General features: G+C 34.2%; 40 protein-coding genes and 2 pseudogenes (1 of these 42 only partly in view). 11 read left to right on the forward strand and 31 right to left on the reverse strand.

Annotation, left to right across the window (positions count from 1 at the left end; genetic code table 11):
- The 13 genes from cysQ to galU (GH754_RS01880) form a co-directional block, all read right to left on the reverse strand.
- Nucleotides 1-405, reverse strand: the start of a protein-coding gene (cysQ, locus tag GH754_RS01820) for a 3'(2'),5'-bisphosphate nucleotidase CysQ (RefSeq protein WP_153727017.1). The gene continues 408 nt to the left of window position 1, outside the view; only the first 405 of its 813 coding nucleotides appear in the window; it begins with the start codon at nucleotides 403-405; its stop codon lies beyond the left edge, outside the window.
- Nucleotides 405-1,007, reverse strand: a complete 603-nt coding sequence (gene cysC, locus GH754_RS01825; RefSeq protein WP_153727018.1) for an adenylyl-sulfate kinase — start codon at nucleotides 1,005-1,007, stop codon at nucleotides 405-407. The genes cysQ and cysC overlap by 1 nt, the downstream gene beginning before the upstream one ends.
- A 13-nt stretch (nucleotides 1,008-1,020) precedes the next feature.
- Nucleotides 1,021-2,799, reverse strand: coding sequence for an SLC13 family permease (locus GH754_RS01830; protein ID WP_153727019.1), 1,779 nt, complete (start codon nucleotides 2,797-2,799; stop codon nucleotides 1,021-1,023).
- 16 nt (nucleotides 2,800-2,815) lie between these two features.
- Nucleotides 2,816-3,973 (reverse strand): sulfate adenylyltransferase, encoded by a 1,158-nt coding sequence (gene sat / locus GH754_RS01835; RefSeq protein ID WP_153727020.1) that lies wholly within the window; start codon nucleotides 3,971-3,973, stop codon nucleotides 2,816-2,818.
- 266 nt (nucleotides 3,974-4,239) lie between these two features.
- Nucleotides 4,240-5,442: a flippase gene (locus GH754_RS01840; protein WP_153727021.1), complete on the reverse strand. Its 1,203-nt coding sequence runs from the start codon at nucleotides 5,440-5,442 to the stop codon at nucleotides 4,240-4,242.
- A 9-nt stretch (nucleotides 5,443-5,451) separates the two neighbouring features.
- Nucleotides 5,452-6,225 (reverse strand): putative capsular polysaccharide synthesis family protein, encoded by a 774-nt coding sequence (locus GH754_RS01845; RefSeq protein ID WP_153727022.1) that lies wholly within the window; start codon nucleotides 6,223-6,225, stop codon nucleotides 5,452-5,454.
- A 155-nt stretch (nucleotides 6,226-6,380) separates the two neighbouring features.
- The gene (locus tag GH754_RS01850; protein ID WP_153727023.1) at nucleotides 6,381-7,199 is read right to left on the reverse strand and encodes a putative capsular polysaccharide synthesis family protein; all 819 of its coding nucleotides are present in this window, start codon (nucleotides 7,197-7,199) and stop codon (nucleotides 6,381-6,383) included.
- A gap of 131 nt (nucleotides 7,200-7,330) precedes the next feature.
- Nucleotides 7,331-8,446: an EpsG family protein gene (locus tag GH754_RS01855; RefSeq protein ID WP_153727024.1), complete on the reverse strand. Its 1,116-nt coding sequence runs from the start codon at nucleotides 8,444-8,446 to the stop codon at nucleotides 7,331-7,333.
- 15 nt (nucleotides 8,447-8,461) lie between these two features.
- A complete protein-coding gene (locus tag GH754_RS01860) occupies nucleotides 8,462-9,400 on the reverse strand; it encodes a glycosyltransferase family 2 protein (RefSeq protein WP_153727025.1) in 939 nt (312 codons plus the stop codon).
- Nucleotides 9,390-10,001: a phosphoribosyltransferase gene (locus GH754_RS01865; RefSeq protein ID WP_153727026.1), complete on the reverse strand. Its 612-nt coding sequence runs from the start codon at nucleotides 9,999-10,001 to the stop codon at nucleotides 9,390-9,392. Before GH754_RS01865 ends, GH754_RS01860 begins: the two co-directional genes overlap by 11 nt.
- Nucleotides 9,952-10,677 (reverse strand): PHP domain-containing protein, encoded by a 726-nt coding sequence (locus GH754_RS01870; RefSeq protein ID WP_153727027.1) that lies wholly within the window; start codon nucleotides 10,675-10,677, stop codon nucleotides 9,952-9,954. The genes GH754_RS01865 and GH754_RS01870 overlap by 50 nt, the downstream gene beginning before the upstream one ends.
- Nucleotides 10,678-10,772: 95 nt before the next feature.
- Nucleotides 10,773-11,471 carry a sugar transferase gene (locus GH754_RS01875; RefSeq protein WP_153727028.1) on the reverse strand — a complete coding sequence of 233 codons (699 nt, stop codon included), beginning with the start codon at nucleotides 11,469-11,471 and terminating at the stop codon, nucleotides 10,773-10,775.
- A 1-nt stretch (nucleotide 11,472) separates the two neighbouring features.
- Nucleotides 11,473-12,357, reverse strand: a complete 885-nt coding sequence (gene galU, locus GH754_RS01880; protein ID WP_153727029.1) for a UTP--glucose-1-phosphate uridylyltransferase GalU — start codon at nucleotides 12,355-12,357, stop codon at nucleotides 11,473-11,475.
- Nucleotides 12,358-12,923: 566 nt separating this feature from the next.
- Here galU (GH754_RS01880) and GH754_RS01885 point away from each other — a divergent pair.
- Nucleotides 12,924-14,141, forward strand: coding sequence for an O-antigen ligase family protein (locus tag GH754_RS01885; protein WP_153727030.1), 1,218 nt, complete (start codon nucleotides 12,924-12,926; stop codon nucleotides 14,139-14,141).
- A 718-nt stretch (nucleotides 14,142-14,859) separates the two neighbouring features.
- Here the strand turns inward: GH754_RS01885 and GH754_RS01890 are convergent.
- From GH754_RS01890 to GH754_RS01950, 13 genes are all read right to left on the reverse strand, one after another.
- Nucleotides 14,860-18,336, reverse strand: a complete 3,477-nt coding sequence (locus GH754_RS01890) for an SH3 domain-containing protein (RefSeq protein WP_153727031.1) — start codon at nucleotides 18,334-18,336, stop codon at nucleotides 14,860-14,862.
- Between the two features lie 122 nt (nucleotides 18,337-18,458).
- Nucleotides 18,459-22,988, reverse strand: a complete 4,530-nt coding sequence (locus GH754_RS01895) for an alginate lyase family protein (RefSeq protein WP_153727032.1) — start codon at nucleotides 22,986-22,988, stop codon at nucleotides 18,459-18,461.
- Between the two features lie 153 nt (nucleotides 22,989-23,141).
- Entirely contained in the window at nucleotides 23,142-25,427 is a 2,286-nt protein-coding gene (locus tag GH754_RS01900) for an asparagine synthase-related protein (protein WP_153727033.1), read from the reverse strand.
- A gap of 76 nt (nucleotides 25,428-25,503) precedes the next feature.
- Nucleotides 25,504-27,702 (reverse strand): glycosyltransferase, encoded by a 2,199-nt coding sequence (locus tag GH754_RS01905; RefSeq protein ID WP_153727034.1) that lies wholly within the window; start codon nucleotides 27,700-27,702, stop codon nucleotides 25,504-25,506.
- Between the two features lie 20 nt (nucleotides 27,703-27,722).
- A complete protein-coding gene (locus GH754_RS01910) occupies nucleotides 27,723-29,870 on the reverse strand; it encodes a glycosyltransferase family protein (protein WP_153727035.1) in 2,148 nt (715 codons plus the stop codon).
- A gap of 15 nt (nucleotides 29,871-29,885) precedes the next feature.
- Entirely contained in the window at nucleotides 29,886-30,776 is an 891-nt protein-coding gene (galU, locus tag GH754_RS01915; protein ID WP_153727036.1) for a UTP--glucose-1-phosphate uridylyltransferase GalU, read from the reverse strand.
- A gap of 20 nt (nucleotides 30,777-30,796) precedes the next feature.
- Nucleotides 30,797-31,708 (reverse strand): ABC transporter ATP-binding protein, encoded by a 912-nt coding sequence (locus GH754_RS01920; RefSeq protein ID WP_153727037.1) that lies wholly within the window; start codon nucleotides 31,706-31,708, stop codon nucleotides 30,797-30,799.
- Between the two features lie 17 nt (nucleotides 31,709-31,725).
- Nucleotides 31,726-32,550 carry an ABC transporter permease gene (locus tag GH754_RS01925; RefSeq protein ID WP_153727038.1) on the reverse strand — a complete coding sequence of 275 codons (825 nt, stop codon included), beginning with the start codon at nucleotides 32,548-32,550 and terminating at the stop codon, nucleotides 31,726-31,728.
- Nucleotides 32,551-32,576: 26 nt separating this feature from the next.
- Nucleotides 32,577-33,833 (reverse strand): nucleotide sugar dehydrogenase, encoded by a 1,257-nt coding sequence (locus GH754_RS01930; RefSeq protein ID WP_153727039.1) that lies wholly within the window; start codon nucleotides 33,831-33,833, stop codon nucleotides 32,577-32,579.
- Nucleotides 33,834-33,864: 31 nt separating this feature from the next.
- The gene (locus tag GH754_RS01935) at nucleotides 33,865-35,145 is read right to left on the reverse strand and encodes a glycosyltransferase (protein WP_228550097.1); all 1,281 of its coding nucleotides are present in this window, start codon (nucleotides 35,143-35,145) and stop codon (nucleotides 33,865-33,867) included.
- A 14-nt stretch (nucleotides 35,146-35,159) separates the two neighbouring features.
- Entirely contained in the window at nucleotides 35,160-36,359 is a 1,200-nt protein-coding gene (locus GH754_RS01940) for a glycosyltransferase family 4 protein (protein WP_153727040.1), read from the reverse strand.
- A 200-nt stretch (nucleotides 36,360-36,559) separates the two neighbouring features.
- The gene (locus GH754_RS01945; RefSeq protein WP_153727041.1) at nucleotides 36,560-39,493 is read right to left on the reverse strand and encodes a S8 family peptidase; all 2,934 of its coding nucleotides are present in this window, start codon (nucleotides 39,491-39,493) and stop codon (nucleotides 36,560-36,562) included.
- 81 nt (nucleotides 39,494-39,574) lie between these two features.
- The gene (locus tag GH754_RS01950) at nucleotides 39,575-42,322 is read right to left on the reverse strand and encodes a glycosyl hydrolase family 18 protein (protein ID WP_153727042.1); all 2,748 of its coding nucleotides are present in this window, start codon (nucleotides 42,320-42,322) and stop codon (nucleotides 39,575-39,577) included.
- A gap of 125 nt (nucleotides 42,323-42,447) precedes the next feature.
- Between GH754_RS01950 and GH754_RS01955 the strand changes: the two genes are divergently transcribed.
- Nucleotides 42,448-42,912 carry an NUDIX hydrolase gene (locus GH754_RS01955; protein ID WP_323741802.1) on the forward strand — a complete coding sequence of 155 codons (465 nt, stop codon included), beginning with the start codon at nucleotides 42,448-42,450 and terminating at the stop codon, nucleotides 42,910-42,912.
- 40 nt (nucleotides 42,913-42,952) lie between these two features.
- Here the strand turns inward: GH754_RS01955 and GH754_RS01960 are convergent, their stop codons facing one another.
- The 4 genes from GH754_RS01960 to GH754_RS01975 form a co-directional block, all read right to left on the reverse strand.
- Nucleotides 42,953-46,033 carry an efflux RND transporter permease subunit gene (locus GH754_RS01960; RefSeq protein ID WP_323741803.1) on the reverse strand — a complete coding sequence of 1,027 codons (3,081 nt, stop codon included), beginning with the start codon at nucleotides 46,031-46,033 and terminating at the stop codon, nucleotides 42,953-42,955.
- Nucleotides 46,034-46,897 (reverse strand): efflux RND transporter periplasmic adaptor subunit, encoded by an 864-nt coding sequence (locus tag GH754_RS01965; RefSeq protein ID WP_153727043.1) that lies wholly within the window; start codon nucleotides 46,895-46,897, stop codon nucleotides 46,034-46,036. It lies immediately after the preceding gene.
- Nucleotides 46,898-47,177: 280 nt separating this feature from the next.
- Nucleotides 47,178-47,660 (reverse strand): competence protein ComK, encoded by a 483-nt coding sequence (locus GH754_RS01970; RefSeq protein ID WP_153727044.1) that lies wholly within the window; start codon nucleotides 47,658-47,660, stop codon nucleotides 47,178-47,180.
- Between the two features lie 148 nt (nucleotides 47,661-47,808).
- Complete coding sequence (locus GH754_RS01975) at nucleotides 47,809-48,213, reverse strand: hypothetical protein (protein WP_153727045.1); 405 nt, start codon at nucleotides 48,211-48,213, stop codon at nucleotides 47,809-47,811.
- Nucleotides 48,214-48,710: 497 nt separating this feature from the next.
- Here GH754_RS01975 and GH754_RS01980 point away from each other — a divergent pair.
- The 7 genes and pseudogenes from GH754_RS01980 to GH754_RS02005 all read left to right on the forward strand — a co-directional run.
- Nucleotides 48,711-49,361, forward strand: a pseudogene (locus GH754_RS01980) (IS256 family transposase); the annotation flags it as partial.
- 16 nt (nucleotides 49,362-49,377) lie between these two features.
- A pseudogene (locus tag GH754_RS01985) lies at nucleotides 49,378-50,181 on the forward strand (IS256 family transposase); the annotation flags it as partial.
- Between the two features lie 549 nt (nucleotides 50,182-50,730).
- Entirely contained in the window at nucleotides 50,731-52,059 is a 1,329-nt protein-coding gene (locus GH754_RS01990) for a HAMP domain-containing sensor histidine kinase (RefSeq protein ID WP_194841255.1), read from the forward strand.
- A complete protein-coding gene (locus GH754_RS01995; RefSeq protein ID WP_153727047.1) occupies nucleotides 52,052-52,741 on the forward strand; it encodes a response regulator transcription factor in 690 nt (229 codons plus the stop codon). Before GH754_RS01990 ends, GH754_RS01995 begins: the two co-directional genes overlap by 8 nt.
- A gap of 134 nt (nucleotides 52,742-52,875) precedes the next feature.
- Nucleotides 52,876-53,370, forward strand: coding sequence for a hypothetical protein (locus GH754_RS02000; RefSeq protein ID WP_153727048.1), 495 nt, complete (start codon nucleotides 52,876-52,878; stop codon nucleotides 53,368-53,370).
- Nucleotides 53,371-53,447: 77 nt separating this feature from the next.
- On the forward strand, nucleotides 53,448-53,789 hold the full coding sequence (locus GH754_RS20050; RefSeq protein ID WP_407690646.1) for a DUF6220 domain-containing protein: 342 nt from the start codon (nucleotides 53,448-53,450) through the stop codon (nucleotides 53,787-53,789).
- 19 nt (nucleotides 53,790-53,808) lie between these two features.
- Complete coding sequence (locus tag GH754_RS02005; protein WP_153727049.1) at nucleotides 53,809-54,021, forward strand: SHOCT domain-containing protein; 213 nt, start codon at nucleotides 53,809-53,811, stop codon at nucleotides 54,019-54,021.
- A gap of 593 nt (nucleotides 54,022-54,614) precedes the next feature.
- Here the strand turns inward: GH754_RS02005 and GH754_RS20055 are convergent.
- On the reverse strand, nucleotides 54,615-54,989 hold the full coding sequence (locus GH754_RS20055) for a Cap15 family cyclic dinucleotide receptor domain-containing protein (RefSeq protein WP_407690647.1): 375 nt from the start codon (nucleotides 54,987-54,989) through the stop codon (nucleotides 54,615-54,617).
- Between GH754_RS20055 and GH754_RS02010 the strand changes: the two genes are divergently transcribed.
- Complete coding sequence (locus GH754_RS02010; RefSeq protein WP_153727050.1) at nucleotides 54,898-56,010, forward strand: AAA family ATPase; 1,113 nt, start codon at nucleotides 54,898-54,900, stop codon at nucleotides 56,008-56,010. The genes GH754_RS20055 and GH754_RS02010 overlap by 92 nt on opposite strands.
- 66 nt (nucleotides 56,011-56,076) lie before the next feature.
- Nucleotides 56,077-57,246 carry a helix-turn-helix domain-containing protein gene (locus GH754_RS02015; RefSeq protein WP_153727051.1) on the forward strand — a complete coding sequence of 390 codons (1,170 nt, stop codon included), beginning with the start codon at nucleotides 56,077-56,079 and terminating at the stop codon, nucleotides 57,244-57,246.
- The last annotated feature ends 425 nt before the right edge of the window (nucleotides 57,247-57,671 follow it).

Below are 57,671 nucleotides of genomic sequence, written 5' to 3' on the forward strand. Positions count from 1 at the left end.
ACCTACTTTACCAAAGTAAAGAGTATCTAGAGCAGGAGCATAGATGATACCTATTGTAGGGTATTGTCCCTCTATCAAGGCGATATTAACAGTGAACTCTCCGTTTTTTTTAATAAACTCCTTGGTACCATCTAGTGGGTCAACTAACCAGAAGCTCTCCCAATCTTTTCTGTCTTCATATGAGATATCAGCGCCTTCTTCACTTAAAACAGGAATTTGCGCATAATTTGATTCAAGACCTTCAACAATGACATTGTGTGAGCGCTTGTCCGCAATGGTTAAAGGTGAATCATCATCTTTTATCTCAACGTTAAATTCATCACTTTCATACACTTTCATGATTTCAGAACCTGCTTTTAAGGCGATATTCGATAAGTACGCAAAGTCAATGTTATCTTTATTCATTATTGAATATACCCTTTCTCTTTTAGATAGGTAACAATTAGTTTCACAGACTCTTGGAGAGGTTGTTTATCAGTTTCAATGATAAGTTCTGGATTATTAGGCTCTTCATATGGAGCATCAATACCCGTAAATCCTTTGATTTCTCCTGCACGCGCTTTTTTGTATAATCCCTTAGGGTCTCGTTCTTCACAAGTTTCTACACTTGCTTTAACAAATACCTCGATAAATTCATTTTCATCTAGTAGTTGACGGACATTGTCACGATCTTCACGATAAGGAGAAATAAATGCCGTTAATGTTATTAAACCTGCATCTACCATAAGCTTTGATACTTCTCCAATACGTCGAATATTTTCGGTACGATCTTCTGGGCTGAAACCTACATTTTTATTTAATCCATGACGTACATTGTCGCCATCTAAACGATAAGTATGAACTCCCATAGCATGAAGTTCTTTTTCTAACTCCACGGAGATTGTTGATTTTCCGGAACCAGATAAACCCGTTAACCATAGAACCGCACTTTTATGCCCGTTTAATTTTTGACGTTCTTCTTTTGTTACCTTTGAATCATGCCATACAATATTTGTTGATTTACTCATATTTAATTTCCTCCTAAAACCATACTATATTTACTATAATTACTGTTGTTATCATAACAAGAATGCTTAATGGTGTTCCTACTTTTATATAATCAGAAAATTTATATCCACCTGGTCCATACACAATCAAGTTTGTTTGATACCCAATTGGCGTAATAAAGCTTGCAGAAGCAGCGATTGCTATAATGACGGCAAATCCCATTGGATCAAGTTGTAGTTTTTCTGCCATTTCTAATCCAATTGGAACCATTAATACCGCAGCAGCACTATTCGTAATTAATTCAGTGAAAACATTCGTTAACATATAAGTTAATAAAAGAATGGCAATTAGACCAAGTGGTTTACCAATAGTTAAAAGACCATCAGCAATCCATTGAGCAAGTCCTGTTTTTGTCATTGCAACTCCCACCCCAAAGGAACTGGCAATTAATAATAACACATTAAACTGAACATGTTGTTTTGCTTCGGCTGGTGAGATAACTCGTGTTAGTAATAATAAAAAGACTGCTAAAGCCATCGCCTTAAACATAGAAAACAAGCCTGTGCTCACTGTGGCAATCATGATCAACAATAATCCTAAAGAAAACCATCCTTTTTTAGGATTCTCATTTAAGGGTTCCGGTGTTTCTAAAGAGGACACAACGTAAAAGTCATTAGACTGCTGAAACTTTTCGATAAAGTCTGAGCCCGCTAAAAGTAATAATGTATCCCCTGGTTTCAATACAATTTCCCCGATTTTGCTCCTAATACGTTCATTATTACGGTGAACTGCTATAATCCCAGCATCAAACCTAGAACGAAATTTCGATTGTCTAATGGTTTTAGATAATAGAGATGATTGATGGGAGACCACAACTTCTACCAATTGGTTTACTCCATTTCGTAAGTCATCAAGTTCTAAATTCGTACCCGTTTCTAAATATAGACCCTTGGTTTTTTGTAAATCTGCTAAGGTAGAAATAAGACCTGCAAATATTAAACGGTCTCCTGACTGAATAATAGTTGTTGAACGAACTGGTGAAATTCGGTCATTATCTCGAACAATTTCAATTAGATATAAGCCTTTTAACTCTCTAAGGCCCGCTTCTTGTACAGAGCGGTTAATATAAGGAAAATCATTCCCTACCAATAGTTCAGCTATATATTCCCTTGATTCTTCTTTAATTTGTTGTTTAAACCCTTTTTGATCAGGTAATATTTTATATCCAACAGTAAAGATATAAATAAGACCTATAATTGTAATTGGGATCCCAACTACTGCCAATTGGAAAATGGTAAATCCTTCAAAACCATAGTCCAATAACATTCCATGTACAACCAAATTAGTCGAAGTACCCATCAATGTTGCAGTACCGCCTAATATAGTTGCATAGGACAAAGGAATTAAAAACTTAGATGGGGCAATATTATAATCTTCGCACCATTTTTTTATTAAAGGGGTAAAGGTAACCACAATCGGAGTATTGTTTAAAAAACCAGAAAAAATAGACGATGGTATAAAGAAACGAATCATAGAGCCACGTACGGTATTGCTGTTTCTAACCCACATTCGCATTAACCTGTCTACCAAGCCACTTTTCTGAATAGCTCCGGCGATAATAAATAATAAAGCAATGGTGAGCATCCCTTCATTAGAGAATCCTCGTAATGCTTCATCTACTGATATTATGTCTAACATTAACAAAACTATTAATACAGAAAAAACAACCATGTCTGGGCGGGCTACTTCAAGAAGTAGCCCCCCTAACATGGCTAATATCATAATTAATACGAACACCATTTCAAATGACATGGGTGAGATGCCCCTTTTATTTTTGCATACCCTTAATTAAAACTTCTACAACTTCTGGACGTGAAAATTCTTTTGGTGGCTTTTGACCATTCTTAAGCATTTCACGCACTTTTGTTCCACTCAAGTGAACATGGTCTTCTTTTCCATGTGGGCATGTTTTAGCTGATGCCATATTTTCACATTTTTTGCAATAGAATGCATGTTCAAATTTAAAAATCTGAATGCCAAGTTCATCTTCATATTTGGAGATTAATTCTTGTGCATCATATGTCCCATAATAATCGCCAACACCAGCGTGATCACGTCCAACTATGAAGTGGGTGCATCCGTAGTTTTTACGAACAATAGCATGTAATATCGCTTCACGAGGTCCAGCATATCTCATTGCAGCCGGATAGATGACAAGACGTGTACGGTTTTCAGGATAGTAATGTTTTAAAATAGTTTGATAACTCTCCATACGTACATCAGCAGGAATATCATCAGACTTTGTTTCCCCAACTAATGGATTCAATAATAATCCATCTACTGCTTCTAATGCAGTTTTTTGGATATATTCGTGAGCGCGGTGCACTGGGTTACGGGTTTGGAATCCAACAATTGTTTTCCAACCTAAATCCTTAAACATTTGGCGTGTTTCAATCGGATCCATATAAAAGTCTTCAAACTCACCATGATCAGGGCGATTTAATAAAGTTATAGGTCCAGCTAAGTAAACTTCACCTTTTTCATATACTTTTTTAACCCCTGGGTGTTTATCTTCCTTTGTACCATAAACCTTTTCTGCCTCAACTTCTTTATCGTAAGTATATTTTTCTTCAATCTGAATAGTTCCATAAGTAATACCATCTTCGCCTACTAGTGCTACTTCTTCACCAATCTCAATTTTATCAGCTTCTTCTTTGGATACTGGTAAGGTGATTGGTATACTCCAAACAGTTCCATCAGTTAAGCGTAAATTGTGAACTACATTTTCGTAGTCTTCTTTTCCCATGAATCCTGTAAGTGGACTAAATCCCCCAATCCCAACCAATTCTAGGTCAGAAATAGTCCATTTTGAAATGATAATTTTCTTAAGGTTATTGTCATCTTGCGTGCTATTTCCACTTTCTCTGTTAACTAATTCTCCACCGTGTGCTGGATTTTTAACTGTTTCATCTTGTGTTATTGCCATAAAGAATACCCCCAATTTTTTTGATTTTGATTTTTAAAATTATATTTTTAAACCTTATAACTACTCAAATCCAATATGTTGCCTAGTAGTATTAAGGTAAGCTTGTATTTTACGTAATTACATTTTCAAATGCATCTTTATAATATCATTTTCAATTTTATAGTATTTTTTTCAAGATATATAATTTCGTTTAAAAGTACTGACAGGGAATTTACACAGTTAGGATAGCAAGAACTAATATAAATGTCTTGTTTTTAAGGGTAGTTTTAAATAATTTTAAAAGCCTTAATTTTAAACTGCCTAGAAACAAGAATGTATCCTAAAATATTAAAAAAGATTAAAGTAACCATACTAGCAAATGCAGCCCCATTTATTCCGTACTTAGGTATTAGGATATAATTCAAGCTAACGTTTAACGTAAAGGCTAATAAATTACCGTAAAGCTGTATCTTAGTTTTGCCGGTCATTGATAGCATTAGCCATACACTACCAACAGCAGAACTAATAAATTGGCCAATTGACCGTAAAATTAACACCCCTTGCCCTTCAATGAGATCACTACCAAATAACCACAAAATATATTTACTGAAAACTATCAGTAATGTAATAATAAAGAATGAGACTAAACCTAGTATTCGCGTGGAGTGGATATAAAGTTTTCTTAGTTCCTGTACTTTGCTATTATGATATAACTCTGATATTTTTGGGGCAAAAACAGTGTTAAAAATAATTAATATAAAGCCGGCTATGTTTGCAACCTGTATTGCTATTTGATATATACCAACCTCTTTTTCAGTCATCATATTTCCAATCATAATAATATCTATTTTATTAATCATCACACCCATAACAGCAGAAAATGCTAGAGGGACTGAGTAAAAAACAAATTTTTTACTATAATTAATACGCTGAAATCGATGTTTGTTTTGAAAAAAATAAATAAAATTAGCAACAAAAAACGAAAGGTAAACCCCACAAGCTATAGAAGCAAAGTTGCCTCCAAATAACGAATAAAAAACTCCCACAAGTAAAACTCTTAAAAGTATTGATATGAATCCATTTATAAAAAAATATTCCTTAATTCTTCCTGTAGCACGATAAACACCAAAAAATACTTGTTCCATTGAAACAAGCCATACTAAAGGAAGCATCAATCGAACGTAATCCTCATTAACAAAGTATAGTGCTAAAACCGTAATCGTACAAGAAACAATGAAATTCAATAGGAAACTAAAACTTAAAAAATCATTCCCGTTTTTCGGTATAAAGTACATCAAACCATTATCCATACCCGCGATAGCGAAAAACATTAATATAGAAACTAGCGTAAAAGCGTAAGTATATTGCCCGAAAATTTCCACTCCGTAAAGCCGCGTGCATACAAGAGAGAACACCATCGTAAAAATGATAAATGAAGCCTTACCTACAAAGGCTTCCAAAATTTTTTTCATAAAATCACGTTTAAACATAAATATCCCCTATTTTAACCATTTTTCTCGAAACATTGCTATTTCTTCATCTGTGTAAAAATGTTTCATATATCTCGATTCATACCTATCGTCGATATATTCTTTAGGGAAATTTATTTCTTTTTTTATTATTTTGTGTAAATTGGAATACCATTTTTTTTCACTCTCATTAGTATTGTGTAGTTCAAAATTATTTACTCCAAGAAAAGATCCTAATTCTGATTGAACACTATTCAACTGTTCTATTTTGGTTACAAAGATTTGAACGTTGCCTTTTTTAATAATTTGAAATCCACTATCTTTTGGAAAAGAATATTCATAAACATCAATGTCAAAAATTTTTTTTATTTCATTATTGAACCAATTTATAGTATAAAAGCTATTTTCTTTTTCAAAAAATAAATTTAATAAAAATTGTTGCTGAGTATTTGACTGATAAGTAAAGTCTTCTAGGTTCTGAAAGAAACCACTTAAGTTTCTCCCAATTGGATCCCTAGTTAAGGTAACAATTTTTATATTTTTATTTTTTAAGAACCTTTTAATCATCTTAGCTCTTAATGTTTGATAAATTTTTTGAAATTTAGTTGTAAATGGATATTTTGTATTTAAACGATGTGTGTGAATGCAATAAATCCCTATATCCTTCAATGATTTGACTATACTGGAGGAACCCACCTTTCCCATTTGGTAGATTAAAATAACATCTTTATGAGTTATTAAATATAAAAAATCAAAAAAGTATTCTTTCATACAAGCTATAATACGATTAATTTTGTTTAGCATAGGCTATTTTTCCTCCGTCAATCATATATATTGACCCAATTTTGAACACTACTTTCTAATAAGGTTAGTAGTGCTTATCTAGTGAATGACCGTTTAAACATTTCAGCTAATTCATTTGTCTAGCAACTCTAAATTATCCTTGGCTAAAACTTTCATTAGATTTTTTCTGCTTTAAGCCATTTTTCCTTAAATTTCTTTATTTCCTCTTCTGTATAAAAATGTTCCATATAAAGATTATTATAAATACTATCTACATACTCTTCAGAAGGTGAAAATTCTTCTTTAAATTTTATATACAATTCAGAATACCACTTTCTTCCCGAGATATTTGCTTTAGATAATTTGAAGTTTTTCATTTCTAAAAAGTTGCCTATTTCTTCTTCTAAAATGCCGAGTTTCTCCATCTTAATAACCATAATATCTATACCTTTTTGGGAAATGGTTGTGAAGCCCTTTTCTTTATCAAATTCATAATCATATATGTTTATCCCAAAGGTTTTTTCAAACTCATTTTCAAACCATGTAACACCGTATTTATGATTTAACTTAGAAAAGTAAAGATCCTTTAAAGTTTCTAAGCTGACATCCCCATCTTTTCTGCCATTATAATATTTAGCCATATCAAAGATCGGTATGTGAATATCTTGAAAAAACATCGATATATTTCTAGAAATTGGTTCTCGAACCAAAGAGATAATTTTAATGTTTTTTTTATTATTAAAGATAACCTTTTTCACAACTCCATTAATCTTTTGTCGAAGTCTTGATAAAAGAGGCAGATAATAACGGGTTGAAGAAAACCTTTTAAACATTTCATAAGTCATTGGTGACCTTAAACTGTGTGCATGTTCGATATAAAGTGGAGACTTTTCTAACGTTTCTTCAATGCTCGTTGACCCAACCTTCCCCATTTGATATATCAAGACAATATCCTTTTGCAAGAATTTGAAAAATTTACTTGTTTTTTCCTTCATACTGTCACCTCTTATTGAAAGGGATCGTTCCACCTTGTATGCTTAATTTAATAAAGTGATATTTCACCATTCATTTTTTCACCATTTAAGTAAAATCCCGAACTAATAAATTATCTAGAAATACCTTCATATTAGAAAACAGTTTGATAAGGTAAAGGATCAGAGAATCCAGACAATAAATGTGCAAAATAATACATAAGAGCCCACGAAATTAAAATCATTTTTCCATGTTTGCTTTGTTTTTGGATAAACAAAGCATAAATAACTATTTCTACAATATTGATATACATAAGGAGCCTTCTAAATATTAACATTGGATATAGTATAAATGTAAGTACCATACCAAAAAAGTAAATTGTAAATAAGACCTCTTGTTTTTTTGTTTTTATAAACTTCTCTTTGTTGTTTACAATCCATAATGTGATTATTAATTTGACTATTAAAACAATCAGCATTTTCCAAGATAAGTCGTATTCTAGATATTTTTCCGCTCCCCATTTAGCATAATATGAGAAACGGCCACCAAACTTTAATAAAATACTGGTAATGAGTTCATCAAATCGAACAAACATAAGTCCAAAAGACAACAATAGTGCTATATTTCTATACGATCTATTATTTATGACTTTTTTAAATAATCTAGGTATAAAATAAACTGGATAAAGTATTATTGAACTTTGGTGAAAAAGCAACATAAACACAAAATAAATATTATACTTAATAAATTTCTTTTCTACAATGTTATTAAAATTTAAAAAGAGAATTCCAATTGCAATATATTGGCGAATAATATTCATTGAGTGATTAAAATAATAAAAAGTAATAAAGAAAAACAAAGCATAAACTAATATTTCTCTGTTATTTTCACTGTATTCTCTTAGTGATTTTACAATCAAAAGTTGAATGGAAATCGCTATTGCTAAAAAGAATAATTGAACATCAAGATTAAAAAAGTGAAATATATTGGCAACAACTTTTAAGCCGACTTCAGGGAACCAGAAATCATTGTTTATATAACCTTCTTCATATTTCCAATAATCTGTTCCTACGTAATACCGAACACTAGCAATTAAAGCCATATAAACTAAAAGAATATAATAAAAACGGTTTTTATTTTTATGAAAGAAGGAAATACTTTTTTGAGACCATTTCAATCCTTGTAATCCCAAGTCTCTTATTAGATACTCATACCTGTATGCTAGAATGACAAATAAACTAAATAATAGCAAAAAAACATAAATGAACATTCTTAATTCCCCCTCTTATCTCGATGCTATTTTTTCATAAAGGCCGAGTCTCATTAAAATTACGGCGACTCTATGTTTAAGAGGAAGAAGCCGTACACTTTTACGTTTACTAATTACTTGTTTTATTAAATCATTAACTCCCTTTTTATTACGTAAACAATAATTTATCCAATAAATCAATAGTCGTAATTCCATTGCACTTAGATATTCTTTATTATCTTCTCTGTCTTTAAAAAAGCTTTTTAATAAAGCAACAGTTTGTGAAAAAGAAGATTCAATAATTGGGTTATAACTGCTGGTTATGGAACCTGCTCGTTGTATATAAAATAATAAGTTTTCTTCTATTATTGAAATACCTTCTACATAATATAAATATCGAGGAATAAATCCAACATCTTCAAAAAAAGCCCGATTTTCGAAGTAAATGTTATTTTTTGTGATAATTTCTTTTTTATACAGCTTGTTCCAAGCTACTACGAAAGGTTCGTCATGTCTTGCCAAAAAGTTCTCGATAATATTTCCTTTTAAATGAGATCGGGACAGATGATAACTTTTCCTTTTTACCTCTTCAAAGTCTACTGTCTCCCAAACCTTATGGAATCCACATATAGATAAATCAGAACTTTTACCAATCATTTTTCTATACAATTTTTCGTACATTGTCTGATCAACATAATCATCCCCATCTAGAAAGGCAATGTAGTCTGCGCTCGCGCTTTTTATACCCGTATTTCTCGCGGCACTTAATCCTCCATTGATCTGGCTAATAACCTTAAAACGATTATCACTAACTTCAAATAACTTTGCTATTTCTTCTGTTCGATCAGTCGATCCGTCATTGATAATTAAAACTTCTATCTCCTGTAATGTTTGTTTTTGTAAACTCTCCAAACATCTATACAGAAATAATTCTACATTGTAAGCAGCCACTACGACACTTACCTTAGCTTTCATTACTTTTTACCGCCTTTTTATAAGAATCGTATTCTTTTAAAAACTGTTTGTGATACTTCGAATCTTTAGACCAAGGACCACTAATGATATGATTTTCGTATAAAAAATAATTTACTTTATATACTTCCTTGCTCTCATCAAAGATATTAATACTAGCAAATTTAATTTCAGCATTCCTAACTGTTTCTTTAACAAATGTTGCGACTTGTTTTGCTGTACTTCCTGTATCCACTGAATCGTCTACAATAAGGATTCTTTTAGCATTAATTAAAATATGCTTATCCCTTTCTATAAATACTTTTCTCTCAGAATCCTTATTATGCATTCCAGACTTCAATTCAGCTTTTCGAAGAGTATTTTTAATCCCCTTAGGAATAAGTTGTAATAATGGACTCATGTACTTCTTCAGACTATTTCCTGTACGTACAGCAAACACTTCGACTAAGGGAATATCAAAATAATCACTAATGGTCTTTCCAATATGATAAGAACCAGTTGCAATAAAAACGACTACATCTGGTTTAAAGTTTTTTTCAACTTTCTTAGCTAACTCAATGCTTTTCTCTTTTGTATCGTTTAAGGATAACTCGATAGATTTCATGAAAACGACCCCTCTTTAGTAATTTAATCAATCGTACAATTTTAGTTAAAGTATGAGAAATATCGAGACATTCCCGTTTCTGAAATCCTGCTTTTTTTGCACTTTTTATGAAGGAATTAGGGTCATGAAACTCATCCATAATGTTAAAATTTCTCCCTAATTCTATGAAGGTATGGGCATCGCTTCCGATAAGTGAGGTCTTTCCATATTTATTCCCAATCGCTAACTGTTTATCCGAGAATTCCGTTTTTATATTCCTGCCATTATGAACCTCAATAAAATCAATTAAATCAATATTAGTAGCTATTTCCTCTTCATTTAAGACGGTTTTATATCTTTTTTTATCATATGGGTGGGGAATATAGACCAATCCACCCTGTTTTTTTATTTCAAGCATTGTTTCTTTAGGGGATAAATTAGGCTGAATTTTGTTATGAATAAATAAACCTATAATTTCACCCTTTGACGTAAATACCTCTTCCCCTAAAATAACCTTTATTCCCCTTTTTTCTAAGAAAGGCTTGAATTTCTTCGCTCCCTCTAATTCGTTGTGATCTGTTATTGCAACAACATGTATATTACGAAGTTTAAACATAAATAGATAAAACCACTTATTAAGCAAACTATCATGGGAATAATGTGTATGACAGTGTAGTTCAACATGTTTTTTTTTCAATTTTTTACCTTTCCTTTCTAATCCAAGGAATAGGTTCTGAGATATTCCTTATTTATTTTGTAATCATTAATTGAATTGTTGTAACTAAAAGTAAATTAATAAGCACCTTTTTTAGTTACAACAATTAAAAATGTCTTAAGAATAATCTTAAGATCCAATTTTAAGGATTGATTAAAAACATAATAAAGCTCGATATCGACTCTTTCAGGGTATCCAACTTCACTTCTACCGCTAACTTGCCAATAACCAGTAACCCCTGGTTTTACAGCAAGAAATGTACTTCGTCTATTTCCATACTCTACTAACTCATCTTCAACTACTGGTCTAGGACCAACAAGACTCATATCACCTTTTAAAACGTTAAATAATTGAGGTAACTCATCTAAACTTGTTTTTCGAAGGAACTGACCAAACTTTGTAATCCTCGGATCTTCTCCTGGTTCAAGTTTATAGTTGTTTCTAATATACTTTTCATATAGCATTGGATTACTTTTGAGTTTTTCTTCTGCATTAACCACCATTGATCTGAATTTATAAATAGAGAATTTTTTTCCATCTTTTCCAAAGCGGTTTTGTTTGAAAAATACGGTTCCTTTATTATCACCAAAAAGGTAAAAAACACTAATAATAAGTAGGACTGGAAATAAAATTATTAATCCAAATAATGCACCTAGGATGTCAATAAATCTTTTAACAAAAAAATAAATATTCGATAAATCAGGGGTCTCTTGTACTTGTTGATATTCATAACTTTGATTAATAGTTTTATTGTAATTTGTATCTAAACTTGGCATATTATAATCTACCTACCTTATTGGTTTCTACAATATTTTCGATAAACTTGGTTAAATCGTCTTTTAATTCATCATGATTAAGTGCCATTTCAATTGTTGATTTAATAAAACCGAATTTTTCACCTACGTCATAACGTTTTCCCTCAAAATCAAACGCATATACGTCTTGGATTTCGTTAACTTTTTCAATTGCATCGGTAAGCTGGATTTCTCCACCAGTACCCTTTTCTTGTTTGTCCAAAAATGTAAATATTTCAGGTGTTAAGACATATCTACCCATAATCGCCAAGTTAGACGGAGCAGTTCCAGGAGCCGGCTTTTCTACTAATGAACCAACTTTATGTCGCCTACTGTTCTGATCAAGTGTCTTTACAATTCCATATCTGTGCGTTTCATTATCCGGAACTGTTTGAACACCTAATACTGATGATTCTACTTCTTCATACTGTTCAATTAATTGTCGCAAACCCGGTGTTTCAGCTTGTACAATATCATCACCTAAAAGAACGGCAAAAGGCTCATCGCCAATAAATTTTCTTGCACACCACACTGCATGACCTAATCCCTGAGGCTCCTTTTGACGAATATAATGAATATCTACTTGGGCTGGTTGCTTCACTTTATGAAGCATCTCATATTTTTGTTTCTTTAATAGATTCTCTTCTAGCTCGAAGTTATTATCAAAATGATCCTCAATCGCTCTTTTCCCTTTACCTGTTACGATAATAATATCCTCTACCCCTGACTCTATTGCCTCTTCCACAATATATTGAATAGTAGGTTTATCTACGATCGGTAACATTTCCTTGGGCATTGCCTTCGTTGCAGGTAAAAATCTAGTTCCTAATCCTGCGGCTGGTATTATAGCCTTTTTAACTTTTTTCAAAACAATTCCTCCTAATAGTCCATTATCCAACATTTTCTATTATTATCTTAAAGAATTTTTATACTACTTACAACAAAAAACAGAATTAATTTCGACAAAAATTAACATAAAAAAAGACATTCTAAAAAAGCATAAAAATATCATCGTTTTTTTATACTCTCGAACATCAGTTTTTTGGGATGTATGTTGTTATCTGTAATTAGACGCTGAGTTTATCTATATTTTTTTATTCGCTAATTTATTACAAATATGTTACGTCATGTTTTGACTAGTTCATAGTAACATTTTCATAGGTCAAATGGAAGTGGTAAAATGAAACATTTTGTCGGAAATGGACACAAAATATGTATCAATATTGTAGATATTTGTGAATTCCAATAGTTATCACATGGATACACAGCTAATGGTTATATAAATAATACTATTAAAGTCTTATCATAGCTTGAAAAATAGTGTAGAAAAATAACTGATTGATTACACTATAATATGGTATAATCAAAAAATTGAATCACCATTTTAAAAGAATATTGCTCTAATAATATGTTTACAAAAAAGGAGAAAACTAAATGATAAAGACCTCTGATGATAAACACAAAAATATAAGGTTATATATGCAATTCGCTCTATGTGTTTTTTTACTATTGAATACAGCCAGTTTGATAAATAACGCTGATTACTCAAACTTTGGCTGGAAAAGTATTGATGCTACCTTTATGTTGCTTACTGCAATATTTTGTTATTATTTACTTTTTAATTTGAGAAAGGCTTTATCATATAAGAAGTTATTACCATTATTTGTTACCTTCCTAGCGACCCATTATGTTAGTTATTCTTTATATCAAGACCATAACAACTTTGAAAATATTTACAAATTGACTCTTTATATTCTTGCTATACTTAGTTTAATTTTAATAAAATGGAATAAAAATTCATTGACATTTCTTTCCTTAGGACTAAGCATTATTGTTCTTATTGTTTTTAGGCATTGGGTTTATCAAGATTTCCCTACTTGGACTTTTCGCAGTTATTTTAAGCATCAAAATGGTTTAGCAATGTTCTTATTCTTAGCAACGTTTTTTATTACTTTAGCTTCAATATACTCGAAAAAGTTCCTAAGAATATATTTTGCTACAATCTCATTACTGGGACTTATATTGATTTACACTACCTCGTCTAGAGCTGTATTTTTAGCAATCTTTACATTTCTAATATCTTTTTGTATATATAAAATCTCTTATAAATGGTTTAAATTGACTTTCCCTTTTATAGCCTTATTTAATATACTATTTACATTTGTATATTTATTTATTTCTAGAACACACTTAAAAACTCCATTAAATAATTTATCGACTTACTTATTCAACAAGCCTTTTTTTAGAGAAGAAGGAAGAATAAAATTGTGGAATACAATGATTGAAGAAGTTTTTATTGAATCGCCACTCTTTGGTCAAGGATTTGGGGTTCGACCCGCTGATTTTTTGGATATGGGAAAAGTCCTTTCAACCCACAATGTTTATTTGCAGATATTAGTAGAAGTGGGCATAATTGGTTTTTTCGTATTTATTGTTCTTTTGTACTACATTTGGAAATCGATTTTGAAAAATATAGGATCAATAGCTGGACAATTTTCAGCTTTCTTTTTACTAGCTACCTTAATGTTAGTTAACTTTGAACTAACCCTTTTTCCCAATTCGCCATCCTATGCAACAATCGGACTATTTCAATGGCTAGGATTCACTATAGGTATAAACTTTATTGAAAACGATAGTAAGCCCCCTAGCTAGAGGGCTTACTATCGTTTAATACCTTTTTCCACCTGAATCTCCTTTGTACCCATCAATCGCAATAACTTCTGGCAACTGTTTGTCTCACTTACACATATACGAACTAATCTCATTAAAAGCAGCGCATGACGTTGTTGGTGACGTATCAAAGCGAGAAACCGCGTCCCTTAAGTTCATAAGATTGATAAATTCAATCCCTATCGCCTAGTTAAACAACTCTTCAGATTTTCTTTGAAACGTTCCACAATCGAATTGTCTCCATAGAATCGTTTACTGCAATCTATATTTTCACAAACAGAACGATGTTTCCGATAATATAAGGCATTTGTCTACCAAATATTTTGTTATTATTTATCTTCGGTACGCGACGATCATGGACTCAGTCCGTGATCTGTCTACAATACAAAACGGACAGTAGTGAGGAACACGCACCAACTCTTTATGAAATTAATAGTAGCCCTCTTCCCAAAAAGATTTGGTAATGATAAACTCATCTATCCTGTTAAACACCGGTTAGAATGCATGTACACATATCTCTTCCTTTTTGTTTTTTTATTGGTCTAAACAAAATTCACCAAAATCAGGAGATTGTGTGTTTTCTTTTGCCCTAAAAAGTTATCAGAAAATTATTAGAACTCCAAAATATATCTTAGAGCCATAAAACAAAGTAATCACCATATGCGAATTAATTCGCATATGGTGATTAGAAGTCCAAAACTTAGTATATTAAATTTACATAAGTTGCACTTACCCAACCAGTTTTACCTGAATATTTAACCTTATACCACCCATTAGGATTTGAGCCTATAACCTCAATTTTAGACCCATCAGGTATACTTCCTATTTCATCGTAATTAGTACTTGGACCACTTCTAAAGTTTAGATTACTACCAGAAGAATTCGTCATTCCAAACACATCATTCCCGAATACTGGCTGGCTATTAAATACTGGAATATCAATATATAAAGTATAGTCATCTAATAAGCTATAGACCTCTGCTATTCTACCGGTCTGTAGCGTTGCCCAAGCTACATGAGTAGCATACTGTGGATAACCAGGACTAATTGGATTCCAGCGCATTTTGTAAAGCGTATCCTGACCTCGATTTATATAGTTATATATGCTTTTAGCTCCACCAATAATCGAGGCAGATTGTGTGAACCATCCTTGATCAAATGCATACTTCGCACCGCATTCTATTGGGCATGAATCATAGGCACCGTAACCATACATGTTATACACCGTTTTATAAGTTTTTGAATTATGAACGATATTCCCATCAGAATCTCTAGTTACTTTTCCTTCTTTGTCAACTGGTATACCAGTTGCTAGTGTTGAGTCGCCATTTCCAGTTTCATGCAATGCATGGGCTATTAAATATGCCTCATTAATATTATACTCTTTACCTGCATCAATAAATGCTTGCGCTTGCCCCTTAAGATTTCCTTTATTATAAAGGATTCTCTCATTTACTTGCTTCGCATTTAATCCTAATGGCTTAGATAAAACAAGAAATTGATAGTATTCTTTTGTACCTTTTGGAAAATTTAATGGGTTTGCATAAAATTCAACTTCTCCTCGAGTTGCTGGAATTTTTCCTGCACCGTCTCGCTTAGGGGTACCGTCCATTTGTGTATCTACTATGTCAGCAAAACTATAATCATATTTTGTTTCTTTTAAACCATATATATTGACTTCGCTTTTTCTTATATACCCTATACGGTCTGAATAGATAATTCTCCACCACCTATCACCGTAATGGGTAGCAACTGGATAAATTGTACCTTTATCAAGATTGCCAAACGGTACTAGTTTACCTGATGAATTATCATAGATTTTTACCTCATTGGAAGCAATGATTTTAGTATCCTTGGAGTTACTATATGATTTATTTAAATTCTTAATACTAGACTTCATCCCATACTCTGTACCTGATTTATGAACATATCCGTATATATCCCCAAATTGGATACGCCACCAGTTTCCATAATTACTAACGATTGGGTAGGTCTGCCCTTTACGTAGTTCTCCTACTTTCTTCAAACCACTTCCACGGTTATCGTAAACTGGTAAATCTTCTAATATAACCTTAAAATACTTATCACCTGGAAGAAAGTTATGTTTGACAGCATCTTTATGCACAAACCCTTCACGACCAGCTACAACCACTCGCCACCAATTTCCGTAATTAGATACCTTTGGATAAGTTTTCCCTTCTCTCAAGGTAGCAAATTCCACTAACTTTCCAGAAGAGTTATCATATACAGGTGTATCTTGAAGTGGTGTGATGCTACGAGCCATTGTATCAAAGTTGCTCATTTCATTTTTAACAGTGTTTCCAATGGCACCTTCAGTATCCTTCGTATAGACGAATCCATTTATGTTTCCATATTGAATCTTATGCCAGTTCGGTCCATAGTCACTAATTCTTGGGTAAACTTGACCTTTAGTCAATTCACCAACTTCAACCAATTTTCCAGTACGATTATCATAGATTGGCGTACTGTCAGTTATCACTCGGAAATAATTATCGTTAGAAAGAATGCTAGCTCTAACGGCATCCTTATTGACATAACCTATACGATCACTAAGGATTACTCTCCACCAGTTGCCATAATCACTAGCTATTGGGTAGCTTTTACCCTTAACAAGCTTACCGAATTCAACTAGTTTTCCTGATGAATTATCGTAAACAGTCACTTCTTCAAAAGGGGTAATTGTACGCTTTTGATTAGTAAAACTTTTATTTTTATTTTTTATACTTGCCCCTTTAATGCTTTCAGTATCATCAGCATATACATAACCTGTAATATTCCCAAATTGAATCTTATGCCATTTTGGACCATAGTCGCTAATTCTAGGATAAATTTGGCCTTTGGTTAACTCACCGACTTTGACCAAATCGCCGGAACGATTATCATAGATTGGTAGATTATCGGTTAACACGCGGAAATACTCGTCACCGGATGTGAAATTTAGCTTAACGGCATCTTTATTTACATATCCTACCCGGTCAGATAATAGTACTCGCCACCAATTTCCATAATCACTTACGACGGGATAGCTTTTTCCTTTTTTGATTTCTCCAAATGGTACTAATTCTCCAGAAGTATTGTCATAGACCGTTGCATCTTGTAACGTTGCAAAGGTCCTATTTTGATTCTCATAACTGCTATTTTCATTTGCTAGTTGACTTCCATCAACTGGAGTTGTGCCTGGGGCATAAACATAGCCATAAATATCACCGTATTGGATTTTATGCCAATTTGGACCGTAAGAACTTATTCTTGGGTAGACTTGTCCTTTGGTTAAATAACCTACTTCTATATTTTTTCCTGAACGGTTATCATATACAGGTAATTTCTCTTCGTTGACTTTGAAATATTGAGAAGTGGAGGTCTCCCATGGATTCGATACAGATGAGGCTTGTACAACCTTTTCCTCTTTTGGCGACCCATCTTCTGGTTCTGAGACAGACGATTCTTCTTGTTTTTTTGTTTGCTCTTCTTGTGTTGTATCTTCTTCTCTGTCTACATTTTCGGTTTCAGATTGTAAGTTGGATTCTTCTTTTGAAGAGTCCTTTTCTAAAGTGGTGTCCTCTTCAGTAGTTGTTGATTCTTTACTTGTGTTTGACTGCTTTTCTTCTTCTGTAGTAATTTGCTGTTCTTGCTGTTGATCTGTTTCTGCTACTACTTCCTCTTCTTTTGTTAAATAAAACTCTACATTCCCTATATATAGAATTTCATCTTTCTGTTCGTTTTGTACCACAGGGTAAGTAGTTTCCTGAAGAAATGTAACTTGGGTTTCTGAGTTACTATTATTTGGGTATAATTTCTGGTTGGCATCAACTATTTTATCTAGAGCATTATTGTTCTTATACTCTTTAAAAATTGGACTTTCTTCTGTAATTTCTACATTGTTTAGTTTTTCCTTATTTAAGGTTAATTCTGATTTCCCAAATTGAATAAATACTTTACCTGGTTGTTCCTGTTTCTCACTTCCATATAGATAAGTATTAGGTTCAATAGCAATTGTGTTTTCTACTATAACCTCTTCAGTAGTTTGGTATAAATTAAGATTACTAGTTTGTTGAGTTGTTGATTCACCTAAAACCGTTATCGGAGTTGAGAACATAGAAAAGATAAGTACAATTAGCGTAAAAATGTTAATCGATTTTTGTCGAATTTTATCCATTTATAACCCCTCTCTTGTAGAAATATTACAGATTTAAGTATATATTGTTTAATCTTGAAATTCAATACAACTTTAAAACTAAAAAAAGGAATTGGTAGATATTTCAATCTACCAATTCAAAACTATTTCATTAAATTAAATGATGTGTTTATTAAGGCATTTTGTCCTTCATATTCTATAATAAGCGTGTGTGTATTGACTTTTTCTAAACCTTTAGTTTGTTTGCTGTATTCAAAGTACCAACTTTTATAGATTGGGTCTTCGTTTCCATAAACACTTTTTATTTTTGGATCGACACTACCGGAAATGTCAATTTCCATCACTCGTTGTCCATCCTTCTTAAGGACAATTTTATTATTGTCATTATTAATAGATGGGACTACATTAGGAGCCAAATGCCATAGTAGTTTAAGGTTACGAGAGCTGTCAGAAGAGATTTGATCCCTTACACGTATGAATCCATTCGCCTTTTCATACGTTAGTTGACGTTTATGTGTAACGCCATCGTACCTTTTATTTACTCCTGTCACACTTGGTGCTTTATCATTACTTAAATCATAGTTTTCAATATACGTCCTATTAAACTTCCCATCTACTCTAGGTAACCCTTTATCATCTACTATTAGAGTGTTATGCGCATAAGATGAATAAGCGTACTTAGTTGTTGGCTCGGTTAATAGATAACTGTATGGACCTGCTTCAGAGATAATATCCTCATCATTATATATCCAAACACTTAAATCATCTGAATGCTTATGATAAGAAGTGTGGTATGCAGCCGTAAAGAATACATAAGTTCCTTGATCTGTATTAGTCCACCTATCACGGAAAACTGCATATCCTGCATCAGGATAAACCTTATTCGTTACTTGTGGCATTTCCCCACTTTGACCATTCGTAGAAGCATAAAGATAATATGGGTTTTCTTGCCACATATTTCTAGATGGATTATTTTTATTTTCATAGGTGTCAGCAATTAAAGGCCAAGTTCCATCAGGTTTAATAACATGAGTTGCGTAATCTACCATTTTCTGATATCTACTTAAAAACTTGTTGGCAAGCCCGGTATCGCCGAACTCGTTTATTGTTAGTCCATAAGATCTAATTGCACTAGCAATGGTCTGGTGATAGCTTGGTGAATGTTCTAGATGAACAAAATCTTTAGATATTAACGAATCAAAATAACCTTCCATTCTTGATACTGCAAGTTGGTAATAATCATCCATGACCGGAAATTCATAAAAATACTTACTAAAGCCAATTAAAGCTTCATCTTGAAACATACCATGGTTTGTGTTTTCCGAATAGAAATGGTCACTTGCTAGTAAGTCTGCATGCTGAATCATGATCATAAACAAATTCGATTGTTGCCTCTTTGTAAGGACATCTTTACCTGAATCAAAAAGATTTACTAGGGCTGACAACCTTCTAGCTGTTCCTTCATCATGCCAGGCCATATAATGACTAGGGTCTGTATAAGGATTTTCCGCTTTCCAATTCTGGATAATTTGATAACCTTTCTTAATATAGTTATCATTTCCCGTAGTCCTATATGCTTCTGCTAAATCATTTATAAAAAACATACCATGTAATTGCCTTAAGAATGAATTTTGGTCAGCCTTACTAACTCCTTCTCCATGAACCCAATCAATTCCATTTTCATAATTCATTGGACAATCGTTATTTTTAGGGTCCTTACAAAATTCCGGGAATAGAATCTTGTTATCCAATATTAAATCAGCTGCTTGTACTGTTTCATTTTCAGGTGTTTTTTCGTTATCTCCTATAAATGGCGTGTCAAGTATGTGGGTTCTAATTGTATCGATGTTTTTATTTGTCTGTGAATGAAAGCTATATTTTTCTAGATTAATAATATAGTCATTTTTTATATAAAGAGTCTTGCCAGCTACAGCCGTTGTCGACCACTGATCATCTATTTTTTTTATCAAAGGTATTTTCTGTCCTGCTTGTATACTAGCAACCGGTCCTGATCCTTGTTTATCATTATAAAGCTTTGTATCCTTAATCGTAGAAACAATTCCAGTTGATGCTTTAATATTAATAGGCTCATTTTTTGGAGCTGTTGCTTTCTTCCAAATATAAGCGTATCTATTCCCTAAACGTACCTTGTGCCAATTACCATAATCCTCTACTCTGTGGAAAGTATTACCTTTGTAAAGTGTGGCAACTGTTATTAAGTCACCATTTTCATTTATATATAATGGAGTATCTCGTGTTGTAATAAATGACTGATCACTTTGACTAAACTCTTTGTAAACTTCATTCTTTTGAACAAACCCTACTCGATCACTATATATAATTCCCCACCAGTTGCCATAATCAAATGAAACAGGATATTTAGTACCTCCTTTTAATTCACCAAATGGAGTGAGAGAACCTTTTTCATGAACCACTACGTCATTTATGGCAACGATATTTAAACCATTTGATTTACTGTATAATGTATTCAAATTTTTAATATCTGACTGATATCCATATTCAGTTCCTGATTTATGAACATATCCATATACATTTCCAAATTGAACACGCCACCAATTGCCGTAGTTACTGACAATAGGGTATGTTTGCCCTTTGCGTAGTTCTCCAACCTTCTGCAACCCTTTTCCTCGGTTATCATAAACTGGCAAGTCTTCAGTGATTACTTTAAAGTACTTGTCACCTTTTCGGAAGTTGTGTTTGACAGCATCTTTATGAACAAAACCTTCACGCCCAGCTACAACTACTCGCCACCAGTTTCCATAATTAGATACCTTAGGATAAGGCTTCCCTTCTCTCAAGGTAGCAAATTCCACTAACTTACCCGAAGAATTATCATAAACAGGTGTATCTTGAAGCGGGGTGATGCTACGTGCCATTGTGCTATATTTTTTCTTTTCATTGTTTAGACTAGTTCCGCTAGCACTTTCTGTCTCATCTGCGTACACATACCCATTAATATTACCGTACTCAACCTTATGCCAATTGGGTCCATAGTCACTAATTCTCGGATAAACTTGACCTTTAGCTAACTCGCCGACCTTAATTAATTTCCCCGAACGATTATCATAGATTGGTAGATTGTCAGTTAAAACACGGAAATATTCATCTTTTGATGAGAAGTTGGTCCTAACTGCATTTTTGTGTACATAGCCTATCCGATCACTAAAGATTATTCTCCACCAATTACCATAATCACTTACAATAGGATAGCTCTTGCCCTTGAGCAGCTTACCAATTTCAACTAATTTGCCTGATGAATTATCATATACACTGACTTTTTCCAATGGTGTAATAAGTTTTTCAGAGTTTTCATATTTATTATTTTGATTTTTAATATTTTTTCCTGTTGCAGCCTCTGTATCACTTGCATATACATAACCTGTAATATTGCCAAATTGAATTTTATGCCAATTTGGTCCATAGGAGCTGATTCTTGGATAAACTTGTCCTTCAGTTAATTCTCCAACTTTCACAAGTTTTCCTGATCGATTATCATAAATTGGGACATTATCTGTTAATACTCGAAAATATTCATCACTAGATGAGATTTCTACCTTAACAGCATCCTTGTTCACGTACCCCACTCGATCGGACAATAGAACTCGCCACCAATTTCCATAATTACTAACAATGGGATAACTCTTTCCCTTTTTGATTACACCAAAAGGAACTAAATCACCTGATGTATTGTCATATACTTTAACATCTTGTAAGGCTGTAAAATTTCTGCTCTGATTTTCATATTTTGAGTTTTTATTTTTAATTTGCTTTCCATCAACAGGTGTGGTACCTGGAGCATATACATATCCATAAATATCACCATACTGGATTTTATGCCAATTCGGTCCATAGGAGCTGATTCTTGGATAGACTTGTCCGAGTTTTAGATAACCTACTTCCACATTTTCACCAGAGCGATTATCGTAAACAGGTAATTTTTCCTCATCGACTTTAAAATACTGGGCATTGGAGGTTTTCCATGGATTGGATACAGATAACGCATCTACAATCTTTCCTTCTCCATGTTCTTTCTTATCTAATTCTAGATTAGAAGACTTTCTTTTTTCTTTGAGTTGTTCTTGCTGAGGTGTATCTGGCTTTACTTCATCTGTTACTTTGTCAGCATCCTGACTAGTTTCATTTTCTGATTGTGACTCATCTATATCATACGCAACGTTACCAATATAGAAAGCCTTACCATTTTGTCCTTCATTTACGATAGGGTAGCTTGTTTGCTGGCTAAAAGCGATTTGAAAGCTTTGTCCCGACTCATTATTATATAAGAATTGCTTTTCATTAAAAATGACTTCCTCTAGATCTTCATGGTTAATTTCTACAAAAGAGGGGGCCGTTTCTTTGTCTATATCTACTTCTGTTAATTTCTCCTTATTAATGGCTACTCTATCTGTACCATATTGAATGAAAACTTTATTTGGATATTCTTTTTTTTCAACACCGTACAGGTATGAATTGGGATAAACAATTACCTTCTCATTAATAGTTTTCTCCCCGGTTACCTGATAGAGTTTAAAATCATTTGCTTGAAAAGCATTTGTAGACTCTGCCGATACAATATTACGTATCGGAACTAGTGAGAAGATCAAAGATAAGATTATTATTACACTTGTTACTCTTTTTCCTACCTTTAGCATGAAAACTTCCACCTCCTTTTATAATAGAGAATAGTTATAACCTCTACTAATTTTACAATAAATAACACATGAATTACTAGGAGAAATGTTTGTAAAAAAATATTATATAAAAAAGAGAACCACTGAATTGAGCGTGGTTCTCTCTTTTGAGTATCAAATAAGGTATGATAGGACCATATTTTCTATTTTTAGTTTCTCTTTCTTCTCTTTATTTTGTACCACTTTTATTGCAAATTTAAAATTGGTTGCTTCTTTTGGTGGTTTAAATTGATATGAAAAGTTTTTAGGTTGATTCGTTAGATTAAAAGTAACTGACTGATTATAAATTCTTTTATTTTCATCGTAAGCCATAAAAAATAATATTATTTTTTGATTACTTTTCTTTGATGAACCCATAAAGTCGATTTTATATTCTTTGTAGTCACCCAAAGTGGTTATTGACTTATACTTTTTATGGGGTGGGGTAGTAAACTTGCCTCCCATTGTTTGAATGTAAAGATTTTGTCCAGTTGATGAATGATTATATTTTGCAATGAGTTTAGATTTGCCTACTTTTACTTTTAGATTTTTCGTGTTTGTATTAATTTTAAAATCATGAAAATTAATATCCTTTTCCAGAACAGTTTTGGTTGCTGGCAAATCAATTTCAACCTTCCTAGATGGCTTATTCTTAGCTAACCACTTGTTCGATAATAATACTGAAGCTGTGTATAAATTCCAGACAAATACATCAATTTCCTTGTTATTTATCTTTGATTGATTATTGAACAATGCTTCTACTTCATTTCGATTTACTATATTGAAAATATCACTACTAGCATTACTGAAAATTTCCTCCATCATAGCTTGTTTCATATCAGATAAAGTCGTACGGCGCCAATTAAACGACCCCTTTGATTGCTGTTTAGCAGTGATTGGAGTTCGCCGTTCCCATTGTTTTTCCTGCCCAGCTAAAGGGCCATCCTTTTCAAACTTCCAACGATCTGAGTTAAAAGGAACATCAACTAATTCAGGGGCTAACCTCAACAGTATGTTGTAAATCACCTCATCATTTATTAAGAATTCAGACGGGATTTTTAATAAGGACTTATTTAGATTAGAATCAAAAAATGGTTGATACAAATGGTAGTTATAATTAAAACCAGTACGTGCGGCTGCAGACCAGCGACCTGTCCTATATTCGATAAAATACCTAGTCATTAAGTCAACTGGCGAATAATGACTCCTTTTTTGTAACCACTGATTCAGTTGTTCTTCATAGGTATCTTGATTTTCCTTATTAATAAGTTCATTAAAAAGGTTTAGTTTTCTAAATATTAATGTTTCAAGTCCTTTTCGATTATGCTCTCTAACAACTCTGTTATAGCCACCCCTTAAATGCTCACCACCGTGTCCACCAAGAATAACTTTATCAGCATCAAAAGTATATCTACTAGATACATTTTCATACGCTGTTAACATCCCATCTGTAAAACTTAATATATTAGTTGTTCTACTTAAAATGTCTTGCACAACAAATCCTGATTGATTTTCCTTGGTGGCTGGCGTTGTAACCGAATGTTCTAATTGGAGGAGATCTGATATTTTTTTACCAACAATTACATCAGGATTTTCATCATATCCAAATGTATAAGTTTTAAAATCAGCATTAATATACTTTAAAGCTGCTACAATTAATCTACTGTCTTTTCCTCCTGTAATCGCAGCATTAATGGGTGTATGATTTTCATTAATTACTTTAAAGCTATTGATAAAATCTTGTGTTATATCATCATAAAATTGTTCAGTGGGCTGTTCTAACGAGTATTGTTTTCCTAAAGCATCATCTATGTCTTCAATTACCGTTTTCTCAGGGGTTGTTATAATCGTAGAATTAGGTGGTAAGACATTCACATTTTCATATGGTGTGAAATCAGAGTTGTAATATCCATTATGCAAGAATGGAACTAGATTTTCTAATTTATAATTAGGTGTCTCTCTATTAGTAGATATTAAATGTAATAATAACGCCCTATTACTAATATATGTATACTGATCATCTTCTGCCCAATATAATGGTTCCACCCTCGTAACTGTATTCCAAGCCTGTAAATAGTTTTTTTTGCTATTTGCAAATATTCCAGCGTATAGACCATTGATATTCGAAATCATCATGTTGCTCTGTTTATACGTAGAAGAATCTTTTAACCTTTTATACATATCTTGAATATTTGAACTCGTGTATCCAGATAGTGTAAAGGCAAAATCACGTTCATTAGGCATTTGATGTATCCCCTCATTTGTCCAATAAGATACTATTATATTGGACTTCTCTGATTTCCACAATTTTGGTGGGGTATCAATCCCTAGAACGATTGAACCTCTATTTGATATATTCTGTAGTAAGTCCTGACTTATTTCTACATTTCTTTTACTTTGAACCCCTAGAAAAACATGCATACCTCTTCCTCCAATTAAATTGTAAAATTAGATGAGGTATTCGATTAACGAATACCTCAATGTTATTATTGACCTACTATTGTTTATTGTAAACTTCTTTTATTAAATGGTCCCACTTTTCGCACAACATGTATTTTTCGTAGTGATTTAAAATGAAATTACGAGCATTTTCTCTCCACTCATTTTGAGTTTCTTCAGAGAAAGAATTGAACTGTTTTATAAAGTCTACCGCTTCTTCTGTATCATGATATATATATTTATCTTCATAGATAAATTCTGCTCCATCCCAATCGCGTATGACAGGAATAGTTCTTGCAGCCATCCCTTCAGCTACAGCAAGATGGAAACTTTCAAAATCACTTGGAGATAGTACAAAACCTATCTTTTGATACCATTCACTAATATCTCCCCAACCTTCAAAAATAACTGAATCTTTCCATGGGCTAGAGTTTATCCTTGTGAATAATTCCGTATAATATTCTCTCTCTGCTGTTCTTGCCCATAACCACTTATATTCAATTGGTAATTTTCCTTTCACAATTAAATTATACCTTTTATCTTGCTCCCATAACTTTTCAAAAATTTCCAAAGATAGATCTAGTCTCTTCCTGCTTGGACAAATACCCTGCATACCGATATTAAAATTTGAATCAGGGAGCTTGGGTTTATCTAACTTTTCAGTGTCAACTAGATTATGAATAATCTTTGCTTTTTCCTCTGGGATAAACGGAAAGGTTTCATATATATCATTTTTGATTCCTTGAGCAATAAACACAATATTATTAACAGAATTCCATTTGGTTTCCTTTGGATACTCTGTATTCTTTTCTTGCAAATGCATGCGTATAATCATTTTTTGATTTTCACTTATTCTATTCGAATACCATACCGCGTTTCCTAATCCCCATTCGGCAACTATAACATCAGCCCAGTTTAATAACTCTTCACTTAAGGACTCATCGTGTGTATTATGCCCATCCCATTGATCAATCTTTACGATGTAATCATTGTGAGCACTAAAGTAATCAATAATCATTTGTGCAAATTTTAAATCATGTCCCGCAAATAATAGTCGAATTTTATCAAATAAACGCTCATTGATTACTTTAAATTCCTTAGTGTTATTTGCTATTTCCATTAATCTAGGCCTTAGATGTTCTGCAACTTTTTTGAAGGTATGATTTTGACTAACATTATAGACAACCTTAGCTGCATGACGATATACTTCAGGATTAGTAAATGCCAGCTTGATTTTCTCTTCAAATTCTCGTTTACTATTAGCGTACAATGGGTAATCAGGTCCATATATGCTCTCATGTAATTTGTTTCTGTTTAAAATAACCGGTTTACCATTTATCCCGAATTCCAATACTTTGGTGGAAAGTTCCATACTTTCATCTAATGCTTCATGTCTCCAGGATACACCTAAATCGCTTTGTTGTATTTCAGTTTGAACTTCCTTTCTAGTTAGTCCCTTCTTCCAAAGAATTTTTTCGGATTCATTTAATATTCGCTCAACATTATACTTATAATTATACTGAAAAGGGTAGTTATGAAATTTATCTCCAATTACTACAAATTTTAAATTCTCCTCATCCATTGAATCAACTACCCTGAACATATCAGGTACTCGCCATAAGGGAGAAAACTTTCCAGCATAAATCAGGGTATTATTATTATTATTAAATTCTTTTATATTACGTTCTTGATTTGGAATCATTGGTGGAACATATAAAAACTTGTCGTTTTGTTCTATATTTAACAATGATTGAAAATACTCAATTAACCTAGGTGTTTGGCACCCTAAGGCAGCACTATTATTATACAATGTGCTTAGATAAATCATATCTTCTTTAGTGACTTTCTCTCTCTCCTGGGGAAAGTCGGTTAAATAAAATATGGTTTTATGTGAAATTTTATAAACTTGAGAAATTTCCTTCGCTATATTATAGCCTCTAATAATCACTAAATCGTAGTGGTTTTCCTGGTCTAGTTCATCAATTATCTCTGCTGCTAAAGTCGCGGATAGATACGACTTATTCTTTTTTTTCGCGAGCCCTTGAGAGAAGGGATCTACCATCTCAACATTATTATAATCAAAGAGGTTGTTCAGTACTGCTTTTCGTACAACAGGAAATTTTAATAAAATATTCACCTTGGTATCTTCAAATTGAGCTAATGTCTCAGATATAGATGACAGCCAGATTGATGATCCATCAATAATATTTGCATTCACGTCTCCATATATTAAAACATTTAACCTTGTTTGGTCCAAAGAGGTATCCCCCTCTCTTTTTAGATATCTACTTCATTTTTTGGAATGTTTGTTACAGAATTCTTTACAAAATTATAAATGTCTGTTGAGAACAGGCGCATCCCATAAGAATTTAACGTACTTAAATCAATTGTACCTTCAATCATGTCGGTGATACTCACATTAAACTCTTTAAGATTATCTGTTTTCATTAAGTATGCGTCACCGAGCAATGATGTTGTATATGTGTATTCAGATTGCTTATTGTTCTCCTTAAGATTATTATTCTCAACACTATAATATGCGGCTTTCCCAACAGTATCAGCCTTAGAATACTTATAAGCATTTATTAAGTCAGATAAATAGTATTTACCATAATGATTATTGGGGTTCATTGTTCCAATTAAATCATATTTGGCTATAAAACCGTCAACAGTCGCTTTTAGATTATCTGTTTCTTCACTAATATTAATGTATGTGATATCCTCTTCATTACTATGCTTTTCATCCATATAATTCAAAACTAATAAGTGTTTTGAATTATAATTCTGGTTAAAAAATGAATTTTTTATTCCTTCAAGTTCTTCAGACGAATACACCTTACCAATAATAGCTACATCAAATTTATATGGTTTCTCAATTGTAAAACCAGCATTAGTCGCTATTTTATATAATCGGTGTGCGTAGGTGTGTTCATCAAATACAGTTCTCATTCCTTTTATTTCATTACGATTTCTTAAATTCTCATCGTTAATGACTGAACCTATTTTGTCCTCAACGTCATCATTTCCATGAATTTGTGTGACAAAATCACCAAACAGTTGATTAATTCCTACCGAGTCTGTTGATACAACAGAGGTGCCACATGCCAATAATTCATATACTCTCCTCGAAAACATAGTTGGAGAGTCTTTAACTGAATTCACATTTAGGAATATTTTAAACTGTTTATATACCTTCACTAGTTCTTCATATGGTAGTGAACCTTGTATGTGATTGCTAAATTTTTCAGGGTATTGCATATGCGGATTTACGTTATTGGCATTATAATTCCGATCAAAAATTACTAAACCATACTTTTTAGAAACCTCTAATAAGTTTTCCTGCTCTATTCTTCTTTGTTCATGTCGGTTTGCGTAATAAGAGCCAGCAAAACTTATATTGTTCTCTTTGTAATTTGGTACCTTGACTGGATTATGAAGAACTGGTTGAGCAGCAAATGAAAGTGAATAGACATTATCGTTCCCAGTCACCTCTTTATATTGCTCTATTAAATTTGCATCAGAAGTATAAATATAATCAAACTTACTAGCCGTATTTATAAAACGATCGAAATGGATAGGGTCTTCTTTATTCCAAAAAACAGTAGGTATATTATTTTGTTTACACCACTTTAACATTTCATCAAGCTCAGAGCCCTGATCAATATTATATTTGGCAATCTTATATTGCCAGGAACCGCTATTCCCTTTCCAAGCAGATTCAACTAGTAACATATGTGGCAGTTCTGTCTTTAATATTTCAAACCAATTATCCGGCCTAAATGTAATTAAATTTGCATCATACTTGAAGGCTTGATAAGAAAAATCATCTAAAATAGCAGCAACTCTTAATTCCTTAAGCTTTTGAGGATTATTATATAGTCCCATAAGAAATAACTCATTGGCTTTTTTATTGATGAGTTTTTCCCTGTCTAATATGAATTGATCAGAGACCTTTGGAACTTCACCCATGGCAAATGGCAATTTAACTTTATTGTATTTTCTTTTCTTCTTCGTTAGTTTTCTTTTAAAGGCCCCGCCAACTGCTTTAGACACATTAAAAAGTTCTTTAGGAAGATGTTTTGGTTGACTTACACCTATTTTTAAACGCTTGGATACGTAAAGAGGAAAGGACTGTTCAAGAACAGTTACTCGATTTTGTAAGTAGTTAATGTTTTTTTCTCGGTCTGATAAAGCTCTTTCAACTAATTTTTCATATTTTTTGATTCTTTCCAAAAGCTCTTGTTCATTGTACTTAGATAGAATTATATCTTGTTTTAGCTTCTTTCGTTCATCTAATAATTGTGATAATATTTCTTCCTTTTTTCGCATTGAAATCAATGGATTATCTTTATTTATTTTATCAATTTGGGCTTGTAATTGGTCAATTCGCTTTAAAACTGTATCTAAAGATGCTTCTTGGTCCATTATTTCACCCTCCTTTTATTCATATTCTCTTACTTTATCTCTTAATAATTCTAAAACATCATCTTTTAAATCATTTCTCTTTAATGCTACTTCTATCGTTGCCTCAATAAAACCAAACTTATTTCCTACATCAAATCGATCCCCTTGCATATGCAAGCCATAGATGTCAGAAGTTTTATTAAATTCATGAAGTGCATCTGTTAACTGTATTTCATTTCCAGCTCCGGGTTTTTGATTTTCCAATAAACTAAATATTTCTGGAGTCAATATATATCTCCCCATAATAGCGTATCGTGAAGGTGCGTCCTCTGGGTTAGGTTTCTCCACTAATCCATTTAACCTCATTAGTTCAGAGCCATTGAATGAACTACTTGATTTTATATCTACAATTCCATATTTACTTGTATCAGATTCAGCTACTTCTTTCACCCCAACAATAGGTGACATAGCTTGTTGATAACTGTCCATTAATTGCTTTAATGGAGGGGTATTATTTGAATTAAACATAATGTCATCTCCAAGTAATACCCCAAATGGTTCATTTCCTATAAAGCTTTTTGCACACAGGATCGCATGTCCTAATCCTAGCGGCTCTTTTTGCCGGATGTAATGAATGTTAGCCAAGTTCGAAATATCTCTAACTTGTTCTAACAATTCGGTTTTACCCTTATAAGACAAATTTTCTTCCAGTTCATATGACTTATCAAAGTGGTCCTCAATGGCTCTTTTTCCTCGTCCACTAATAATCATTATATCTTTTATACCTGACTGAACCGCTTCCTCTACAATGTATTGAATAGTAGGTTTATCAACAATTGGCAACATTTCCTTAGGTTGGGCCTTTGTTGCCGGTAAAAAACGAGTACCTAATCCTGCCGCTGGAATAATGGCTTTGGTAACATCCATGTTTAAATTTCACCCTTTGTCTAATAACTGGTTAGCATTAACACACCTAGAACAATCACAGGTGTCAAAACTACAATATTTTTTAAAAAATTAATATTGAATATTGGTCTATGGTTACGCTTAGACTCTTTTTCAACTTGCTCACTTACTTGGGTACTTATCATTTCTTGTTTATGTGCCCTTTTATCAGCATCTGATAATTTATTAAACCATTTTGTGAAGTTTTGATAATTTTCTACGACCTCTGTTGATGAACCTGTTTCTTTTACAGTACCGTAATGAAGCCAAATAACACGGTCGCAAAATTCCTTCATCTGACCAGCCGAATGACTAATGAAGACAATTGTTTTTCCTTGTTCCTTAAATTCATCCATTTTGTTTAAACATTTCTGAGTAAATGTAGAATCCCCAACCGATAAAGCTTCGTCAATAATAAGAATATCAGGGTCTGTGTGTACCGATATGGCGAATCCTAACCTTGACTTCATTCCACTTGAATAATCCTTCACCGGTTGATTGATATAATTCCCGATATCTGCAAATTCTACAATGGTTGGTGTGATTTCTTTTATCTTTTCTTTCGTTAAGCCGTGCATCATACACTTAAGTTCAATGTTTTCTATTCCAGTTAAGCTTCCATTTAAGCCAGCAGAAATGGCTATTAGTGATGTTTCACCATTTATTTCTACATGTCCAGTACTAGGTTGAATAACTCCTGCAAGAATATTCGATACGGTTGATTTACCTGAACCATTTAATCCAACCAAACCAACAGTTTCACCCTCAAAAATTTCAAATGAAATATCCTTTAAGGCCAAAAATTCTTTTCCCTTCTTTTTGGACATAGAAAATAAGTTTAGAATTTTTTCGGACTTTTTAGCGTGAAGTTCAAATGTTTTATACACACTTTTAAATTTAACTTTTGTTTTCATGAGTAAAACTCCTAATTCTACATGTAATCCATAAAGTTTTTACGGAATCTCATATGAATTTTTGTACCAAAATATAAAAGAGCAAATGTTAGTGCCCAGAAATATCCCGTATATAATAAATCTTCAAAAAACCAAGCTCTACCTAGAATGGAGTCTCTAAATCCTTCAAGTATATAAAATAAAGGATTTAACTTTAGAATATTTTCGATTAAAGGACCATAAGTTGTAAAAGTTTCTGTTATTAAACTGGTATTCCATAGGATTGGTGATACATATAACAACATTCTCATAAGTGATTGTAGAGCAACTTGATAGTCTCGGACTAATGTTGAGACTGTAGAACTAAGAATTGAGAAAGAGAATAAAAAAGCATATAAACAAATTAAATAATATAAAAACTGGATGTTATATATGGATGGTTTAATACCATAAAACAGATCTATAATAACTAAAATCCCTAGCATAATAAAAAATTGAAAGCTATTACCTACTATTCTGATAGTTGGCAATAAGCTTACCGGAAAGTTCATCTTGGATACTAGTCCTATTTTTTGATAAATACTGTTAGATCCCTGGATAATTGATGGACTAATAAAAAACCAAGGAATTAACCCAATAATTAACCATAGGAAGAAAGGAGTACCATCGACTGGTGCTCCTCCCCTGATTGTACCGAAAACAAACCAATAAATTGCTACTTGTATGGCTGGATTTAGAAATTGCCACAAGGAACCCAAATAATGAATTTGATACATTCCTCTATTCTCAAATGCAGCCATTCTATAAATTAAGTTTATGTGCATTATTTGTTCTTTAATAACTTGCCTAATGGATTTAAACATATTCATGTAGCTTCCTTTGTTTAGGATTATAAGAATTTATACAGGTTGCCATAATTAATATACGTAACCTCATCTGAATGTTCCTGAACTACGTTTTTAGTATCAAATACTTGCAAGGTATTCATAGTGGAAAACGCATCACTTTTCAGCTCTTTAAACTCATTATGATCGCTCAAAATTAGCACAAGATCTGAACCACTTAATGCTTTTTCTAAGTCCTTTTCAACAAAGCTCAACTTCACATGAGGATCATAAGCAACCACTTCATACTCAGGTTTTGCATTTAACTTCTCATAAATGTCCATGGCTGGGCTCTCTCTAATGTCATCCACATTTCCTTTATAAGTTAAACCAAAGACCGTAATCTTTTTACCATTGTTCTTTTGAACTAACTTTTCAGCAGTTTCAGTCACGTAATCAGGCATAGATTTATTAATTTCACGTGACAAGCTAATTAACTTAGCTTGTTCTGGAGCTTTGGCAATAATAAAGTAAGGGTCAACAGCTAAGCAATGACCACCTACCCCAGGGCCTGGTGTGTGTAGATTTACACGTGGGTGCTTATTTGCCATTTTAATTACTTCAAGTGCATTAATGTTTAGCTTATTACATACCTTAGCAAGTTCATTTGCAAGTGCTATATTCACATCACGGAACGTATTCTCCATTAACTTAGACATTTCAGCCGTTCTTGCATCTGTTTTAATGATTTCTCCTTGCACAAACGTTTGGTATACCTCTGCACCTTTTTCAGTACATTCAGGTGTTACACCACCAACGATTCGATTGTTGTGAATAAGCTCGTGCATAATTTGTCCCGGTAATACACGCTCAGGACAATGAACCAAATAAATGTCTTCGCCAATCGTAAAACCAGCCTCTTCTAGTCGAGGTTTTACATGGTCATCCATTGTTCTAGGTGCAATTGTTGATTCCACAATCACAACATTACCCTTTTCTAAATAAGGAATAATATTTTCAGTTGCTTGCATGACAAAAGACAGGTCACAAGACAGGTATTCATCATCTTTATTTGGAGTTGGTACTGCAATAATAAATGTATCTGCCTTTTCAGGTTCTAATGAAGCTTTAAACTTCCCCACTTTTAAAACGGATTCTAACGCGTCTTGAAGGCCTGGTTCTTCTATATGGATTTGTCCGTTATTTAACAAATCAACGGCTTCTTTTTTAACATCTACACCTACTACATCTACATCATGACTTGCAAACATAATTGACGTTGGTAAACCTATATAACCTAAACCTACTGTACAAAGTTTCAAAACAAATACCTTCTTTCTTATTAGTTATATTCTAATATTTTAGATAAACCTCGAGTAAATGATTTTGCTCTAATTCCCAATTATACTTTTTTCGAGCATTTTTGCAATTAGCACTGAAATATTCACGTTTATCTGGGTTATCAACCATATAGTTAACCCCTTTTGCAATTTCATCAGGGTCATGGGGATCGATCGTTACCCCAACTTCACTTTCTTCCAGAGCACGTTTTATTTCAGGAAAATTGCATGCAACAATTGGCACTTCACTCATCATATATTCAAACAATTTATTAGATGAAGCAGACCAATGATTGAAATTAATATTATTTAGTACTTGGAAACCAAGGTACGCATTTTTAGTGTATTTAGGTAGGTCTCGAACTGGAACCTTTGGAATAAATCGAATTTTATCCTCTAAATCACGCTCTTGAACCATCTGTTCTAATTCACCCTTAATTTTTCCATCCCCAATAAATACTAAAGTACCTTCCTTAAATTTAGGAAAAGCTTCAATTAACTTCTCTAATCCCCTTCCAGCTTGAATACCACCCTGATACAGCAGTATTTTTTCATCTGATGGGAGATCTAACATTTCATGAAGGTCAACTTTCTCCTCAACCTGTTGAATCTCAAGTGATGGGTAATTATGCAATACATGAGGATAAAACCCATATAATTCCTCATTATATTTAGCACGTGTATCATTCTCAACAATCATGCTGTCCATTCTTTTGATAAAGAAGTTCTCAAATCTTTTGTACCAAGAACTGTCATAACCTGTTCTACTAGTTTGTACTTCATGCGAATCATATATTAATGGTTTCTTTTTAAATCTCCATTTTGCACTAACATAACCCTGGGGTAATGTATTTAAATCATTTGAATGGTATATATCATAATTCCCACGATGTCCCTTTATCATCATACGAAGAATAAGGGCGGCACGAATCCAAACGACACGAACCTTTGTTTTTAGCAATAACCCAACCAATATGGTTAGGGGGATAATTAGCCAAGGTATAAGGTATACCAGGAATCCCCAAATCACCAATGCAGGGAGTAATGGCCAGCGTTTCCCAACCACAAAGCGGTATAATTTTTGTAAAAATAATAATGTTGAAGGGTACCTTTTCATTCGATATACCCTGAAATGGTCATTAAATTCTTCATATGGTAAAACATCAGGATCTTTTGGATCATCAATACAAATTAATTCAACATCATAGCCATTTTGAGATAAGGATGTGCACTCTCTAAGTACCCTTGCATCATTTGTAAAGTGATTCCAAACGAACATTCCTACTCTTTTCATATTCTATACCTCTTTTATTCCGAAAGTAACGGCATTATTTCCTCTATATTTTTCTCCCACAAAAACTGTGTCTGTATCAGTTCTTTACAATTCTGTTCCAATTCACTTCTCATATTATCTTCTTCTTTTAGTTCCAATATTTTATTTATCATTTCCTCAATTGCTGTATTTTCAAAAACATAACCTATTTTATATTTGTTAATGATATCGGCTGCCTGACCTTTAACACCAGCTATAACTGGTGTTTGACATGTAGCGTAATCAAGTACCTTCCCCGGTAAAACTGTCGCAAAAACCTCTTCATCATTTAAAAATGTGACAGACAAATGACTTTGTGCAATGATTTCAAGACTTTTTTTCCGGGTAGTGGGTTTATTTAATTTTACATATTGTAAATCATTTCGTTCTATAAATTGCGAGAACTCTTGGGCTTTTAGACCATAACCAATGACTTGAAAAACAATTTTTTTCTCATTTAGTTTGAATGCAAGTTCTTTGATTTTGTCAACATCCTGTGCTAAGCCTAAATTCCCAGCATAAACCACTTGGAAAAAGTCTTTATTTTTAGATCCAACACTTCCAATTTCCTTCATCCTTGCACCATTAGGCAAATAAGTAATGGATTTGTTCTGGTCTTTTAGCATCTTCTTAATATGGGGCTTAAAACCTAAGCTGTTTATGATTACTTCATCTGCATGGTTATACATCTTTTTCTCTAAGAACCTAAATGTCCCTATAATCAATTTATTATCAAACTTTTTAACTCCTGATAGTGAATCCGGCCATAAATCCCTGACCTCTAAAATGATCTTAGCCTTAAATAAACGTTTAGCTATAAATGCTGATAGGACAATAAAAATAGGTGGTGAACTCACATATATATAATCATACTTTTCTTTACGTAATTGAAATATCTTCTTTATAAATTTAAAGCCCATCTCCAAATAAAAAGTTAATAAACTTAGTAATTGGCTTTTACGTTTTTTACTTCTTAATAATAGACGAATTATGTTTGGATTTTGATTCAAATGCTCTTCATCCCAAAACTCTTCTTGTTTATAGAGATTTCGATTGGGGTAAGCAGGTTCTGTCGTTAATACATCAACATTTATATTTTTTTGAGACAAAAGTTCAAAAATGTTTTTCATTCGGTTCCCTGCACTCCCAATTACAGGATAAAAATTCTGAGTTAAGATTAATAAACTTTTAGCCATTGGGTATACTCTCCATTATTATAGGCAATCGAGACTCCTAAATTCTACTACATTACTAGATTTTATGACAATATTCTACTAAATGCAATTTACATTTACATGACAGAAATGATTCTGTTATAAGTCTTCCCATACTTTATCAGAAATATAAACTGTTAAACCTAAGATTTGGCTCGTGCACATACTAGCATATTGGTAGTTTAATATACTTTCTTCACACTTGCTTTGTATATATAACCTACGCGGTCTGCAATCGTAATTCTATACCAATTTCCATAATCTGACACAACCGGGTATTGTTTGCCTCTTTTAATTTCTGCAAACGGTATTAAATCTCCCGTGCTATTATCATATACAGGCAAATCAGTTTGCGCTTTAAACATCTGATTAGAATGCCTGTAATTGAAATTTTCGTTAGCCAAATAAGGATTCGTAACAGGAGAAGTGGAGGCTTTATAGACATAGCCATAAAAACCCCCATAATTTATGCGGTGCCAATCTCCATAGTCACTTACCCTAGGATATACTTGACCCTCGGTTAAAGAACCAACTTGTACTAATTCTCCTGTTCGATTATCGTAAATAGGCAGTTCTTCCTCCACCTTAAAGTACTTTCCAAAGTCAATTGTAGCCATATCGAGTTCGACGTTATTCTTATGCACATAGCCCACTCGATCAGATATAATAATTCGATACCAGTTTCCATAGTCCGATACAATTGGGTAGCTTGTTCCCTTTTCTATTACTGCAAATTGTTCCAAACTCCCTGAAGTATTATCATACACAGGGGTTGTACTGTTTGTGACAAATTTTTTGGTAGAGTTTTTATAATTTTGGTTTTCATTCGCTATTTTTGGACTTTCCACTGGGTAAGTGGATGATTTATAAACATAACCGTATATATCGCCGTACTGTATTCGATGCCAGTTTCCGTATTTGCTTACTCTTGGATAGACTTGTCCCTCCTCAAGCTCTCCTATTTTTATAAGTTGACCTGTACGATTATCATATATGGGTATGTCTTCTTCAGCTTTGAAATATTCTTTAAAGGTGACAGTTTTCATGTCCAATTCTACATGATCCTTATGAACATAGCCTACTCTTCCAGAAATGATAATGCGATACCAGTTTCCATAGTCCGATACAATTGGATAGCTTTTTCCCTTTTCTATTACAGCAAATTGTTCCAATCCGCTTCCACTGTTATCGTAAACTGGAGCATCATGGATTGTTATAAACCTTTTGTTAGTGTTGCGATAATTTTGGTTTTCATTTGCAATATTAGGTCTTTCAACAGGAAAGGTCGATGACTTATGAACGTATCCATATATGTCGCCATATTGTATTCGATGCCAGTTTCCATAGTCACTTATTCTTGGATATACTTGGCCCTTTTCCAGTTCTCCTACCTTTATCAACTTGCCTGTCCGATTATCATAAATTGGAGTGTCTTCACGTACTGTAAAATATTTGTCCGTCTTAAAAAATTCAGCATCCACATCGCTTTTATGAACATATCCCACTCTATTGGCTAAAATTATTCTATACCAGTTACCGAAGTCAGATGTGATTGGATACTCTGTCCCCTCTTTTAAATCAGCAAATTCAACAAGCTGACCGGTACTATTATCATAAACAGGTAAGTCTATATTGGCTGTTATTTTACGTTTTTGATTATGATTTTTACTTTCATTTTGCAGGATTGATCCGTTAGCTGGTTTTAAATCATTTTTATGAACATAGCCAAAAATATCTCCAAATTGGATTCGATTCCAATTACCATAATCCTCTACACGAGGGTAAATTTGCCACTTTTTAAGACTTGCCACCTTTATAAGGTCACCTGTCCTATTGTCATATACCGGTGTGTTATCATGAATGACTTCAAAATATCTTGCTGGTGCTTGAATATTCCCAAATCCGTAGAGTTGATCTCTTCCTTTTTCCCCCAGATCAATTGCTTCTATCTGCTGAGTTTTCCTAATTTCACTAACTGAATAATCTACGTGCGCTTCCTTAAGTAAGGCTAAATTACCTGTAACATATGCACTTGCCATACTTGTTCCGCTCTTTACTGTATAACGGTCATTTAAGCCTGTACTTAATATATTTACACCCGGAGCAGATACTTCTAGAGAACTACCAGTAGAAGAAAATGGAGCCTTAGTTTGATTTTCATCGATTGCTCCTACTGCAATCGCACCCTCGTATTTTGCTGGGTAATCTATCGTATCTCCTTGAATATTATTGTCTCCATCATTACCTGCTGAGGCTACGATAAGAATCCCATCCTGGTAAACTTTATCAATAACCCTGTTAAGAATAGAAGATCCTTCCTGCTCACCAACGCTCATATTTATGATATCCACACCCTGTTTTACAGCCCAATCAATGCCTAAAAGCATATCTGATAAGAACCCTAGGCCATCATCATTTAACACTTTAACAGCGTATATATCAGTGTCTGGTGCAATTCCTTTAACACCAATGTCGTTATGTTGAGCACCAATAATCCCAGCAACATGTGTGCCATGACCATTATCATCCATATATGAAGTAGTATAATCAACAAATGACTTGCCATCTTCAATTTTTAGATCTTTATGATTATAATCGACACCAGTATCAAGAATTGCAACCTTGATACCCTTTCCCGTATAGTTACTGTTCCAAGGCCTTAATGCATTTATTTGATTGACGCCCCAATCAACTCTCTCTTCTTGGACGCGAACTACTGAATCTTTTTCAATACTTGCAACATCAGGGTGATTCTTAAGAGCTTCCAATGATTCTTCTGGAATTTTTGCTGTAATCATGGAAAGAGACTCAACTCGATGGATAATTTGACCCTTAAGCTCCGAAATCAATTGATCATTAATTGTGTTTTTAAAAGCTATAACAAATTGATTGTCAGGCGGATTAATTTTTTGAACCGTATCATCAGTATTCGGTTCTGGCTCTATACTTTCTTTATTTAATTGTTCATTAGGTAAGTTTTTTGGTTCAAAATTGCTTTGTTCATTTGTTGAATGAAAGTTTGAGCTTTTATTCGTTACATTTTCATTTTCCGTATCAGATTGTTGGCAAGAAGTTAGTACGATTAGGAAAATCACAAGGTACATTAATTTCTTCAACTGCTTAATCCCCCAATTCTACAAAATTCTACATTTTATTATTATTTTACAACATTCTCACTTGTTAAAGGGATAAAATGCTTAAAGTTTCACACCACTTTTGTGAACATACCCGACTTTTCCAGATAATATAATTCGGTACCAGTTTCCATAATCACTGACAATCGGATACTTTCCTCCTTTTAATATCGTCGCAAATGGGACTAAGCTGCCTGAGCTATTATCATACACGGTTAAGTTTTCTGTAGCCTCAAATATTACATCTGAATTTTGGTAGCTTCGGTTCTCTCCTGTTATTTCATTACCTGTGCTAGGCTTCGTCGCGTCTTTATGGACATATCCGTATTTATCTCCGAACTTTATCCGATGCCAATTTCCATAGTCACTTACTCGCTCGTATTCTTCCCCCTGCTCCAGTGTTCCCATTTCAACTAGTTTTCCGGTGCTATTGTCATATACCGGGACAACATCTGTTGTCACTTCAAAGTATTTTCCAAAGTTTCGCTCTACCTTTGCACCACTTTTGTGGACATACCCCACTTTTCCTGAAAGTATAATTCGATACCAGTTGCCATAATCGCTTACAATCGGATACTTTCCACCTTTTAATATGCTGGCAATCGGGACCAAACTGCCTGAGCTATTATCATACACGGTTAAGTTTTCCGTGGCCTCAAATGTTATATCTGAATTTTGGTAGCTTCGGTTCTCTCCTGTTATTTCATTACCCGTGCTAGGCTTGGTTGCGTCTTTGTGGACATATCCATATTTATCTCCGAACTTTATCCGATGCCAATTTCCATAGTCACTTACTCGTTCGTATACTTCTCCCTGTTCCAACGTCCCCATTTCCACCAGTTTTCCGGTGCTATTGTCGTATATTGGGACATCATCTACTGTCACTTCAAAGTATTTTCCAAATTTCTGCTCTACCTTTACACCACTTTTGTGGACATATCCCACTTTTCCTGAAAGTATAATTCGATACCAGTTGCCATAATCACTTATTATCGGATACTTCCCACCTTTTAATATGGTGGCAAACGGAACTAAACTGCCGGTGCTATTATCATACACGGTTAAATTTTCTGTGGCCTCAAATGTTATATCTGAATTTTGGTAGCTTCGGTTCTCTCCTGTTATTTCATTACCCGTGCTAGGCTTGGTTGCGTCTTTGTGGACATACCCGAATTTATCTCCGAATTTTATTCGATGCCAATTTCCATAGTCACTTACTCGTTCATATACTTCTCCTTTATTTAAAGTTCCCATTTCTATTAGTTTGCCGGAGCTATTGTCATATACAGGTGTGTCATCGGATGTTACTTCAAAATAGGATCCAAATTTATTTGTTTCTTCTTCCTGCACTTCTTTTATAGGGGACGAAATTGTTGGTACATTCAACTTCTGCCCAACGTATATCGTATCTGACGTCAGGTTATTTAATGACTTAATCGATTCGACAGTAGTTGCAAACTTATTCGCAATTTTAAATAAAGTGTCACCTGAAGCAACTGTATATAAAGTAGTTGTTGCGATTGTCTCTGTTGGTTCCTCCTCAACTGGCTGAATGTTGGGTAGATTATTATGGCCTTTTAACCAATTCGAATAATTTGTCCAAATATCTGTATCTTCCTGACCCAAACTCCAGCTTCCCGTCCCTTTAATTTCATATTCATGCACCAAATCTACTTTTGCTTCAATCGATCTCTCATCTTCATACCAAATATGATAAGTACCTGGACCTAATGTAGTACTTGAAAAGGTAAACGGTTCATCCGTTTCTTTAATTTTTATAATGGCCTTAGGGGATTGAGCCTTCTCATCATAAACAACAGTTGATTCATATTTTTCAATCATTTCTTCTACTCTTGAATTTGATATACCATATCCTCCAGAGCTCTTACCTTCTTGCCAATAACGTCCGTAAAAAGGAATACCTAGCACAATTTTATCATTAGGGACACCTTGATTAATCGCATACTCTATACTTCTTTTTACCCAGGGTAAACTTGCTACCGGACCCTCTGGACCATTTTGATAGCTCTCATCATATGCCATTATCATTAAGTAATCACTATACTTTGCTAATTGGTTGTAATCGTATGATCCATGCCAGCCCTTTTGCCAGTTATTTGGGTTTGCCGCAACCGCTACAGATACTTCTTTTTCGGCTGGGATTTTTTCTCTTAATAAACGAACTAAATCTGTGTAGTTATCACGGTCTGCGTCAGTTACGTTTTCAATATCAACATTAATCCCATCTAGATTATACTTTTCAATCACGTTTGCAATCTCCGTCGATAAACTTTCCCTATTTTCCAAAGCCGCTCTTCCGATAGTACGATCCCAATGATTACTTAAAAAAGGAACAATTTTAATTCCTTGACTTTGCATGTTTTTTATAAAGTTAGGATCGAGTTGCCAAGTTAACTTGAGTGAACCATCAGGGTTTAAATCAAAATAACTTGGTGATGCTACTTTCAAATTTCCCTTTGTACTTTCGATTTGTTTATAATATGATGAACTACCACCAAAATAGAGGTATGACATGTTAAAATCTGTTTCGTGGGCATAAACTTCTTGTGTTGGTTGAAATGCAAAGGAAGAGATCAACATAGTTCCGAACATAATTTTTACTGTTGCTTTTTTTAGATGTGGTAGGTTTTTATTAACAAAATTTTTGGCTCTTTGTTGAATACTTACTCTCTTTTCTGGCTCATTTACTAAAAATTCATCTGAGAACTCTGTTAAATTTTGATTTAGTTGAAGAACTATAATTGGTTCATCTGGACTTTCTTCAAGTCTCCAATCCTTAAAAATCTCCATCTACACCCACCCTTTACATCATTATGGGATATATTTTTTTCTTTAAGGACAGATAGTATTCTGTAATGATAGAACTTGTCTTCTTAAACCATTTACATATAGTATTATTGTGAAGGGGGGATTTCGTGAATTATATAAAAAACATGAGAAAGCTCATTGGTCAGCAAACTTTATTCACTATAGGTTGTGGAATTATAATTGAGGAAGACGAAAAAATACTATTACAGCATCGTGCTGACGAGGATAATTGGTGTATTCCAGGCGGCGTTATGGAAATTGGTGAACATTTTGAAGAAACAGCTAAAAGAGAAACATTTGAGGAAACCGGGTTAGACGTTGGGAACTTAGAGCTGTTTGGGATTTATTCTGGAGAAGAATGCTTTGTTAAGTACCCAAATGGCGATCAAGTCTTTAGTGTCCAGATTATATTTAAAACTAATCAATTTACCGGTAAGTTAAAGCAAGCTGGTGATGAAAGCAGAGAACATAAATTTTTTCGTAAAGATGAATTGCCTAAAAATTTAAATCCTAGACAGATTTCATTCATTCACGACTGGGCTGAAAAGAAAGCACAACCTGTAATTAGTTAAAAAATGAGTTTGGCACTATGCCAAACTCATTTTTTATAAATTATTTATCTCTCCTAAACCACCCAACAACCTTCCCAGAAGCATCATCCAACACCGTATACACAACTGGAATCAGCAACAACGTAAACAACATCGAAACCGTCAACCCAAAAATAATCACAATCGCTAACGGCTGCTGTGTCTCAGCGCCCTCGCCGAAGCCTAGCGCTAACGGCACCATACCAAGGACAGTCGTGAGTGTAGTCATCAGAATCGGACGCATACGGCTTGGTCCTGCATTCAGGATTGCTTCGCGTCGCTCTTGACCGCGGCGTCTTAGGATATTGATGTAATCCACCAATACGATGGCGTTGTTTACCACGATCCCAGCAAGCATGATGACCCCGATAAAGGCTGGGATACTTAATGGGAAACCAGTGACAAATAACCCGAGTAAAATCCCGATTACGGTTGCTGGTAATGAGAACATAATGACAAATGGATGTAAGAAGTTCTCAAATTGTACTGCCATGACCGCATAGACAAGGAATATCGAGAAAATGAGCGCAAGTGATAGGTCGACGAAGGATTCGGCCATATCCTCTGCTTGCCCGCCTATGCTGTAGGTATAGCCTTCTGGTAACTTGAGGCTATCCAGCTTGTTCTCCACGTCCGTCATAATGCTCCCGAGATCTCGGTCAACTATATCACTTGACACGTTGATTTGGCGCTGCTGGTTTTCGCGTGACAAAGTATTCGGTCCTTGAATTTGTTCAAGTTCCGCTACTGTCGATAACGGAATCATCGCGCCTGTCTGCGTTTCAATTGGCAGGCTCTCAAGGTCTTCAATCGTGCTTCTTCTATCCTCAGGAAGCACAATACGAACGTCATATTCATTTCCCTCTGAACGGTATCTGGATGCTATTTGACCAGTAAATCCAATCTGAACCTGACTCATCACTTGCTGATAGCTTAATCCATACTGAGCAGCTAACTCTCGGTTGATATTGACATTAATCTCTGGACTTCCTTCAGAGGCGGATGTTTCAGGATTGTGAATTCCCTCAATGCCCTCGAGAAGATACACAATTTGATCACCTAGCTCTTCTAGAACTTCATATTCAGGGCCGTTTACCTGAATTTGAACAGGGGAGCCCATACCCATGCCGCCGCCCATAGCAGCAACGCTTATTTCAGCGCCAGAAATTTCTTGTACTTGTTCATCAATGGAAGTCATAATTTCGGTTGTCGTTCGGTCTCGCTCATCTTTTGGCACGAGTTCTATCATGTAGCTGGCTTGGTTGGATGTCGAGGCTGAGCCTCCGCCGAATCCACCTCCGCCACCGCCTACTGTTACAAAATTCGTTTTCAAAATTTCATCATAGTCGGTTAGTGTTTCATTAATTTCAGCAACGACCTCTTCTGTCGTTTCTAGGTTTGTACCCGTTGGTGTGCGCACACTAATTTCAATTTGTCCTTGGTCGGCAGTTGGCATAAATTCAGCCCCAATTGACGGGATAAGCGCCAGGCTGAGTCCAATCGCTGCAATCGTGCCAAAGATGGTCGTTTTGCGGTGGCCTAGTACAAATTTCAAAATGCGAACATAAACGTTATTGATTTTGCTTAGTAATCGGTCAAACCAATATCTTCGGCCTGATTCCATGCTGTTTGCTGATTTGGTTAACAGCTTGGAGGCTAGCATTGGAATTAGTGTAACCGAAACTACTAAGGACGCGATTAACGCGAAGGAAATCGTTAGAGCGAGCGGCGTAAATAGCTCAGATGCAATCCCTTCAACAAACACAATGGGTAGGAAAACGACTAATGTCGTAGTAGTTGACGCAATCACAGCTGGTGCCAATTCAGATGCCCCGACTTTTGCCGCTTCCTTCATTGAATAGCCTCGCTGCCTGTAGGACACGATATTTTCTAATATGACAATCGAGGAGTCGACCATCATCCCGATTCCGAGCGCAAGTCCACCCATGGTCAGGACGTTGACGGTTTCTCCGGTAAAGTACATTAATGTAAATGTTGATATAATCGCAATTGGAATGGATATCCCAATGACGAGTGTTGCACGAATGCTCTTTAAAAATAGCAGTAAAATGAGTGCCGAGAAAATAGCTCCTATGGCCATGTTTTGCACGACAGAGTCAATGGACATTTTAATAAAGGTAGAGTTGTCAAATACTACATCAAGTTCCACACCTTCTGGTAATTCGCTCTTCATGTCATCAACAGCGGCGCGCATCGTATCTGAAACATCTACGGTATTTCCGTCTGTCTTTTTCAAAATCGACATGACGACAGATGGCTTACCATTTACATAGGAAAGAGACGTCTGTTCCTTAGTCACCCGATTGACACTGGCGATATCCTCAAGATATATGGTCGCCCCTTGTGGAGTTTGAACAATCGTTTGTTTGATATCCTCTATGGAATCATATTCGCCTTGAATGCGAATTTGCAGGTTCTGGTTACCCTTATCAATGATGCCGGCAGATGCCGATTGATTGGCTGCTCCAATCGCCTGTGCAATCGCAGATGCGTTTAGTCCATATTGGGCGAGTTTATCCTGCTGTAACTCCACTTGAATTTCTTCTGTTGTGCCACCTTCAATGCTAACGGAAGCGACACCCTCTTGTCGTTCAAAATAAGGGACGAGCTCTTCATCAGCAATGCCTTGTAATTCGGCTGCATTGTCGCCTGTTAGCCCGACCCACATCACTGGCATTTGCTGTGGATCAAAGCGTAATACATTTGGGTCTCCTGCTGTTTCAGGGAGCATTCCTTTCACTTGATCCACTTTTTCCCGGACTTCTAGGAGGGCGGTATCTAAATCCGCTCCAGTATTAAACATAAGCACGACGAGTGACGCACCAGATTGAGATTGGGATTGTACGGTTTCAATGCCTTCAATTGAGCTCACTGATGACTCAATCGGCCGCGAGACGAGCTTTTCCACTTCTTGTGGAGCTGCTCCCTCATAGCTAGTTGAAACAACGGCAATCGGTAAATCGATATCTGGAAATAAATCAATGGTTAAATTACGAAGAGAGACAATTCCTAGTGCAATGATAGCGACGACGATCATAAATACGCCAACTGGACGGCGTACTGAAGTATCTACGAGTTTCACTTACTCGTCCCCCTTCATGACTTCCACTTTGCTACCGTCTGTGAGGGTAAGCTGTCCTTTGGTGACAACCTCAGTATCTTTTTTCAGTTCCCCTTTGATAGCTGATGATTCTGTCTGAGTGGCCAGTACCTCAACCTCTGTTCGCTCTGCAACATTGTCTTTGATGACATACACATACGTTGTATCACCATCCTCGATGAGAGCCTCTGTCGGTATAATAAGTTCATCTTCTATCATTTCCGTCGTAATCGAGATATCTGCCACCATACCAGGCTTGATGTTCTGCTCCTCATTATTGAGAGACGCTGTAATTGGATATAGTCCTGTGTCATCGGTTGTGAGTGAAATGGAGTCAACTGTCGCTGTTGCTTCCGTGTTCACTGCTGACACGACTAAATTGATTTCTTGATCTTTTTCAAAAAGCTCAAGCTGATCTGCTGTCACACTGAAGCTTACATTGATTGGGTCAAGAGCCACAATGGAGGCAATAGGATTCTCCTGTGAAACGAGGGAATCCTCCTTAACGGTAAGCTCCTGAATATAGCCATCAATTGGCGCTTCTACGGCTAAATTGCCTGGCGTAACCCGCGCCAACACATCTCCTTCTTCCACTTCATCCCCATTTTCCACGTTCAATTCTGAAATTTCCCCAGAACGAGGCGGTATCACCTGGGCTATCATTTCTGGCGTGATTCTTCCGTAAAAGGTTTGGTTTATGTTTAATGTTCCTTTCTCCACTTGCACTGTTTCAACAGGGGTAATCAGCTCTTCCTCCTGTTCAGCTGAATGGTCCTCCCCCTTTGTACAAGCAGTCAATAAAAAGATCGCTGATGCGATGATTGCCGCTGTTTTCTTCCATTTCATAATTGGTTACTCTCCTTTTATATGTAAGTTCGCTCATTTACAACAACATCATATAGTACGAATGAATTGGTTATGATGATTCACATATTTGCTTATTTTTTAGAATGGTCTATGAAGGAATATACAATACCTTTAGAAATTGTTCAAATGGTGTGAGGAGGGTGTTGAGGAAGTGGGTTCTTTATCAATCCAACAAAAAAAGCCCTTGTAAAACGTAAATCACGTTACACAAAAAGCCCTTTTGCTTTTTAAAATAACTATTCGCTTTTGATTTATCTATTTAATCATCTTTTTTTAACCACGCATTCCGTGATAGCATAGCAATCGCAAGGCTAGTTAAATACATCTGCCTGCGAAAGGTGAAGAAGGATGTGTCTATCACTTGTTTCATCTTATTGGTAAAAATAATTTCGGTTTTGTTTCCGTCATGAGAAGATTTGAGGTACTCTTTGATGTGGAAGAAAGAAAACCAGTAGCAGTTCATTTCCTTAGGAGATTTATTCGGGAATAGGAATACTCCAATGGACGGGTCAACAGGGATAGGTACTTTTACTTTTGTTTGAAGTATTTTCTCCATCGCTTGCTTTCGGCCATTCATTGAGGCACCACCATTGATACAGGCCTCTTCAATGATTTGCAAAGATGTTTTTGTACAATAAATTTCCCGATTTTTTTCTAGTATCCTCGTTCGATAAACTGGATCGTAATGTGGTGTGATGAGAATAGTGTTACGATTGATTTCATATTCTTCTACTTTGTTCATAATTTCCCCCTTTTAACATTTTACATCCCTCTCAATGACTATTTTACTATAACTATTCTGAATTGCAAGAAATTTTTAGTAATTTTGTACTATTTTGTAAGTTTACTCTAAAAAAACCCGCATCATGTCGACACGGGCTGTAATAAGCTTATTTGTTTTCTTCTTCCTCATTATTGGTATCTTGGCCATTTCCTTCATTTGTTCCTTCGCCATTCTCATTATTGCCTTCGTCCGGAAGAAGGTCATCTCCGTTTTCACCATTGCCACCGTTCTCTCCAGTGCCACCATTTTCTCCATTTTGAGTACCCTGGTCGCCGCCGTTTTCTCCATTTTGAGTACCCTGGTTGCCACCGTTTTCTGTTCCTTCGTCACCGCCATTTTGAGTGCCTTGATCCATTTCTTCTTCCACTGGCGTTTCTTCTTCAGTTAGTGGATCTTCTTCGCCACCACCATTACCACCATCATTATTTTCTCCATCTTCTTCTGCACAACCGACAACAAGGAATAGAGCCATAAAAGATGCCCCTAACTTCCATAACCATTTTTGTGACATATCATTTGCCTCCTTATCAATTTTGGTTTGACAAGTGTAGCTTTTCCTTTTGTTGAAAAAAATATGTTGAAAACTAGTGATGGAAAAGCCAATCTTGATTTTAGTTTTTACCTTTTTGTGGACATTATGTATTATTACAAAGAAAAACTTCGGACATGTGCAGCAATGATGGACGGAAATAAGGGAAAGACTTATGATGGCTATGAAGGACAAAATCAGTGCTGAGATGCCTTATAGCCTCATGATGACGTGTGTGATGGGCAATATTAATGCTAAAAGACAGTAAAACGTCACTGATAAGATTTATGTAGGACAAAAACAAGCTTATATGTAAGAGAAGTGTCGTTGACGAAACAAAAAGTCAATTTAGTTAAATGAAAACAGTAAATGACCAGGGAGTGTAATATGAACTGTGTAAGTAAGAAATGCGTAGGGTTTCTTACTTGCACAGTCTTTTTATTTGGTAGAATAAATATAAAGCTAAAGGAGTGATTTTGATGGGGAAGTCAAAGAGAGATCCTAACTCCGTAGAATTAGCTAACAAGATTATTGAGCAGTATCAACCTAAATCAGTTGAGGACATGCAAAATGCTTTAAAGGACATATTTGGACCTATGTTTGAATCGATGTTAAAAGGCGAAATGAATCATCATTTGGGCTATGCTTCTAATGATAAAGGAGAAAAAGAAACGAGTAATAGAAGAAATGGGTATGGTAAGAAAGCCGTTAAAACTAGTGCTGGAGAAGTTGACATAGAAGTTCCTCGTGACCGTGATGGTTCCTTTGAACCGCAACTTATTCCCAAGCGAAAAAAAGATGTTTCAGCGATAGAGAACAAAGTCATTGGTATGTATGCCAGAGGTATGTCTCAACGAGACATTTCTTCCACAATAGAGGATATCTATGGTTTTTCTGTATCTCATGAGATGATATCCAACATTACAGATCATGTATTACCAGACTTAGAAGACTGGCAAAGTCGTCCATTAACTAACTGTTATGCTTTTGTATTTGTAGATTGTATGTTTACAACCATTAGAAACCAGTATGAAACCAAAAAATATGCCGTTTATACAATCTTAGGCTACACCATGGAAGGGAATAAAGAAATCCTTGGTCTGTGGTTAAATGAGACAGAAAGTAAGCATAAATGGATGCAAATNGATATCCAACATTACAGATCATGTATTACCAGACTTAGAAGACTGGCAAAGTCGTCCATTAAGTAACTGTTATGCTTTTGTATTTGTAGATTGTATGTTTACAACCATTAGAAACCAGTATGAAACCAAAAAATATGCCGTTTATACAATCTTAGGCTACACCATGGAAGGAAATAAAGAAATCCTTGGTCTGTGGTTAAATGAGACAGAAAGTAAGCATAAATGGATGCAAATCTTTGATGAAATCAAAGCAAGAGGAGTAGAAGACATATTCTTTCTATCCATGGATGGAGTATCTGGTCTTGAAGAAGGCGCTCGTGCCATTTTCCCTGAAATCATTGTTCAACGTTGCATCGTTCATTTAATAAGAAATTCCGTAAAATATGTACCTAGTAAAGACTATAAAGCATTTACGAAATCGCTTAGAAAAGTATATGGAGCGCAAAGTCTAAAAGCATGCCATAGTGCTTTTGATTCTTTTAAACAACAATGGTCTGCCTATCCTGGTGCTATTGATGTATGGATTCGAAATTTTGATCACGTTGAGCAGCTCTTTGATTATGGAAGTGCAGTACGCAAAATCATGTACACGACCAATGCGGTAGAAAGCATACACTCCAGTTTCCGCAAGGTAACAAAAAAAGGAGCATTCCCTGACGAGAACGCTCTCTTAAAAGTTCTATTCTTACGTGTAAAAGAATTATAGACCAAATGGGAAGGTGGACACATACAGAATTGGTCCTTAGCTATGAACCAGTTATTAGTTGATGATCGATTAAAGGATCGAGTTCTGAAATATATCTGAACTTACACACTTTACTTGACAAGCCCGCGGAGTACAAGGATATTGTGCAACAAGAGTCTAAACAATATAACTAACATGCTTTTCAATGAGAACAGAACTTACCCCTTTTTATATCGGGCAAAGTCCTGTTTTTTCTTTTAGGAATTCTTCATAACTTTTCTTCAGGTTTAGTGTGGGAGATGCCGCCTTAATTCTCAGCAAAGTGAACTCGGCTTGTAATGTCTTCTGAGCTAAACGAAACGTGACTAGTTTATTCGTCAGATTAATTTTCCCCAACAAAACGTTAGGAACTAATACGTTCCTCTCTATAATTTCCATTCCCAATACACTTCACTAATTTTATACACCATTTTTTTATAAAAACTTTATATTTTGTTTAGAATCGGTTTATCTAAATGAGTTATTATATAGGAATAACTCATTTAAAAGGAGAATGGTATGTCAATCCGTAAACGGCTTTTTATATCCAATGCAATAATGGTTTTACTCCCAATCGTTATGATGATATTAATTATAATCCTTTTGAACATTACATTAGGTGGTAGTCAAATGTCTACTCATTTTAGAAATGGATGGATGTCATCTACAGAGGGAGATGCTGAACTATCAAATTCACTGATAAAGATAGCTTCCTTAGAAGAAGAGAAGTTATACGACAAAAAATTCCTTGATGAACTAGCAGAACAGTCGAATGGAATGATAATAGTTCGTAAGAGTAAAAAAATTCTGTATCCACTAAAGAACAAAGAAAGTTTAACGTATGAACATCTTCCATCTTTTGCTAATGAAGGTTATGATCCCGTCGCATGGTTTGGAAATGAGCAATATTCGGTTAGACAACATGATTTTTACTTTAAAGATGGTTCAGAAGGTTCCATTTTTCTCTTAAGTCGCTCAGATTCATTTGTCACTTTCGCACGTACATTTTTCCCAATTATTTTTGTAAGTCTACTTCTTATATTATTGCTAACAAACGTACTTCTCTCTTATTTTGTATCGAGAAGTATTTTACGCCCTGTTAAACAACTATCCGATGCGTCTTCTAAAATCAGTAAAGGGGATTTTAATTTTTCCATAAAACCTAAGAGTAAAGATGAATTAGGAAAATTAGTTCAAACCTTTGACGCGATGCGATCACAGTTGAAAGAATCACTAGAAATACGGGATAAATATGAACAAAATAGAAAGGAATTAATCGCTAACATCTCACATGATTTAAAAACACCAATCACCTCGATTCTTGGATATGTAGAAGGGATTCAGGTCGGTGTTGCCAATACAGCAGCTAAACAAGATCGTTATCTAGAGACTATTCATGCTAAGGCAAGCTACATGAATCGTTTAATAGAGGAACTCTTTTTATACTCTACATTAGATTTAAACAAACTACCCTTTACGTTTGAAGAGGTTAACATAAAGGATTTCGTAAAGGATTTCCTTGATGAAATTGACGATGAGCTTTTAGAGAAAAATGTTAATCTATCATTCGCTGCAGATGATGTCAACTCAACAGTTCTATTAGATCGAGATAAATTAATTCGAGTCCTGGCAAATATTATATACAACAGTGTAAAATATATGGATAAAAATCTGTGTCAAATCGACGTTTCAATTGAAGATAAAGATCCATTCGTAGAAATAATGATTAGTGATAACGGTCCGGGCGTAAGTGACAAAGATCTTTCTGCTATTTTTAATCAGTTTTATCAAAGCGATCATGCAAGACATCGAGGCGGAAGTGGTCTTGGGCTAGCAATCGCTTCGCAAATAATTGAGATTCATGGTGGTGAAATTTGGGCAGAAAGTGGAAGTGAAGGTGGGCTGAGTGTTCACTTTACACTAAAAAAGCTAGGGAAGAAAGGGAATCAAGATGAGTAAAAAAATAGTTATCATAGAAGATGATCAAAGCATCGCTGAATTAGAACGAGATTTTCTCGAAATTGAAAACTTTCATGTAGACATATTCTCAGATGGAGATAGTGGTCTTCAAGCAGTTATGAGAAATCATTATGATTTAATTTTACTCGATTTAATGCTCCCTTCTATGAACGGCTTTGATCTATGTAAAAAAATACGTCATAAATCCAATATCCCTATTCTTATGGTCACAGCTAAAAATGAAGATGTGGACAAAGTACGTGGATTTGGATTAGGTGCTGATGATTATATTGTGAAACCATTTAGCCCAACTGAATTAGTTGCGAGAGTAAAAGCACATTTAACTAGATATGATCGGTTAATTCATCAGGATACACCGAAAGAAGAAATGCATATTCGAGGCCTTCATCTCAACACATTGTCTAGACAGGCTTTTATCAATGGAAAAGAAGTTGAATTAACAACAAAAGAGTTTGATCTGCTTGTATTTTTTGCCCAACATCCTAACCAGGTGTTTTCAAAAGAACACTTATTTGAAAAAATTTGGGGACTTGATTCGATGGGAGACCATGCAACAGTTGCTGTCCATGTTAAAAAGATCCGAAAAAAAATTGAGGAGGACACAAATAATCCACAGTATATTTTGACTGTTTGGGGGTCAGGGTACCGTTTCAAAGGATAATATGTACTACAAAAAACCACTTAAAGGTGGTTTTTTTATTTTCCTTTTTGTTTATAAAAAATTTATAAATGGTTTAGAGGGGGTTTATATCTCCTTGTTATCCTTTAATTGTGGGTAACAAGTGAGGTGAGTTAATGAAATTATCCATGACTTCAAAAAAATGGTTGTTAACGTTACACATACTTTTTGGAGCCATTATGTTTGGTAATATGATAACCTTTTTGATTTTAAGTATTTCTGCTTCTGCAACTGAAAATAGACAGTTTGTGGAAGCTTGTTATCAAGTCATGCATCTAATGTCTAATACATCCGTGAAAGCATCGACATTTGCTACGACAGTCACCGGAATATGCCTATCAATTTGGACGAAATGGGGGTTATTCAAATATTACTGGATCATCGTAAAAGAGGTTCTGACACTCTTATTATTAGGGATGAATATTTGGGGAATGAGTGCGTGGACAAATCAGGCATTAGTTCAGCTTGTTAACGCAGAAATAATAACAAATATAGCTATCGTCCAATTAAACCTTTGGATTGGGATTATCATTCAACTTATTTCACTACTTCTCATTTTTGTCCTTTCAGTCTTTAAACCTTGGGGAAGAAGACAGTTAATATCTAAGTAAAAAAGGAGGGGAATATTGTGAAACATGAATTACGATCAGACCGCAATCGAATAATTAGCTTCATATTTGTTTCTTTAGTGATACTGTTTTTCATCAGTATTATCATTCAAATATTTTTTGCGGGAATGGGCCTTTTCGTTCAAGGCAATTGGGGATATCACACTAACTTTATTCACTTTTTTGAATTTATCCCCCTTATCTTGTTCGTATTGTCTTTCTTTAGTAAAACTCTAAAAACACTACGGTGGCAATGTTTAGCACTTTATTTCATGATAGTACTGCAATATATCACAATTGTCTTTTCGGGATCGATTCCCTATTTACCGGCATTCCACCTAGTCATAGCATCTCTGCTTTTTTGGAGATCTTTGGTCACAGCAAGTACAGCAGTCAAGTTAGTTAAAATGAAGAAAAATTAATGAAATGGAGAGGATTACAATGCATCAATTCGGTTACTTTTTCCCATTCGGCATCTTTTTTACTTTTTTACTTTTTGGTTTGATTATAACGAATATTATTTTGTGGAAACGCAGAAAAGGCTTGTGTTATCAAGATAATCATCTTGCATTGACTACATTAAATAATCGTCTAGCAAAAGGTGAAATTACTGTTGACGAATATAATGATCTTAAAGAAATTTTAAAGAAGTAAGTCTTGTTGGTTGTATGGCCATAACCATTTGTATTTTGATCATACAACCACTTTATTTAACTGTTAATAATGGAATATATTCATTATTTTATTCACTGATTTGTAAATACATTAAAACATTCTGCAATTCTTCCAAGAGCAAGTGATTTATTGCCTATCTTTATTTTTTCCTTTTATTACCATAAACTTTTGCTGCGCAGTACAAAGATACTATTCAATAAAAAAATGATATTCCACAATCGGGCGCATTGCGGAAGACCATAAGCCTAATTCCTCGGTGAAAATAAAGAGAAATAGGCTTTTTCCCTTCAAAATCCTTGGAGTATTTATATTGGTAAACCCGTTGACAACAAATGGTGAATTTTGTGGAAACTGGGGTGAAAAACTTGGCAGAGATGGCACATACTTGCTGCTGTAATCAAGCTAATTAGGGATCGTGAATAGTTCAGTGATTTTTACAGCGTTAAGCTATAGATTTAACGTTGTTATTTTTGGGTTCATAATTAATGAAATAAAAAGCACTAATATATAAGGTACTTAAAACCTTATATATTAGTGTTTATGATTATATTATTATTCAATAATATAAGTAGCTAGGAAACTCTTGTGAGATGTAATATTCCATGGTTATTATTATTTGAAGGATTGTTAAAATAATATCCTTCTATTTTTTGTTCCTTCTCATTTATAATCAAAGAACCGTACCCTTTATGATCTGAGAAAGGTTTATTAGATTGTTCAGGGTTCTTTTCGTTTTGATAAGAATAAAAAAGTTTGACTTTGGCCCCATCTCGTACTTTTATAGATGTTGTATAACTTGATGATTTGGAGTGTCTAAACTTCCCCTGAATACAGATTTCTGTCCAAGTTTGTTCAATGATTAACTCTGCTGGAAATTCATCCTTAAATTCAAAAAAGGAAGAACGAAAATTCCCCTTCCAAGTTCCAATTAAATTTGGTGTTAAAATTAAGGAACAAAATTATAACATTATAATGGTGATCGGCCCATCAAGAATTGGGAAGTCAAGAATGATACTTGAGATAATAGATGAAATCAATAAACAAATGAATAAAGAAATGTCTGAAAATCAATCCATTATTCCTGTTTCTGGTATGGAGTTGCCTAATCCTGATAGTCGAAAATTCAACTGGAAGGACTTTTATAAGAGAGTTTTATTAGCAATGAGTGAAGAAATGGTTGAATATAAAGTTAACCTTAATGACTTAATGAACAAAAAGAAATCAAAAAGCATTAGTCCTTTTGACAGTAACACTTCACCAGAGCTGAGACAATCTATTGAGAGAGTTTTTTACCATCGTGAAACAAAAGCTTTTTTAATTGATGAAGCTCAGCACTTCTTCAAAATTGGAGGTGGATCAGATGCTTTAATAACACAATTTAATTCAATTAAATCCCTCTCTAATATGGCAGGAACTGTATTTGTTATGTTTGGTACTTATGATTTGAATACTATGATTAATCTTGATGGTCAACTGACAAGTCGAGTAAAGGAGATTCATTTTCCCCGCTATGATAATCAGGACAAAAAAGATATGAATTTTTTTAAAGGTTGCATAAATTCGTTTCAAAAATTAATCCCAGTTTCAATTGAACCTCAGTTAGTGCAACATACTCAATATCTTTATGAGAATAGCATTGGATGTGTTGGAATTTTAAAGCAGTGGTTACAACGCAGTTTAAATCAAGCATTGAGAGAAAATGCTGATACAGTGACTATGGATCATCTGAAACAGAATGCATTAAGTCTAAAGAAAGTATTTAGGCTAGCTTCAGAAGCGGTTCATGGAGAAATGCAATTTTTAGAAAATGAAGGACTCGGGGAAATGATTAGAAAATTATACAGAGGTGAACTTGAAGAGGATTCAAGAGATACTCAGTCTGCCAAAGATTCATCCAAAAAGCGTAATACAAATAATAAAAAACCAGGTATACCAAATCCGGTTCGAAATAAAGTAGGTAATTTATAGAGAGAAAAATTTGGGTTAAGGCTTTTATGGTCTTAACCCTTAAATGTTAATGTGGGGAAATAAAACATGATTGACCAGTTGATTAAGAGAAAAATAAATGAGGTTAAACCGAGAAGTGTTCTTTGTGGAATAGAGCCTATTGGTCTCGGAACATCATATGTAGAGAGCTTATCTAGTTATATATCGAGACTAGCAATATATCATAATGTACATATTACAACTCTTTTAAATGAAACTATTGGACCACGTTTAGAATCTACTTATCTAAAAGATAAGTTTTCTAAGAGGCTTTCACCTAATCGTTATTATCTAATTAATGGCATAAGTACAATAAATCGAGAGTTTATAAATGTACTAGAAAAATTAACTGGAAGGAATGATATCGAACATTTAACCTTTAAAAATTGGGAAGGGATATTTTCAAAGAATATAGTTGTAAAGAACAAGAGGTGGTGTCCAGTTTGTCTGGAAGAATGGAGAAAAGAATCAAAACCCCTTTATGAACCATTGATTTGGTTGGTATCAGATATAGAAAAATGCGAGATCCATTCTTCAAGCCTAAAGGAACATTGTCCTAACTGCGGCAAAAAATTGGCTTTTATTCATAGAAACTTATTAGTAGGGCATTGTCAGTATTGTTATCAATGGTTAGGAGAAAGTGAATCATTTAATAAAAAAGGTTTCTTATCAAGAGATGAACTTTTTCTAATAGAAAACTATAAAAAGTTATTAGAGTCAGGGCCTGAACGAATTTCTTTCCCAAGTAAAAACTTTATCAGCTTGTTACTTCCAAAGATAAAGGAAAATATAAGTATCGGTAGGGTGATAGATTTTGCTCAGTTTCTAGATGTAAGATATAAAAAGTTAATTGATTGGATGAAGAATCGTCATATTCCAAGTCCAGAAGCACTGGTTTCTATTTGTCGAAAACTTGACTGCACAATTGACGAGCTATTCTCGTTCTCAGTAGAAAGTGACATATTGGACCACAAGTTTTTAATTAATAAAGATGTATTTAAAAATAAGGTTACAAAAGAAAAGGTTTGTAGTACTTTATTAAACGAGATAAAAAAAGAGAAACCAAGGAGCCTGGAGCAAATTTGTAATAAATTAGGGGTTACTTCTAAATACGTATACTGGAATTACCCAATTTTGGGTAAGAGAATAAGGGATAAGTATTTATCTTGCAAAAACCAACAGGATAAACAGGTACAAAAAAAATTAAAGAAGTATTAGAAAAAAGTTTAATAAAAGATGAGCCAGAAAGTTTAATTAAATGCTTAGTTGATAATGATATATCATATAAAATTGCAAAAAGACATCACCCAATATTATGTCATGAAATATCAACTAGGTACTCAAACTATATTAGTGAAAATAAAAGAAAACGCATAGAACAAACTCAGTCCCAATTTTTAAAAGTCATTTATGAATTAAATGAAGAAGGAAGTTACCCTAGTGTGGCAAAAATAACCCAAAGAAATCCAGATATTGATCCAAACATTTTCCGTCAAAAGGTTTTTAATGATTTTCGAAAAAGCACTGCAATTTGTTTGGGGTATGATTTGGCTGAAAAAAAGCGGTAAAGCATAAAATTTCCTGAAATAAAAAAATAAACTGTAACGTTTCCGAAAATATAAATTCTGACCTTATTTTAGTTG

The sequence above is a fragment of the Salinibacillus xinjiangensis genome (genome assembly GCF_009649735.1).
GTDB lineage: Bacteria > Bacillota > Bacilli > Bacillales > Alkalibacillaceae > Salinibacillus > Salinibacillus xinjiangensis.

What these genes read in the sequence shown, in the direction of transcription:
- GH754_RS02010 (WP_153727050.1), top strand. Translation starts at nt 54,898, where the DNA reads ATGATTAACTCTGCTGGAAATTCATCCTTAAATTCAAAAAAGGAAGAA.
- GH754_RS01940 (WP_153727040.1), bottom strand. Translation starts at nt 36,359, where the DNA reads ATGGCTAAAAGTTTATTAATCTTAACTCAGAATTTTTATCCTGTAATT.
- GH754_RS02015 (WP_153727051.1), top strand. Translation starts at nt 56,077, where the DNA reads ATGATTGACCAGTTGATTAAGAGAAAAATAAATGAGGTTAAACCGAGA.
- GH754_RS01865 (WP_153727026.1), bottom strand. Translation starts at nt 10,001, where the DNA reads ATGAAATCTATCGAGTTATCCTTAAACGATACAAAAGAGAAAAGCATT.
- GH754_RS02005 (WP_153727049.1), top strand. Translation starts at nt 53,809, where the DNA reads ATGCATCAATTCGGTTACTTTTTCCCATTCGGCATCTTTTTTACTTTT.
- GH754_RS01875 (WP_153727028.1), bottom strand. Translation starts at nt 11,471, where the DNA reads ATGCCAAGTTTAGATACAAATTACAATAAAACTATTAATCAAAGTTAT.
- GH754_RS01975 (WP_153727045.1), bottom strand. Translation starts at nt 48,213, where the DNA reads ATGTCACAAAAATGGTTATGGAAGTTAGGGGCATCTTTTATGGCTCTA.
- GH754_RS01995 (WP_153727047.1), top strand. Translation starts at nt 52,052, where the DNA reads ATGAGTAAAAAAATAGTTATCATAGAAGATGATCAAAGCATCGCTGAA.
- GH754_RS01920 (WP_153727037.1), bottom strand. Translation starts at nt 31,708, where the DNA reads ATGAAAACAAAAGTTAAATTTAAAAGTGTGTATAAAACATTTGAACTT.
- GH754_RS01890 (WP_153727031.1), bottom strand. Translation starts at nt 18,336, where the DNA reads ATGGATAAAATTCGACAAAAATCGATTAACATTTTTACGCTAATTGTA.
- GH754_RS01900 (WP_153727033.1), bottom strand. Translation starts at nt 25,427, where the DNA reads ATGCATGTTTTTCTAGGGGTTCAAAGTAAAAGAAATGTAGAAATAAGT.
- GH754_RS01935 (WP_228550097.1), bottom strand. Translation starts at nt 35,145, where the DNA reads ATGAAAAGAGTAGGAATGTTCGTTTGGAATCACTTTACAAATGATGCA.
- GH754_RS01840 (WP_153727021.1), bottom strand. Translation starts at nt 5,442, where the DNA reads ATGTTTAAACGTGATTTTATGAAAAAAATTTTGGAAGCCTTTGTAGGT.
- GH754_RS01950 (WP_153727042.1), bottom strand. Translation starts at nt 42,322, where the DNA reads ATGGAGATTTTTAAGGATTGGAGACTTGAAGAAAGTCCAGATGAACCA.
- GH754_RS01885 (WP_153727030.1), top strand. Translation starts at nt 12,924, where the DNA reads ATGATAAAGACCTCTGATGATAAACACAAAAATATAAGGTTATATATG.
- galU (WP_153727036.1), bottom strand. Translation starts at nt 30,776, where the DNA reads ATGGATGTTACCAAAGCCATTATTCCAGCGGCAGGATTAGGTACTCGT.
- GH754_RS01970 (WP_153727044.1), bottom strand. Translation starts at nt 47,660, where the DNA reads ATGAACAAAGTAGAAGAATATGAAATCAATCGTAACACTATTCTCATC.
- GH754_RS01830 (WP_153727019.1), bottom strand. Translation starts at nt 2,799, where the DNA reads ATGTCATTTGAAATGGTGTTCGTATTAATTATGATATTAGCCATGTTA.
- cysC (WP_153727018.1), bottom strand. Translation starts at nt 1,007, where the DNA reads ATGAGTAAATCAACAAATATTGTATGGCATGATTCAAAGGTAACAAAA.
- GH754_RS01850 (WP_153727023.1), bottom strand. Translation starts at nt 7,199, where the DNA reads ATGAAGGAAAAAACAAGTAAATTTTTCAAATTCTTGCAAAAGGATATT.
- GH754_RS01910 (WP_153727035.1), bottom strand. Translation starts at nt 29,870, where the DNA reads ATGGACCAAGAAGCATCTTTAGATACAGTTTTAAAGCGAATTGACCAA.
- GH754_RS01845 (WP_153727022.1), bottom strand. Translation starts at nt 6,225, where the DNA reads ATGCTAAACAAAATTAATCGTATTATAGCTTGTATGAAAGAATACTTT.
- GH754_RS01895 (WP_153727032.1), bottom strand. Translation starts at nt 22,988, where the DNA reads ATGCTAAAGGTAGGAAAAAGAGTAACAAGTGTAATAATAATCTTATCT.
- GH754_RS01965 (WP_153727043.1), bottom strand. Translation starts at nt 46,897, where the DNA reads ATGAAATGGAAGAAAACAGCGGCAATCATCGCATCAGCGATCTTTTTA.
- GH754_RS01990 (WP_194841255.1), top strand. Translation starts at nt 50,731, where the DNA reads ATGTCTACTCATTTTAGAAATGGATGGATGTCATCTACAGAGGGAGAT.
- GH754_RS01860 (WP_153727025.1), bottom strand. Translation starts at nt 9,400, where the DNA reads ATGAAAGCTAAGGTAAGTGTCGTAGTGGCTGCTTACAATGTAGAATTA.
- GH754_RS01855 (WP_153727024.1), bottom strand. Translation starts at nt 8,446, where the DNA reads ATGTTCATTTATGTTTTTTTGCTATTATTTAGTTTATTTGTCATTCTA.
- sat (WP_153727020.1), bottom strand. Translation starts at nt 3,973, where the DNA reads ATGGCAATAACACAAGATGAAACAGTTAAAAATCCAGCACACGGTGGA.
- GH754_RS02000 (WP_153727048.1), top strand. Translation starts at nt 52,876, where the DNA reads ATGAAATTATCCATGACTTCAAAAAAATGGTTGTTAACGTTACACATA.
- GH754_RS01925 (WP_153727038.1), bottom strand. Translation starts at nt 32,550, where the DNA reads ATGTTTAAATCCATTAGGCAAGTTATTAAAGAACAAATAATGCACATA.